This is a genomic window from Vibrio kasasachensis, from assembly GCF_050337565.1.
Classification (GTDB): domain Bacteria; phylum Pseudomonadota; class Gammaproteobacteria; order Enterobacterales; family Vibrionaceae; genus Vibrio; species Vibrio kasasachensis.
On sequence record NZ_JAKJTB010000009.1, the window covers coordinates 230,687 to 288,357 of the forward strand.

The 57,671-nt window shown below is 42.1% G+C and carries 46 protein-coding genes (2 of these 46 running past the window's edge); 17 read left to right on the top strand and 29 right to left on the bottom strand.

What is annotated here, in order from left to right; all coding sequences use genetic code 11:
* Positions 1-1,147, top strand: partial view of a sensor domain-containing phosphodiesterase gene (locus L4C38_RS03895; protein WP_428796221.1) — the 3' portion only. 767 nt of this gene lie to the left of the window's left edge; 1,147 of the gene's 1,914 nt are visible here — the last part of the coding sequence; the start codon falls outside the window, past its left edge; the stop codon is at positions 1,145-1,147.
* A 71-nt stretch (positions 1,148-1,218) separates the two neighbouring features.
* A complete protein-coding gene (locus tag L4C38_RS03900; protein ID WP_428796222.1) occupies positions 1,219-2,874 on the top strand; it encodes a P-loop domain-containing protein in 1,656 nt (551 codons plus the stop codon).
* Positions 2,875-2,940: 66 nt separating this feature from the next.
* Here the strand turns inward: L4C38_RS03900 and L4C38_RS03905 are convergent, their stop codons facing one another.
* Entirely contained in the window at positions 2,941-3,564 is a 624-nt protein-coding gene (locus L4C38_RS03905) for a DNA-J related domain-containing protein (protein ID WP_428796223.1), read from the bottom strand.
* 253 nt (positions 3,565-3,817) lie between these two features.
* On the opposite strand from L4C38_RS03905, the gene L4C38_RS03910 reads away from it, so the two are divergent.
* Positions 3,818-4,435, top strand: a complete 618-nt coding sequence (locus tag L4C38_RS03910; RefSeq protein WP_428796224.1) for a DUF2238 domain-containing protein — start codon at positions 3,818-3,820, stop codon at positions 4,433-4,435.
* Here L4C38_RS03910 and cutA read toward each other — a convergent pair.
* The 3 genes from cutA to L4C38_RS03925 all read right to left on the bottom strand — a co-directional run bounded on the left by cutA (position 4,399) and on the right by L4C38_RS03925 (position 7,141).
* Positions 4,399-4,719 carry a divalent-cation tolerance protein CutA gene (cutA, locus tag L4C38_RS03915; RefSeq protein WP_428796225.1) on the bottom strand — a complete coding sequence of 107 codons (321 nt, stop codon included), beginning with the start codon at positions 4,717-4,719 and terminating at the stop codon, positions 4,399-4,401. The two genes, L4C38_RS03910 and cutA, sit on opposite strands and share 37 nt — an antisense overlap.
* Before the next feature lie 550 nt (positions 4,720-5,269).
* A complete protein-coding gene (locus L4C38_RS03920) occupies positions 5,270-5,911 on the bottom strand; it encodes an HAD-IA family hydrolase (RefSeq protein WP_428796226.1) in 642 nt (213 codons plus the stop codon).
* Between the two features lie 705 nt (positions 5,912-6,616).
* Entirely contained in the window at positions 6,617-7,141 is a 525-nt protein-coding gene (locus L4C38_RS03925) for a flavodoxin (RefSeq protein WP_428796227.1), read from the bottom strand.
* Between the two features lie 336 nt (positions 7,142-7,477).
* Between L4C38_RS03925 and L4C38_RS03930 the strand changes: the two genes are divergently transcribed.
* On the top strand, positions 7,478-7,945 hold the full coding sequence (locus L4C38_RS03930) for a CreA family protein (RefSeq protein ID WP_428796228.1): 468 nt from the start codon (positions 7,478-7,480) through the stop codon (positions 7,943-7,945).
* A gap of 831 nt (positions 7,946-8,776) precedes the next feature.
* A complete protein-coding gene (locus L4C38_RS03935) occupies positions 8,777-10,081 on the top strand; it encodes an inosine/guanosine kinase (RefSeq protein ID WP_428796427.1) in 1,305 nt (434 codons plus the stop codon).
* A 22-nt stretch (positions 10,082-10,103) separates the two neighbouring features.
* Here L4C38_RS03935 and L4C38_RS03940 read toward each other — a convergent pair whose 3' ends face one another.
* Positions 10,104-10,712 carry a beta-phosphoglucomutase family hydrolase gene (locus tag L4C38_RS03940; protein ID WP_428796229.1) on the bottom strand — a complete coding sequence of 203 codons (609 nt, stop codon included), beginning with the start codon at positions 10,710-10,712 and terminating at the stop codon, positions 10,104-10,106.
* A gap of 125 nt (positions 10,713-10,837) precedes the next feature.
* Here L4C38_RS03940 and L4C38_RS03945 point away from each other — a divergent pair, with 125 nt between their 5' ends.
* Positions 10,838-12,601: a methyl-accepting chemotaxis protein gene (locus L4C38_RS03945; protein WP_428796230.1), complete on the top strand. Its 1,764-nt coding sequence runs from the start codon at positions 10,838-10,840 to the stop codon at positions 12,599-12,601.
* Between the two features lie 84 nt (positions 12,602-12,685).
* Here L4C38_RS03945 and L4C38_RS03950 read toward each other — a convergent pair whose 3' ends face one another.
* From L4C38_RS03950 to betI, 7 genes are all read right to left on the bottom strand, one after another.
* Positions 12,686-17,170: an Ig-like domain-containing protein gene (locus L4C38_RS03950; RefSeq protein ID WP_428796231.1), complete on the bottom strand. Its 4,485-nt coding sequence runs from the start codon at positions 17,168-17,170 to the stop codon at positions 12,686-12,688.
* Positions 17,171-17,482: 312 nt separating this feature from the next.
* Complete coding sequence (gene choV, locus L4C38_RS03955) at positions 17,483-18,667, bottom strand: choline ABC transporter ATP-binding protein (RefSeq protein WP_428796232.1); 1,185 nt, start codon at positions 18,665-18,667, stop codon at positions 17,483-17,485.
* A gap of 1 nt (position 18,668) precedes the next feature.
* The gene (choW, locus tag L4C38_RS03960; RefSeq protein WP_428796233.1) at positions 18,669-19,511 is read right to left on the bottom strand and encodes a choline ABC transporter permease subunit; all 843 of its coding nucleotides are present in this window, start codon (positions 19,509-19,511) and stop codon (positions 18,669-18,671) included.
* A gap of 49 nt (positions 19,512-19,560) precedes the next feature.
* Positions 19,561-20,499: a choline ABC transporter substrate-binding protein gene (locus L4C38_RS03965; protein ID WP_428796234.1), complete on the bottom strand. Its 939-nt coding sequence runs from the start codon at positions 20,497-20,499 to the stop codon at positions 19,561-19,563.
* 35 nt (positions 20,500-20,534) lie between these two features.
* Positions 20,535-22,235, bottom strand: a complete 1,701-nt coding sequence (gene betA / locus L4C38_RS03970) for a choline dehydrogenase (RefSeq protein WP_428796235.1) — start codon at positions 22,233-22,235, stop codon at positions 20,535-20,537.
* Positions 22,236-22,257: 22 nt separating this feature from the next.
* The gene (betB, locus tag L4C38_RS03975; protein WP_428796236.1) at positions 22,258-23,718 is read right to left on the bottom strand and encodes a betaine-aldehyde dehydrogenase; all 1,461 of its coding nucleotides are present in this window, start codon (positions 23,716-23,718) and stop codon (positions 22,258-22,260) included.
* A 16-nt stretch (positions 23,719-23,734) separates the two neighbouring features.
* Positions 23,735-24,364 (bottom strand): transcriptional regulator BetI, encoded by a 630-nt coding sequence (gene betI, locus L4C38_RS03980; RefSeq protein ID WP_428796237.1) that lies wholly within the window; start codon positions 24,362-24,364, stop codon positions 23,735-23,737.
* A 510-nt stretch (positions 24,365-24,874) separates the two neighbouring features.
* On the opposite strand from betI, the gene yddG reads away from it, so the two are divergent.
* On the top strand, positions 24,875-25,807 hold the full coding sequence (gene yddG / locus L4C38_RS03985; RefSeq protein WP_428796238.1) for an aromatic amino acid DMT transporter YddG: 933 nt from the start codon (positions 24,875-24,877) through the stop codon (positions 25,805-25,807).
* Positions 25,808-26,051: 244 nt separating this feature from the next.
* On the opposite strand, the gene L4C38_RS03990 is transcribed toward yddG, so the two are convergent.
* The 6 genes from L4C38_RS03990 to L4C38_RS04015 all read right to left on the bottom strand — a co-directional run bounded on the left by L4C38_RS03990 (position 26,052) and on the right by L4C38_RS04015 (position 31,467).
* A complete protein-coding gene (locus tag L4C38_RS03990; RefSeq protein ID WP_428796239.1) occupies positions 26,052-26,468 on the bottom strand; it encodes a GFA family protein in 417 nt (138 codons plus the stop codon).
* A 185-nt stretch (positions 26,469-26,653) separates the two neighbouring features.
* The gene (locus L4C38_RS03995) at positions 26,654-27,976 is read right to left on the bottom strand and encodes a S41 family peptidase (RefSeq protein WP_428796240.1); all 1,323 of its coding nucleotides are present in this window, start codon (positions 27,974-27,976) and stop codon (positions 26,654-26,656) included.
* Between the two features lie 247 nt (positions 27,977-28,223).
* Positions 28,224-29,063 (bottom strand): rhombotarget lipoprotein, encoded by an 840-nt coding sequence (rhlP, locus tag L4C38_RS04000; RefSeq protein WP_428796241.1) that lies wholly within the window; start codon positions 29,061-29,063, stop codon positions 28,224-28,226.
* A 287-nt stretch (positions 29,064-29,350) separates the two neighbouring features.
* Positions 29,351-30,271 carry a 5-oxoprolinase subunit C family protein gene (locus L4C38_RS04005; protein WP_428796242.1) on the bottom strand — a complete coding sequence of 307 codons (921 nt, stop codon included), beginning with the start codon at positions 30,269-30,271 and terminating at the stop codon, positions 29,351-29,353.
* Positions 30,261-30,953 (bottom strand): 5-oxoprolinase subunit PxpB, encoded by a 693-nt coding sequence (gene pxpB, locus L4C38_RS04010; protein ID WP_428796243.1) that lies wholly within the window; start codon positions 30,951-30,953, stop codon positions 30,261-30,263. The genes L4C38_RS04005 and pxpB overlap by 11 nt, the downstream gene beginning before the upstream one ends.
* A gap of 262 nt (positions 30,954-31,215) precedes the next feature.
* Entirely contained in the window at positions 31,216-31,467 is a 252-nt protein-coding gene (locus L4C38_RS04015) for a DUF2999 family protein (RefSeq protein ID WP_428796244.1), read from the bottom strand.
* A gap of 274 nt (positions 31,468-31,741) precedes the next feature.
* On the opposite strand from L4C38_RS04015, the gene L4C38_RS04020 reads away from it, so the two are divergent.
* Positions 31,742-31,903 (top strand): CCGSCS motif protein, encoded by a 162-nt coding sequence (locus tag L4C38_RS04020; protein ID WP_428796245.1) that lies wholly within the window; start codon positions 31,742-31,744, stop codon positions 31,901-31,903.
* Between the two features lie 579 nt (positions 31,904-32,482).
* Positions 32,483-36,715 (top strand): formate dehydrogenase subunit alpha, encoded by a 4,233-nt coding sequence (fdhF, locus tag L4C38_RS04025; RefSeq protein WP_428796246.1) that lies wholly within the window; start codon positions 32,483-32,485, stop codon positions 36,713-36,715.
* Positions 36,716-36,799: 84 nt separating this feature from the next.
* On the opposite strand, the gene L4C38_RS04030 is transcribed toward fdhF, so the two are convergent.
* The 4 genes from L4C38_RS04030 to L4C38_RS04045 all read right to left on the bottom strand — a co-directional run bounded on the left by L4C38_RS04030 (position 36,800) and on the right by L4C38_RS04045 (position 42,360).
* Positions 36,800-37,489, bottom strand: coding sequence for a pseudouridine synthase (locus L4C38_RS04030; RefSeq protein ID WP_428796247.1), 690 nt, complete (start codon positions 37,487-37,489; stop codon positions 36,800-36,802).
* 257 nt (positions 37,490-37,746) lie between these two features.
* On the bottom strand, positions 37,747-38,169 hold the full coding sequence (locus tag L4C38_RS04035) for a nuclear transport factor 2 family protein (RefSeq protein ID WP_428796248.1): 423 nt from the start codon (positions 38,167-38,169) through the stop codon (positions 37,747-37,749).
* A 182-nt stretch (positions 38,170-38,351) separates the two neighbouring features.
* On the bottom strand, positions 38,352-38,987 hold the full coding sequence (locus L4C38_RS04040; protein ID WP_428796249.1) for a CatB-related O-acetyltransferase: 636 nt from the start codon (positions 38,985-38,987) through the stop codon (positions 38,352-38,354).
* Positions 38,988-39,306: 319 nt separating this feature from the next.
* Entirely contained in the window at positions 39,307-42,360 is a 3,054-nt protein-coding gene (locus tag L4C38_RS04045) for a DUF748 domain-containing protein (protein WP_428796250.1), read from the bottom strand.
* Between the two features lie 600 nt (positions 42,361-42,960).
* On the opposite strand from L4C38_RS04045, the gene L4C38_RS04050 reads away from it, so the two are divergent.
* Positions 42,961-43,290, top strand: coding sequence for a hypothetical protein (locus L4C38_RS04050; RefSeq protein WP_428796251.1), 330 nt, complete (start codon positions 42,961-42,963; stop codon positions 43,288-43,290).
* A 169-nt stretch (positions 43,291-43,459) separates the two neighbouring features.
* Here the strand turns inward: L4C38_RS04050 and L4C38_RS04055 are convergent, their stop codons facing one another.
* Positions 43,460-44,284: an NAD(P)H-binding protein gene (locus tag L4C38_RS04055; protein WP_428796252.1), complete on the bottom strand. Its 825-nt coding sequence runs from the start codon at positions 44,282-44,284 to the stop codon at positions 43,460-43,462.
* A 220-nt stretch (positions 44,285-44,504) separates the two neighbouring features.
* Here L4C38_RS04055 and L4C38_RS04060 point away from each other — a divergent pair, with 220 nt between their 5' ends.
* From L4C38_RS04060 to brnQ, 6 genes are all read left to right on the top strand, one after another.
* Positions 44,505-44,825, top strand: coding sequence for a DUF6506 family protein (locus L4C38_RS04060; protein WP_428796253.1), 321 nt, complete (start codon positions 44,505-44,507; stop codon positions 44,823-44,825).
* Between the two features lie 201 nt (positions 44,826-45,026).
* Complete coding sequence (locus L4C38_RS04065) at positions 45,027-45,404, top strand: hypothetical protein (RefSeq protein ID WP_428796254.1); 378 nt, start codon at positions 45,027-45,029, stop codon at positions 45,402-45,404.
* A 43-nt stretch (positions 45,405-45,447) separates the two neighbouring features.
* The gene (locus L4C38_RS04070; protein ID WP_428796255.1) at positions 45,448-45,933 is read left to right on the top strand and encodes a GNAT family N-acetyltransferase; all 486 of its coding nucleotides are present in this window, start codon (positions 45,448-45,450) and stop codon (positions 45,931-45,933) included.
* Between the two features lie 65 nt (positions 45,934-45,998).
* On the top strand, positions 45,999-46,664 hold the full coding sequence (locus tag L4C38_RS04075; protein ID WP_428796256.1) for a hypothetical protein: 666 nt from the start codon (positions 45,999-46,001) through the stop codon (positions 46,662-46,664).
* 126 nt (positions 46,665-46,790) lie between these two features.
* Positions 46,791-47,627, top strand: a complete 837-nt coding sequence (locus tag L4C38_RS04080) for an MBL fold metallo-hydrolase (RefSeq protein ID WP_428796257.1) — start codon at positions 46,791-46,793, stop codon at positions 47,625-47,627.
* 452 nt (positions 47,628-48,079) lie between these two features.
* On the top strand, positions 48,080-49,399 hold the full coding sequence (brnQ, locus tag L4C38_RS04085; protein WP_428796258.1) for a branched-chain amino acid transport system II carrier protein: 1,320 nt from the start codon (positions 48,080-48,082) through the stop codon (positions 49,397-49,399).
* Positions 49,400-49,516: 117 nt separating this feature from the next.
* Here the strand turns inward: brnQ and L4C38_RS04090 are convergent, their stop codons facing one another.
* From L4C38_RS04090 to L4C38_RS04115, 6 genes are all read right to left on the bottom strand, one after another.
* Positions 49,517-50,248: a DUF3726 domain-containing protein gene (locus L4C38_RS04090; RefSeq protein ID WP_428796259.1), complete on the bottom strand. Its 732-nt coding sequence runs from the start codon at positions 50,246-50,248 to the stop codon at positions 49,517-49,519.
* Complete coding sequence (locus tag L4C38_RS04095; RefSeq protein WP_428796260.1) at positions 50,245-51,972, bottom strand: hypothetical protein; 1,728 nt, start codon at positions 51,970-51,972, stop codon at positions 50,245-50,247. Before L4C38_RS04095 ends, L4C38_RS04090 begins: the two co-directional genes overlap by 4 nt.
* 92 nt (positions 51,973-52,064) lie before the next feature.
* Positions 52,065-53,669, bottom strand: a complete 1,605-nt coding sequence (locus tag L4C38_RS04100; RefSeq protein ID WP_428796261.1) for a BCCT family transporter — start codon at positions 53,667-53,669, stop codon at positions 52,065-52,067.
* Positions 53,670-53,785: 116 nt separating this feature from the next.
* Complete coding sequence (locus L4C38_RS04105; RefSeq protein ID WP_428796262.1) at positions 53,786-54,775, bottom strand: membrane dipeptidase; 990 nt, start codon at positions 54,773-54,775, stop codon at positions 53,786-53,788.
* Between the two features lie 77 nt (positions 54,776-54,852).
* Positions 54,853-56,340: an aldehyde dehydrogenase family protein gene (locus L4C38_RS04110; RefSeq protein ID WP_428796263.1), complete on the bottom strand. Its 1,488-nt coding sequence runs from the start codon at positions 56,338-56,340 to the stop codon at positions 54,853-54,855.
* Positions 56,341-56,445: 105 nt separating this feature from the next.
* Positions 56,446-56,844 carry a RidA family protein gene (locus L4C38_RS04115; protein WP_428796264.1) on the bottom strand — a complete coding sequence of 133 codons (399 nt, stop codon included), beginning with the start codon at positions 56,842-56,844 and terminating at the stop codon, positions 56,446-56,448.
* Between the two features lie 157 nt (positions 56,845-57,001).
* Here L4C38_RS04115 and L4C38_RS04120 point away from each other — a divergent pair, with 157 nt between their 5' ends.
* Positions 57,002-57,671 carry the 5' portion of a LysR family transcriptional regulator gene (locus L4C38_RS04120; RefSeq protein ID WP_428796265.1) on the top strand. 209 nt of this gene lie beyond the right edge of the window, so 670 of the gene's 879 nt are visible here — the first part of the coding sequence; its start codon is at positions 57,002-57,004; the stop codon falls past the right edge of the window.

The window sequence follows — 57,671 nt, forward strand, 5'->3', positions numbered from 1 at the left end:
GGTGTGGGAAAGCATACTCGTTCAGCTGAGAGAAAAATTAGGTTACCTTTGCCGCTATCATTTACAAACGGCAAGACCGACTTCCACCGAGCTAGTCTTCTTACTAGAATCACAAAACTTGAGTGAAGACCTAGAGCAATTTTGTTCACAACTGGTTGAAGTGGGCCACAATGAATTTGACGTAGAGGGGGAATCACTTCACTTACACAGCTATGTTGGTATCAGTAGCACCAAGGATGCAACGTCGGGTGATCAATTATTACAGCATGCCTCAGAAGCCATGCGCTCTTGTAAAGACTCTGGTCACAAGCTAATTTATTACTCCAAAGCTATATCCCTTGTTCAAAAAGATTTAAACCACTTAGAAAACTACTTACTTCAAGCTGTTCGCAACGATGATTTATTGCTTTATTTTCAACCTAAAGTTTCGCCAAAAACCCGTCGTTGGACTGGAGCCGAAGCATTACTTAGATGGCGTCACCCCGTTTTGGGCAATATTTCAAACGAAGCTCTTATTAAAATTGCCGAAAAAAATGGTCTAATTTTCGAAGTTGGGAATTTTGTGTTACGTTCAGCCATCGCGAAAGCATCGGAATGGTCCACAATGCTGCAAGATTTTAAAATTGCAGTCAATATCTCAGCGGTTCAGCTCAAGAATATTCATTTCGCAGAACAGATTGAAGATCTTCTAACCGCTTATCAGTTGCCAGCCGAATATCTCGAACTGGAGGTAACCGAAAGCACCCTAATCGCAGATGAACAAGTGGCGCTTAACACGCTTTTATCGCTCCATCGCCTAGGAGTGACGTTGTCACTAGATGATTTTGGTACAGGGTACTCTTCATTTGATTATCTGAAAAAATTCCCTTTTGATGCGATTAAAGTAGACAAGAGCTTCATAAAACAACTAGACAGTAGTGAGCACGACCGAGCAATTGTCCAGTCGATCATCAAGATTGCGAAAAAACTTAACCTTGCTATTACAGTAGAAGGGATAGAAACCCAAAAGCATGAAGAGTTCATCATCAATGAAGGATGTGAGTACGGACAAGGCTTTTACTACGGCAGACCTATGCCCTGCGATGAATTTGAGTTATGTTTACTCAGTAAACACTACCCGGAAAGAGTAAATCAACCCTTTCAGTAGCTTAATCCTTTACTCCTAGGCGTGTGATTTTTATAATCGCCGCCTTATTATCTTCCTATTGTGAGTTCACTATGGATCTATTGATCGCAACTCTTAAAAAAATCGAAAAACAGAATTTTCGCGCCTACCAACAAATCAAAGGCTGCTATGACCTAACTGACTTCAAACTGTTTGTCGATTACGTGCAAGGCGACCCTTTCGCGTCGGCTTCTAGATTGCGTGCAATCCGTCCTTGGTCTTTAACTGGACTTGAATGGCTAAAAGAACAATCTCCCACTTATCAAATCGCAGCGCGTGACTATATCGCTCGTAAATTTGCTGAGTTTGCTAAGCCAGAATCACACATTAGTATTGCCCTTTCAGGTCAAACGGTCTTAGACTCAACCTCTGTCGTTTTTACTGAAGAAGGTATCGAGCTGCGTTTCCGTGCCAATCTTCCTGCAGATGGTCGTTCGGTGTTAGGTAAAAAAGCCATCAACATTCTTACTTTTCACCTGCCTAAGTTCATTCGTCGCTCGACAATTGAACGCGAGATTGACCGTGCAGCGTTAGAGTCTCATTGTCAAATCATTGAAGACCAAGAAGCAATGAGAGCGCAATTGGAAGAGCGCGACTTAGTTGCGTTTATTGGTGATGGCTCTGTTCTGCCACGCTTTGCTGGTAACAGTGACTTACCAATGAAAGATGCGGTTGAATTTGTTGCACCAGAATCATTAGCTGTGACTCTTTCCACTCCAAACCAAGGTGAAATCCGCGGTTTAGGTATTCCTAAAGGAATTACGTTAATTGTTGGTGGTGGTTTCCATGGTAAATCAACGCTCTTAACAGCAATCGAACGTTCAATCTATAACCACATTCCTGGAGATGGTCGTGAACGCATTGTCACCAACCTAAACAGCATGAAAATCCGCGCTGAAGATGGACGATGTGTACACAATTTAAATCTTTCCAACTATATAAACCATTTACCAATGGGCAAAGATACAGCTGACTTCTCTACCCAAGATGCATCAGGCTCAACCTCACAAGCTGCTTGGCTGCAAGAGTCCATTGAAAGCGGTGCGCAAAGTTTATTGATTGATGAAGATACTTCAGCAACTAACTTCATGATTCGTGATGAACGCATGCAAGCTTTGGTTAGCAAAGGTGATGAGCCTATTACCCCACTAGTTGATCGAATTGGACAGCTGCGCGATGAACTGAACGTTTCTACTATCATCGTTATGGGTGGTTCAGGTGATTACCTTGACGTTGCTAACACAGTAATTCAAATGCATGACTACCAAGCTGTTGACGTAACAGAAAAAGCGCAACAAGTTATTATTCAGCACCCAACACAACGTTCAAATGAAAGCGAAACGCCACTGGTTACCTTCAGACCGCGTAGTCTCAACCGCGCTGCGCTGCAAGTTATTTTAACCGAAGGTAAGTTCCGTGTGGCAGCAAAAGGCACCGATTCACTTCGGTTTGGTAAAGAGTTTGCGGATCTATCCAATTTAGAACAACTTGAGTCTAGTAGTGAAGTTAATGCGATCGGTTGGTTGTGGTTCCAACTTGCCCAGCTACCAGGTTGGTCAAGCAACCCAGCTAAAGAAATCGCACAAATGCTCAATGGCGATTGGCATCAAACAATGCCAAGCCAAGGTGATTTGGCGAAACCACGAGTACTAGATGTAATGGCTGCGCTAAATCGAATGAGAAAATCGCAGTTTAAAGCATCCAACTAAGACAAAAAAGCGCCCAAGAGGCGCTTTTTTACAATAGAACGATCGATTTTTACGGACTGAATGAAGCTAAGACGCTCGTAATACGGTCCAAGCTTCGCAAACTAATCGGAAATGGTCACTATTACCGCTTTGTCTATCTGGGTGCCACTTTAAAGCCAGTTTACGCCAGCGTTTACGTATCTCTAATTCACTCGCGCAATCACTCAATTCAAACACTCTTAATGCTTTAGAGCGAGTAATATCACCTACATCTAGTCCCTCACTGCCTACGTATTTTCGATATCGAGTCCAAAACTGATCAAGCAAACGACGAATTTCTCCGTCCTCCGCTTCGTAGTTTGACCACTGTGTGTAATAGTCCCTTAGAGGGTCATCACATTCAATATCAACATTTAAATATCCGGCTCTATTTGCCAGCAAAGCGATATCCATAGATTCAACTTGAACATAGTGCTCGGGGAGCAAAGTTTGCTGAAGCTGATAAAGTGCATTCATGATAAGGAAGTTGCGTTTAAACAAGTCTTTGTCCGGCTTACTATCAAGTACAGGCATTAAATTTAGTTCAATAAGCTCCGATGCCAATGTGTGAACTTTCCAGCCTTTGGACTGTTTCTTTAATACTTCTAAAATAGGCCAAACAAGCGGATTTTCAATCTCATTGACGTTGGCAATAGTGCATTCTTGCTGCATAAATTCCTGTTCACCGGTGAGTTCTTACAGTCTAGTGTAGCTTACTCATTTTCGTTTTGAACGTTCAACAAAATTTGTGAAGCCCTATTTACTTTTGAACTAACCCCTCAATTTTCTATTATCTAAACCAACGACAATCATTTCTCAATACTTTCATTTATATCTCAACGCAATAAAACAGCGTGCAATTAACAATTGCACGCTGTTTTATTGGCGTGTATGATTGGGCTTCATTTGCTGAAGGAACGAACATATGCATGCTAAAAACAGTACAAAAATACTTTTATTATTATCACTTGCCTACTCTTTAGTATTTTTGTTCTCAGCCATTTCCCCTGTATCTAGGGCGGTATGGTTTGCCGAAATCATCCCCGTTATTGCTGTATTAGGAATAATTTGGTGGGTTTCAAAACGCTTTGTTTTTTCCAAGACATCTTATGTATTAATGTTCGTATGGATCTTCATGCACACCATTGGCTCAAAATATACATTTGCTGAAGTACCATTTGATTGGTTCAATAACCTAATTGGTTCTGACGATAGAAATCATTTTGATCGCGTAGCCCATTTCTCTATAGGGTTTTATGCGTACCCAGTTGCCGAGTATTTACTACGAAAACATGCGGTAAAACCTACAATAGCGATTTTATTTGGTCTATTTTCAATCATGTCGCTCGCCGCAAGTTACGAAATAATTGAATGGTGGTATGCCGAATTAGCCGGTGGTGAAGAAGGTATCGCATTTTTAGGTTCGCAAGGCGATATCTGGGATGCACAAAAAGACATGCTGATGGATACCCTTGGAGCTATCTCATCTCTTGTTTTATTGAGTATTCAGCAACGAGTATTTTGCTCCAACCACGCTAAGTAAGGGTTGAAACCATCAATAAATGGTAATTTAACCACTTGCGGAACATCATAGTTGTGTATTTTCACAATCAGCTCTTCCAGCAATGAGTAACATGCAGATGTTGTTTTAATCACTAGTAGGATTTCATCATCACAACATAGCTGTTGTTGCCAAACATAATGACTTTCGATCGGCATAGTCTGAATGCAAGCCGCAAGTTGATTGTCAAATATTGCGGTAATCAAGGCCTGCTTGCTTTCTTGACTATTGGTTGTCGTCAAAACGATACAATAAGAATCTTTCATTAGTAACTCAATTGTCTGCTTATAATGCGGTTCAGGTATGTTGCTTTTGGAACCAGCAACTTATTAATGACTTTAAATGTAATAGAATTTGCACAAACTTTACTTAGAAAACGTTTATTAATGCTAGCATCAATAAATTATCGAGTAATGCATGAGTTGGCTCTCAGAGTTTACTCATATAATCATAAATATCGGCTAAATGACTGAGTGTTGGACTACACTATAAGTGTTACAAATTAGAAACAAAATTGAATAATAATTAATAATTAATTTACACATCTAAATAATAACAATTAGTTCCTTTGCTGCAGGAGTTACCGTGAAAGAAAACCGAAGCACTACCCAAGATATTAATCACTGCCCATTATGTAATTGCGATGAATTTCTAATTTCTGATTCAGGATCCTTGCTTTGTGCTAGCTGTGGATCTTTTTTTGAAAATATTCACCAAATTGTCGCAATGGAAGTGTTCACCCCTACTACGGTTTCACAAATAAGTCTTACCCGCTCAATGTTATCCCATTAATAATATAGAGACCTACCAAGGTCTCTATACTAGTTCCTTGATTTGATTTAACGCTGAGATTGAACCATCAATACCTGGGTATGTGTGCCTGCTCAACCCTTCTAGTTGTATGGTTTTAATTCCAGCTCTAACCCCTGCTTCGAGCCCTTTCGGTGCATCATCGATATAAAGACATTCTTCAGGTCTATATCCCATACTTATTGCACTATATAAAATCAAATCTGGCTCTGGCTTCCAGCTATTGGTTTCAAAAGCAGAAAAAATCTTCCCTGGAAAGTACGAAAGTAATCCTGTCAATTTAAGTGCATGTTCAATTTTATCTCTTGGACCATTTGAAACCACACAGAACTCAATATTATTTTTTTCTAAAAAATCGAGTGTGGATTTGGCTCCTGCCATTGGTTTTAACTCAGATTCAAAAAGCGCTTTCAGAGTTGTTCGGTAATGAGGCTCCAACACATCTAAAGATATTCTCAGCCCCAGTCGATCGCGCGTATCAGCCAATATATCGGCCAACTTCCCTCCAGCAAAATGCTGTGTTGCTTGCTCTACTGTCAACTGCGCCCCAAATTTTTTAAATACCGAAGAGAGTGCTCGGCAGCACAATATTTCGCTATCAACTAATGTACCTTCGCAATCAAAAATGACACATTGGGTTTTATTCATAAAAACCTCTATTAATTATTTTTCGTCTCTAAATATTAAATAAATTTTGCATTTCTGAAAGTTCCTAGTTAACAAAACAACTTTTTTACTACGACTAAATTTAAAAAGATGGGTTTGTATCACTGTTTGCTTCTTCCTAATGCATAAGTCTAGTTCGTCTTGTCAGGACAAGTAGTTATAGTTTTTATAAATAACCCCGAACTTTCGAGTGTTAGACCTACCAAATACAGGTAGTATTTCCCTGCTCATTTTTGCACAGGAAACTAAACAACATCTTAATAGCCATGGATACTTAAAGCTGAGTAAGGCTCTAAATGAGCGTTATATCCAAACGTTTATACTTAGCAATCAACTATAGGCGATCAATAATTTCAGCTCTTAGTCAAAAAATACTGCATAAACTCGTCACTATAGTAGTGATGTGCGATTAGCTTTGTAGAGAGTCTGGCATTGTAGTGGAGAGGTGAATTATAAAACATGTTTGATACCGGATTGAAGATCCGACGTCCATTGATAGCAGTTAGCGTAAGATTGTATTGATTATTTTTTTTACTTTGCCACTGCTTTACAGACGCTTGGCTGCAAAACAGGGCAAATACTATCAAATGTAGTTTTTGTAGAAAGGTGACGACGGTTATCTAGATAATGTGATGTCATTAGTCATGCAATGTATAACACATTCTGCATGTAACAATCAGATAAGCACTATAGTTCCAGATAAATCTCTCCAACTCCCAATGGGTTGGTACAAGCACCGACTTTCTCTAAAACTATCTGAATAAAAGCATTACGTTTGAATTCATCTTCGTTAATGATATAGAGATCTGAAATCAATAATTCATTATCTACGCGAGTCACCATCGCACAAGCAACCGGCTCTCCTTTCTCAAACCCCAAATAGAGTTGGCATGGCTCTGAATAAATTATTTGAGTAATAAATTCAACAATCATCTGTTGGTCGTGTTCGGTTTGCCAACGTTTCGCTTGTAACAAAGCGAACATCACCGTTAGCCGATGAAAATCAGCCACAAACACGTCTTCCGAATTAAAAACACTGTGATTTGATGTAACTAGCAATTCCTCATCAAGCACCGCATACGTACGGTTACTCACTGATTGTGCATAAATGTCTCTACCCGTTAAGCTCTCTTTGGTAGGAAACTCAACTTCGACCTGCTGGTAAAGCCACTGGTTCTTAACGTCTACGATATTGGGTCTATGATGGTTCATCTTCTAATAGCCAAAAAAATATACTTTTCAGAGCTTAATCATCGATGCGCTCCAATACAAGCAATAAACAACAGGAATCAACTAAAGTCGCCTCAAGCCGCTAAACTGCATAAAATATGAAAGCTTCCTCTTCGATATCGAAAAAAGTACATAACGCATCTGAATTGCATGTTTGGTTACTGTATTGCTCTGTAAACAACCCGAGAAAGTGAGTGGCGATCGTTTAAGAACCTTAAAAATTAAGCGTTTAACTTGATTTTTAAATGCTTACAACCAATTTTGCATAGACAGTATGCTAAACTCATCCTTCTATCATATTCAAAGGTCCGACTTAAGATGAAAAAATCGATACTCGCTTTGTGCTTTGCAACGCTGCTTGCTGGTTGTTCTGATAATGAAGTCGGCGATATATCGCTCGGTTTTTTTACATTAAAGGATATAAAAATTTCGAATTTAGATGACGATAAAATCCCAGGAGTAACCTGTCACATCGCATCAGTGGAGGCTAATTTGAGCCTTTCTGACCCAAGTGATAGTTCTATTTCTTGTCGCCAAACTGGTGATATCACACCGGAAATGATCGATACGATCGATAAGAGTAAATCTGGGGAAGTCGTATTCAAACAATCTAAGAGTATTTTCTTCAAAACAATGAAGGTTAGACGTATCTACGATGCGGAAAACCAAACACTACTCTACTTGTCTTATACAACCAAAGAGACCGAGGGTAGTTTCAAGCATAGCCTATCGACAGTACCATTATGGGGTACCAAAGCGTATATAGAGCCAACGATTCAGCAATAAATAGCAAAGGCAGCCTAATAGAGCTGCCTTATCATCTACTTTACCAATATATATACAATCATAGTAAACCACCAAACGTTTAACTCACTTTTAATAATGACAGCTCTTGATTTAGTTTCTCAGCCAGCATAACAAGATCTTCAGTTACTCTATATTACTCTTGTGAGGCAATCACTATGAACGTGTTTCTGTCTGAGATACACAATTTCCATATTAACAACCTGCTATACTGTAACTTCAATTAGAAGCAAACGAAAAGAATGTAGTTAAGAATTCTGTTGAATTTTTGTACATAATCCATAATCACATCCTATTATAATTGTTGATGCGTTAGGACTGATAATAAAAGGGGAGCTAAGATAATGATAAGTTAGAGCTTCTCCCATTTGCATTCAATTTTAAATTACAATCGAGTACTAGAATAATAATTATGTTTAATAGTATTGTTTATGAGTTTTTAAAATCTAATCAACATTTACTAAACACAACCGCCAACAGATATTACTATTGATGCTAAATTGTTTTCATACAAATTCTATCTCAAGTCGATATTTCTATTTCCGATACCTGTGAGAATGTTATTACCCTCACTTCACACTCATATTACCTACTACTAATTTTGGCTCTTTACTTAATAATCAGGTAGTTGTTAACCTAACTTGGACTATCCTTTCAACGTAAACAAGATGTTGCTATCTATCTAACCTGAAATTGGAAATCGCTCAAATTGGAAGCACGAGTGCGACAGGGTCACTATTTAATGAAAGAAAGATGAATTTGTTAAGTCATTAGTGTGATATAGTGCATAAAATTTTCAACATTCCTAAAATAATGAAGTTTCCTGGCCAGCGCAAATCCAAGCACTATTTTCCGACTCATGCTCGTGACCCTTTAGCGAATCAGGCTAAACAGCCTTCAAAACTCTACCGCCCTATTGTCGTAGGCGTAGGTCAAACCATTGTGGACATTGAAGCGCGCGTGGACGACGAGTTCCTAGTTAAATACGGACTTAGTAAAGGGCACTCATTAGTCCTTGAAGAAACTAGAGCTGACGAACTCTATGATGAACTGGTTAAGCGCGAGTTAATCACCCATCAATATCCGGGAGACACGATTGGCAATACACTGCACAATTATTCTGTTCTCGCAGATAGTAAGTCTGTTCTACTTGGTGTTATGTCACGTAATATCGAAGTCGGTTCTTTTGCTTATCGTTACCTATGTCGTACTTCTTCTAGAATGAACCTCAACCATTTACAAATGGTTGAAGGACCAATCGGTCGTTGTTATACCTTAATCACTCAAGATGGTGAGCGGACCTTCGCTATTAACGAAGGGCATATGAATCAATTGCAACCGCAAAGTATTCCTGAAGATGTATTCGATAAAGCATCAGCACTAGTCGTTTCCTCTTATCTGATGCGCGGTAAACCAGAAGATCCAATGCCAAAAGCCGTTACTCGCGCTATCGAAATAGCCAAATCAAAAAATGTACCAGTTGTTTTGACTTTAGGAACAAAATGGGTCATTGAGGGTAATGCAGAGTGGTGGCAAGAGTATCTAAAAGAGAACATCACTATTGTTGCGATGAACGAAGAAGAAGGCTTGGCGTTAACCGGATTGAGCGATCCGCTGCAAGCTGCTGACCGAGCCCTTGAATGGGTCGACCTAGTGCTATGTACTGCTGGACCAAACGGCTTATATATGGGCGGTTATAGTGATGTAGAAACATTGCGTGAAACAGACCATATGTTACAGCACGGTGTTATTTCTGAGTTTAATCGCTTTGAGTTTAGTCGCCCAATGCGCAAAGAGGACTGTGACACTCCGCAGAAGGTGTATTCTCACATCGGTCCATACCTTGGCGGTCCTATTGAAATCAAAAACACTAACGGTGCTGGTGATGCTGCGCTATCAGCGCTATTGCACGACATTGCAGCAAATAGCTTTCATGTTGTAACCGTTCCCGGTTCAACCAAACATGATCGTTCATACCTCACCTATTCATCGTTATCACAAATTTGTAAATACGCGAACCGTGTAAGTTACGAAGTGTTAACCCAACACTCTCCTCGGCTATCAAAATCATTGCCTGAGCGAGAAGACAGTTTAGAAGAAGCGTACTGGGAAAGATAACTGAATAAGCCGCTTACGCGGCTTATTTTTTTTCAATCCATGGATAGAACACCAACTGCTCGCTTTCTAAAACAACACAATCCATTTTTGCTGCATGAGCAGCCTGCTTTCCTATGTCCGTATCCTCAAAAACTAGGCATTGAGATGGCTGTAGATTCAGTTGCGCCGCCGCAAGGTTAAATGTATCTGGACTAGGCTTGTGTCGCTCCACATCATTGGCTGTAACTAGTACTTCAATTTTTTCTAGTAAACCAGTACACGCAAGTAGGCGCTCTGCACCAACGCGCTGGCTCCCCGTACCGACAGCAATTCTTTTATATCCCACATATTTTTCAAGGATATTTGTTACTTGCTCAATACGTTTCACATCACTTGAAATATTTTTAAAAATATCCATTTTGAATATTGAAGCTTGCTTTGCACAAATATCCATCTGATAGCGTGTATTTATTTCAGATATTATTTTCATACTAGGCATTCCACCCATACTATATATCCAATCTCTTGAATATGGGAAGTTGTATTTTTGAGCAGTCTTCTCCCAAGCAATAAGATGTGCAGGCATAGTATCGAGCAACGTGCCATCCATATCGAATATAAAACCTTGGTATTGATCGTAATTTAATAACATCGAATTACACTTCATTTAGTATTGTATAAATTTCTTAGAGCTTTAAACTGTTACGTTTGTACACATTATCATTAGAGCATTATAACTACATTAGTTTATTGGTAATTCAAAGATTGGAAGTCACTATGAAAATTAAAACGAAACTGTACCTACTCGGAGTCGTCGCAATCGTAGGTATTGGAGCATTATTAGGCACCATGGTCCACTTTACGAAAACGACTGACGATTTGAATCACGCAACTCAACTTACTAAAGATCTTGAAATTCGTCTATTAAACCTAAGACGAAATGAAAAAGATTTCTTATTACGTGAAGACTTAAAATACTTAAACAAATTTGATGACAATATGGCACAGTTCATCAGCATAGAGTCCGAATTATCTTCCATTCTAACGAAAAATAACTTACCTAGTAGTGATACTTTAAAACGAGATATATTATCTTACCAAGCAGACTTCTCTGCACTGGTTAAAGCATATCAAGTATATGGATTGGGACCCGATGATGGGATGCTCGGAAAATATAACCACGCGATTCTGCAAGAGAAACGTAAACTTAATAGTGACCAGCTGGTTGATTTAATTGCGTTCGATACTAAACTGAAAAGCGGTCAACTTGAAGCATCATTAATCCCTTCTGAGGCAGCGACTGTACTTAAGGCTGCTAAACAACTTTTTGCGCAAAAAACCGTAGTCGGTTTGGAATACAATCAAGGTTTACTAGGTAAAGCTCGTACATCTTCGCATACGGTTGAGACTCAATTTAAAGACTTCTCGCAAGCATTAAACACGCAAACTGAATCAGAAATCGAGCAATTGACGTTCATTAAAAATGGCTTAAGCATTTTAGTGTCTGCGATCATAATCCTCTTTATTGCGCAAATTGCACGCTCAATCATGACGAAGATTGATGCCCTACTTCGAGTTATTCGTGATATTGCCAATAACAATGACATTTCTCTACGCGCACAATTGAGTGGCAATGATGAGCTGTCTTCTTTAAGTTACTATTTCGATGAGTTACTAGATAAACTCGAAGCACTGCTGTCAAATACTAAGTCTAAGTCACATCAACTCTATGGTAGTACGACAAACATGCACAACGAACTAGAATCTGTGATTCAACAGTTCCAAGTGCAAGCGGACCACACCACAACAATGGCGACATCTGTACAAGAAATGGTTTCTACTATTCGAGAGATATCAGAAAGCACTACCGTCGCAGCTGAAGGTGTTCAACAAGCAAGTATTAATGCAGAAAATGGTCGCAATGTTGTGGTTGATACCATAGACAATATAACTCAGTTATCTGAGCGTTTAACCGGCAGCCAAACATCCATTGGTTCACTTAATCATCATGTTGCTAAAATTGGTGACGCCGTAAACATTATTCAGGAAATTGCCGATCAGACCAACCTACTAGCCTTGAATGCGGCAATAGAAGCCGCTCGCGCTGGCGAACAAGGTAGAGGATTTGCAGTTGTAGCTGACGAGGTTCGTGCACTGGCCAGCCGTACACATCAATCCACTACTGAGATTACCAGTGTCGTAAATGCGATCCAAAACCAAATGGGTACAGTTATAGGCGATATCGATCAGTGTAATGAACAAGGCAAGCTGACGCTCAATGGCTCTGAACAACTTGATCGAAGCCTTGAACAAATACTGTCTGATATGCATGGTATTCAAGCAAATTCTGAACGCATTGCATCAGCGATTGAAGAGCAAGGCGCGGTTATGGCACAGGTCAGTGATTCAATCACGGAGCTTAATGCCATTTCTGATAACAACACGGTTTCTGCTAAACAATGTCTAGTTGAAGTCGACAAAGTTGCTGAACAAGCCTCTGATATGGATCATGAAGTAGCGCAATACAAAACGTCTGCTTAAAACGTCTAATGCCTCATTGAACTAACGCAATGCCCCCTCAAATGAGGGGGCATTTTCTATTCATAACGACGTACTAACTTGAGACTAGGGCGATGTATCCGCCATAATATCGCTAATCAACTTACTGAGATCCCCCTCAGAAAGACTCCCGTTTGGTTGCAAGTAGCTGACCTGATCAACAATGTCATTCAATTGAATCGTTTGTTCTAAGCCATTTTTTCCGAAGGTTATCGTCACATTATCTTCACCAACAACAACATTGGCTAACAAATCATCGATCGTGTCATTATTCTCAAGTAAGTTTGAAAGATCGATTTTGTCACCTTCACTAATATTAAAGTCTGTGATCGTATCTAACCCACCATCTAAGTCTTCATTATTCCAATCAAAGATGTCCGCTTCACTACCACCAGTTAGAATATCGTTACCCAATCCACCTCTGAGCGCATCGACACCTTCACCACCATAGAGTTTATCATCTCCACTTCCGCCATCAATCGCATCCATTCCGGCTTCACCATAGACAGTATCATTACCACCACCAGCGTAGGCAATATCAATGCTGTCCTTTGGCGACATTTGTGTTTTTCCACTATCGAGAAAGTCGATGAACATTTTTTCTGCGTTATCTTTACCGTTATCATTTAGTCGTGCGCTATCCCCTAAATAGATGAGATCACTACCGTCACCTGTAGTTACTTTGTCTCCACTTTTACCAGTGTGGATCTCGAAGCTATTATTGTCATTTTCATGAAAACTAACATCAGTCGAACCACCACTCCCATTGTGAGCTTGCCACTTAAGTGAACCATTCTCTTGCAGTGTCACTGTATCTGTAGCATCACTCTGAGCTTCTATAACAGTACGTACTAGCTCTTCAGGCCCGGGAGCAGGATCTGGGTCTGGCTTAGGAGAAACATGAATATTGACAGTCGCCTCTACTAAATGCGAGTTGTCCTCAAAACCTTTATCATCGGTGATCTGGTACTTAAACGTCGTATCACCTACAAAATGCTCGTCCAATTTGACGTACAACTTGCTATCATCAATCCACACTTCGGCATTGTTATTTACTTCTGATATATGCGTCAAACGGATATTGTCACCATCCGGGTCATAATCGTTGCCAAGCAGAGTCGCGATATCAATTTCTAATGTTTCGCCTTGAACTCCAGCAAAGGAGCCATCACCTGAAGCTCTAAACCCAGTTATAAAATAGTCAGATGAATCAGCACCTCTTTCTCCATCGTTGCTGTAACCAACCGCTTCAAATACAACTTGATCAAAGACTGCCCCACCCAGATCATTCGGGTCATTATGATCACCGGTTGTTTCGATATGATACGTTCCCTTACCATTGCCTTCGTTTGCAGTGAATACACCACTAGCAACAGCTACTCCGCCTAAATATGCTGTCCACTTTCCTTGTTCATGACTATTTGTGCCACCTTCATTTTTAAATAGATTTGAAACTGAGAAGCTAAAATTGTCAGCAGGCTTATCTAAGTCGATAACAAATTGCTCGGACTGTCCGCTATTAGGATTAAATTGAATTTGCGCTGCCGGACCATCATTTTGGTCACCAGAAACACCTTGCTTGAGTGTGTTCTCATTGATTGTTTGTTCTATTATTGTTCCATCATATTTGGTGCTGATCGTTGCACCGTCATCTGACCAAAGCTGATTATTATCGGTATTAAATGTGCCGAGCTTTACTTCAAAATCAACAGGGTCATCAATCGCGATAGGAGAGCGATTTTCACCGTCTTTAAGCGTAACGGTGCTTTCTTCACTGTAGTTACCGTCATTGTCTACGGCGCGGTAATCAAATGAATCGTCGGGAGTATCGGTTTCTAAATAGCGGAGTTCCCAGTTTCCTGGACCGTCTGTAGAAAGTTCAACATTCGTTATTGTTAAACCATCCGGTGCATTAATTGGTAACTCTGCAAACAACTTACTTTCTTTTGGAAAGGTGGCAATTTCTGCACTGTTACTATCAGTCACACGAATATAATCTGAAGCACCACTAGTAACCTTACTTACATATTGAGTTGCTATGCTACCGTCGCTCAAGGTTATGGTTATTTCAACTTTGGTTGCTTTGGTATTGTGCCCATCCTCAAACCAGCCTCCCATACCATCAAGACCCAGAGTTACCGTCTCAGCAGGTCGATCGCTCATATCGATTGTGATCGTATCAGACTGCTTAATTCCCTCACTATTACCAACGCCAATACCATAGCCAATATGATTTTTGTCACCGTAGTGCTGTTTTAAATCTCCAGAAGATTCAATAACTATCGTATCGCCTCTTTCAAAGGTGAGGATTCGCTGATTAGCGTTGTCGGGATTCGGTTCTCCCCAGTTTAAGAATGATACTGCGCTTTCATCACCTTCCATATTCTCAGGTGCATCTTTAACGCCAAGAACAAAACCCGTTGATTGGTCGTCTTGTTGGTAAGTGATTTCTTCAGGATTAAAGAAGGTTGGTGTTCCTGTCACGTCGCCATTTGCATCAAAACTCGTCAGCATACCTTCTGTTACAGGTTGACCTTGATAAAGCAGAACCCCTGACTCAGGTAATTCAGTGATTACGACTTGGAGTGGTATATCGGAGGCGTCATCTTCAACATCAGAGATGTGATCTTTACTGCCTTTGCTATCGTGGTTGAATACAATTTTTGTTTCGCTACCCGAAGACAAGTTAACGATAAAATCTTCAGATTTAGGTGGGTTGTCTTCACTATCGTCGATCGCAACAGTTTGATGGGCGTCGTCTAAATCCATGTCTTCAAAAACGTTATCACCATCATTGGTAATTGATACGACCGAGACAGTGAATTCCTGTCCTTCTTCATATTCTTCGTCGTTGATTGTGTCAATTTCAAAGTCAGCTGTTTTACCGTCGCTGTTGACCGTTGCCGTCGTCACCTCCGTAATATCATCACCATCCGCATTGGTGTAGCTAAAACTCAGCGTAACGACACTACCGGGAGGCGCAAACTCAGTCTGGGTCGGATCATTTGCATCACTTAGAGTCACTGTGAACTTTAGATTCTGTTCACCTTCCATTACAGAATCGGGACCCGTTAAGGTAACTTTAACCGCATCTAATGGATTACTATTGTCTGCACCGTCTTCGTCTATGATTTTTGACTGCGCATCAGCTTGTTCATTTTCAACAAATTCACTATTCGTCTCAGCCACTAACGAAATTGACTCTGGTGCAAGTTCCGATATGAAATCATCGAAGATCTTTACAAACACTTCGAGTTGGGTTTGACCTGCTGAAATCACCAAATCTGAGCTTTCTAAAGGTCTGAATCCACTCGCACCATCAGATACATACAATTGAGCATCATAATCAATGCCTGACGTCGCACCATCGCTGTCTTTACCGAGCGATAATGACAAAGTAACATCTTGTGAAACCACTTCATCGAGCGTGATGGTGAATGGTAAGTAAGCATCGTCAGCTTCAACTATTGACGGGTTAGTCGTAACCAGCATTTCAGCCACGGCTAATACGGTAACATCAACAACAACGGTATCGACACCACCATTTCCGTCAGAGACTTGAATGATAAAGCTATCTGGTCCGTTGTAATTATCATCTGGTGTATAGATCCACTCACCATCTTCATCAATACTGACACTACCGTTATCAGGCTGATTTTCAGCAAGCACGTCATACTTTAAATCATCGCCATCAACATCCGTCGCTTGTACCTTACCCGTGTACTCGTGTTCTTCTTTCGTTGTTACACTAATCGACTCACCCAAAGGTTGATCGCCTTCCATGAACACTGGTGGATCATTGACTGGAATTACACCGACATTAATGATTAATGTATCCAGCCCACCATTGCCATCATCAACAGTGACAGTAAATGAATCAGGTCCGTTATAATCATCATTTGGTGTGTAAGTCCAACTACCATCAGGTTTGACAACAACGGCGCCATTAGTCGCTTGTTCAGATAAGCCGTAGTTTAGCAAGTCATTATTCGCATCAGTTGCACGGAGTTGCCCGTTAAGTGCGGTATCTTCAAGGGTGGTGACAGAAAGAGAGTTGCCAAGTGGCGTTGATGATGAATCAACAAACTCTGGGAGTTGTAAAGCAAAACGAAATTGCTCAAGAACACTTAAACTCTGCGTTCTTGATAAGCCTAGTTGCTCTAGTCCTTGTGTTGCAAATGCTGTTTCAGCAATAGATTCTTCACCAGCTCGGTTAACAGATTCAAAACCTGCGTTACTTGAACTTAGCTCTCCCCCGGCAGCAGTGTCAAACTCTTCGCCTAGCTGAGTTGGATCGACTCCGTCTTCCAATGCAGCGAATATTTGTTCAATATCATCGGTGAGATTGATCGCTTTGTCATCGGCTCCGATAAGACTCGCATCTATTGCTCTGCCATCAACGGCAGAATTACCATCTGGCGCTTGGAGAACAATTTCACCGACATTAGGTGTCTGACCCGGTTGAAGAACACGTACGTTCCCTTGGGCATCAATCACTATTGTTTGTCCAAGAGCTAAATTTCCCATCGTCACGTTTACTTCAAAACCCATATCAGTCACCTAGTGCATTTCGTATAATTTAGTCAACTTAATAAAGTTGCATATGACATATTCATTCATTTTATACATTAGCATTAGATGTAAGTTACATTGAACCATTAGATGCAACGCGCAGTTTACAATACTGCAATATTAAACAATGCTCACACTTGCATGTTAAATTAACATCGCCGTTACATTAAGTAAGACAAAATACCATCAGGTCAGAGAATGAACGTCGAGAGTAATAAGGAATTTTTACAGGATAGCGGCAGTTACATTATCAATAACTACCGCAAAATCGGAAGGTTCGAGAAGAAAAGTTTAAGCCACTTGCTTTGTTTTGAAATTACCTAACAACGCATCGTAAAGTTCGTTGTCACTAAGTACGCCAACCAATTTTTCATCTTCTACCATGATGATAGGTTGGGCGCTTCTTTGCTTTAGTTCTATTGCCTCACGCATTGTAATATCAGCATTAGCGACAACAACTGTCGAACTGCCTATTTCTTCTAGATCACCACCGACACTTTGCCAATCGAGCAAAGTTTTTTCTGAATTCACCAGTTGAAGTCCTTGTTCATTTTGCACAACCCAAAGTTGTTGTTGAGCACAAATCTGAACTTGTTGTTCTTTCTCTACTAATTCCTCACGTAGCTGCATCAAAGAACGCCCTTTTAGTACGTTCAACGGATTGGTATGAGCAACAAAGTCTTTTACGTAGTCATTCTCCGGCTCTAAGATAATCTGTTCTGGTCTGCCGTGCTGGATAAGCTTGCCAGATTCCATAATAGCAATGTTATTGCCGATTTTTAGTGCTTCATCCAAATCATGGCTAACAAACAGAATCGTTTTGTTTAGTTTCTTTTGTAGCTGAATAAGTTCGTCTTGTAGCTGGGTCCGAATTAAAGGATCCAATGCAGAAAACGGCTCATCCATCAGCAAAATATCACTGTCCATAGCGAAAGCACGCGCAAGACCAACGCGCTGCTGCATACCACCCGAAAGCTCGTGAGGATATTTGCTCTCCCATTCTGACAGACCAACCATCTCGAGTTGCTGTCGTGCTTTATTTCGACGTTCTTGTTTAGGTATACCTTGCATTTCAAGACCAAATGCAACGTTGTCAATAACAGTAAGCCATGGCATTAATGCAAATTTTTGAAACACCATCGACACTCGATGGGTGCGTAAATCACGTAGAGTATTCTCCTCACAATTCGCTAGCTCGACGAGTTGCTCGCCATCTTTTACTTTTAGTGAACCGCGAGTGATTCGGTTTAAACCATTTACCGCTCGTAGCAAACTTGATTTACCCGATCCAGACAAGCCCATCAATACACAGATCTCGCCTTCTTTTACCTTCAACGAGACATTATCAACACCAACAACCAACCCTGTTTCATCAATGATTTCTTGACGTGTTTTGCCTTCGTCTAACAACTGGGTCGCTTTCGATTGCTTTTGCCCAAAAACGACATCAAGGTTTTCTATGATAATTGCATCCATGTTATGCCTCCTTCTGATTTGGCGCTTTGCATAAACGATCAAGTATGATTGCGACCAAAACAATGGCTAATCCCGCTTCAAAACCTTGAGAGATATTCACCGTGTTTAGCGCACGTACTACCGGTTTGCCTAGACCATCCGCGCCAACTAATGCAGCAATCACCACCATAGAGAGCGATAACATAATGCACTGAGTCACGCCAGCCATGATGCTTGGCATTGCAGCAGGCAACTCTACTTTAAATAGCAGTTTCATACGGCTAGCACCGAAAGCTTTTCCCGCTTCAATCAACTCTTCAGGGACTTTTGTTATACCCAAGTAGGTCAAACGAATAGGTGCTGCTATCGCAAAAATTATGGTTGAGATAAGTCCAGGAACAATCCCCAAACCAAACAATACTAATGTTGGAATTAAGTACACAAATGTTGGAACGGTTTGCATCAGATCCAATATGGGTCTTAGCAAGGTATATAGCCATGGGCGATGCGCAGCCATAATTCCAATCGGTACACCAATTAATACGGAAATCGTTGTCGCAGCGAAAACTAGGACAAAGGTTTCCAGCATTTCTTGCCAGTAACCAAGATTCAATATCGTCAGCAGCGCTACGACGATAAAAAGGACTAATGGAAGGCTACGATGCAACAACCAAGCAAGAGTTGCAGTAATTAGAATCGGCATCGATGGCGGCATCCACTTAAAGATATCCACGACGAACAGAATAATGCTTTCCAGAAAGAACGATGTCGCGTCAAACAGACCTGCCGCATTGAGCGTGAGCCAGTCGACTCCCGTCTCCATCCACTCACCCAACGGAATTTTGTTGTCCGAAATAAATTTCACAGTAAATCCTTTGTTTTGTTGGGTGAGCATAAATGCTCACCCAAATAAGTTAAGCTTTCGAATTTAAATACGTTGTAACTGATTGCTTCGCGTCTTCGCCTTTAAGCGTGTTCACGCCTTTCAGCCAAGCTTCAACTTGTGTTGGATTCGCTTTCAACCATTGTTGCGCAGCATTAGCTGGCTTCTGTTTTTGGTTTAGAATCGCTTCCATTAACTGGTTTTCCATTTCAAGCGTAAACTCAAGGTTGTTAAGAAGCTGTCCGACATTTTTGCATTCTGAAACGTAGTTCTCACGGACGTTGGTGTATACATTCGCCCCACCATAGTTGGCACCAAAGTAATCATCGCCACCAGCGAGATACTCCATTTCAACATTGCTGTTCATCGGGTGTGGCGCCCAACCTAGGTATACGATCCATTGGTCACGACGAACCGCGCGAGACACCTGAGAAACCATGCCAGCTTCACTTGATTCAACTAAGCTGAAGTCTTTTAGTCCAAATGCATCAGTATCAATCATCGATTGGATAAGACGATTTCCATCATTACCCGGCTCTATGCCATAAATACGATCTTTAAACTTATCCGCGTGTTTAACCAAATCAGCGAAGCTCTTGACACCAGCGTCGTAAACATACTTCGGCACTGCCAAGGTGTATTTAGCTCCTTCTAAATTGGCTCGTACCGTTTCAACTGTGCCAGCTTCACGATATTTAGCGATGTCTGCTTCCATGGTTGGCATCCAATTGCCTAAGAAGATATCGATATCACCGTTTGCCATTGAAGAATAGGTAACCGGTACAGAAAGTAAATCCGTCTTGGTTTGGTACCCCAAACCTCTTAATATTTCGCTTGTTACAGCGGTTGTTGCCGTTATATCCGTCCAACCGACATCGGCAAAGCGCACGGTTTCACATTGGTTGGCATACGCACCCGAGGCCAATGTACTCAAAGCGACTGAAGAAATTATTTTTGTCATCGTAGACATGTTTTGTTCCTTGTAATGATTACTGACTTTACTGATTAAGCGTGAGAGTCCAACTCTCTTTTTGGTGGATGCATGCGTTGCATCTCTCTCCAGTTTGGTGCAATCCAAACTGGTGTATTTTTAGCTTTCTCTAACGTGTTACCTAAGATCATATCTGCCGCACGTTCCGCAACCATAATCGTTGGAGCGTTTAAGTTACCGTTCGGAATGGTTGGAAATATCGACGAATCAACCACACGTAAATTTGCCACACCTCGGACTTGGCAATATTCATTGAGCACCGCCATTGGATCATCATCTGCACCCATTTTGCAGGTGCATGAAGGGTGGTACGCACTCTCAACATTCTGTTTGACCCAAGTATCAATATCTTGATCTGAGGTGACATCGATACTGGGTTGAATTTCTTCACCACGATAGTCATCCATCGCTGGCTGAGACAAAATCTCGCGGGTTAAACGAATACAGTCCCGCCAGTCCTGCTTATCTTGCTCGGTAGAAATGTAGTTGAATTCAATTTTTGGATTATCAGTTGGGTCTGATGAGATCACTTCAACGCTACCGCGGCTCTCTGGCTTGTTTGGTCCAACATGGACCTGAAAACCATGCCCATCGAATGCTACCTTACCGTCATAACGCATTGCTGCTGGAAGAAAGTGGTATTGTATATTTGGCCATTTAAGCCCTTCACGAGAACGAATAAAGGCACATGATTCAAAATGATTGGTCGCCCCAAGCCCTTTGCGGGTTAAGATCCATTCGGTACCAATTAAGCCCTTACTGACTAACCCCAGTTTATTGTTTAGCGTGATGGGTTGATTGCAGTGGTATTGGAAGTACACCTCCAAATGATCTTGTAGATTTCGTCCAACCCCTTCTAGCTCGTGATTTATATCAATCCCTGCATTGTCGAGTACCGAGCGAGGTCCAATCCCTGACAATTGCAATAATTGAACAGAACCGATAGAACCTGCACTTAACACCACGTCATTACTCGAAAAGCATTGCTGTAGAACACCGGCTTTTTGGTACTCAACACCAATTGCTTTTTTTCCTTCAAGGATAACGCGCTGTACGATAACTTTTTTAATAAGGGTAAAGTTGCTACGCTTTTTAGCGCGGCTTAGATAGGCATTAGAAGTTGAAGCACGTATGCCTTTATCAACCGTCATATGCATTGCGCCAAAGCCCTCTTGCTGATAACCGTTGTAGTCTTCTGTCTCTGGATAGCCAGCATCTTTTCCAGCATCAATAAACGCTTGGTAAAGAGGATTAAGCTTCATTTCGTTACCGTTGCAAGTTCCCAATGGTCCTTCGCCACCACGGTATAAATCAGCGCCACCAGCCCAAGATTCGGCGCGACGAAAATAAGGCAGACAACTTTGGTAATCCCAACCTTTAGCGCCAAGTTCATGCCATTGGTCAAAATCACAAGCGTGACCACGTACGTAAACCATACCGTTGATAGAAGAACTGCCTCCAAGCACCTTACCGCGTGGGCAATGTAGCTTACGACCATCAAGCCCATCCTCCTCAACCGTTTCAAACTGCCAGGCATATTTCTCGGTATTCATTGGATAAGATAACGCCGTTGGCATTTGGATAAAGATACTTTTGTCCGTTCCACCCGCTTCAAGAAGTAGTACTTGGTGCTCACCACTCGCGCTTAACCTGTCTGCTAGCACACAGCCAGCCGAGCCTGCACCAACGATGATGTAATCGTATTGCTTTGTCATGAACAATCTCCTTGGTTATCGGTTAAGCGTAAGGGGCAACAAAGTCACCCAGTTCCACCAAAACACTTTTGGTTTGAGTGTAATTTTTGAGCGTTTCAATGCCGTTCTCACGACCGATACCCGATTGCTTGTACCCACCAACTGGCATTTGAGCTGGGGAATCCCCCCAAGTGTTAATCCAACAAATACCGGCTTGAAGTTGATGTATAACTCGATGAGCACGTGATAGGTTTTGAGTAAACACGCCTGCAGCTAACCCATATTCACTATTGTTCGCACGTTGGATCACTTCTTCTTCATCAGAAAAAGGCAGAACTGACATCACAGGACCAAAGATCTCTTGCTGAACATGTGCCATGTTGTCATCACAATCAATGAAAACGGTAGGCGCTACAAAGTTGCCTTTATCTAATCCACCTTCCGTGATTTTGAACCCACCAACGAGGAGTTTCGCCCCGCTTGATTTCGCTTGTTCAATCACTTCAAGAACTTTGCTTTGATGCTCTTTTGAGATCAGCGCGCCAATTTGAGTGTTCGGATCTTGAGGATCACCAATCACCAATTTTTCAGTGCGTCGCTTTAACTGCGTAACAAATTCGGCGTACAAGTCTTGATGGACAAAAACACGAGTACCATGTGTACACACTTCGCCTTGGGTATAAAAATTTGCCACCATCGCGGCCGACACAGCCTGATCTAGCGGAGCATCTTCAAAAACAATAAGTGGTGATTTTCCACCAAGCTCCATGGTCACCTGTTTAAGGGTATTCGAGCTATCACGCATTACCGCTTTGCCTGTACCTGATTCGCCCGTAAACGAAACTTTGGCAATTTCAGGATGGGCTGTGAGCATTTGCCCTACACGGTAATCACCTTGAATAATGTTGAACACGCCATCAGGCACACCTGCCTCGGTATAGATTTCAGCGAGTTTGATTGCTGTTAAAGGTGTTTCTTCAGAAGGTTTGAAGATCATTGCGTTACCAGCAGCAAGTGCAGGGGCAGATTTCCACATCGCGATTTGGATTGGATAATTCCACGCACCGATACCAGCACAAATGCCTAAAGGTTCACGACGTGTATAAAAGAATTGAGACTCGCTAAGCGGCTGTTGCTCACCTTGTAAGCTCGGCGCGAGATTGGCAAAGTACTCAATCACATCAGCCCCTGTTACGATATCGACTTCGCGAGCTTCTTGGATCGGTTTCCCGGTGTCACAGACTTCTAACTCCGCTAGTTCATCATTACGTTCATGTAGTATTGCGACGGCTTTGAGTAGAATACGGCTTCGCTCAGTAGCACTCATCGCTGACCAAATTCGAAAGCCATTTTTTGCAGACTCAACAGCAAAATCTAACTCTTCTCGGCCTGCTTGGGTTACTTTGGCGATTGGCTCACCCGTCGCTGGGTTAAAAGTAGTGAAATACTCCTCGGATTGACCAAAGTGCATCCCACCATTTATATAGTGTGATTTGATATCCATATGAAGGTGTGACTCTTTATAGTTTTTGTGTGTAGAAGGTAATTTGCTTATCAAGGTAGTCATTGATAATGATTCGTGCTTTTTCAGCCTCTATTCCTTGAGGGTTGAGCGTCCCGCGCAGCCAAATGCCGTCGATAAGAGATGCAATACCATGCGCGACAAGATCGGCTTGTTCTAAACTCACTTTCTCAACACCATCGTTTCCTGTGCTAAACAGCGCTTTAAGTTCAATTTTTAGGTGCGAGATCAATCGCTTTTCATTGACTCGTTGTAGACGTTTCAGCTGCTCGTCGTGCATTGAATACGACCAAAAAGCGAGCCATGTTTTTGCTACCTTGTTCTCCGCCTGAAAGCCGATGAAGTTGCCATCGATAATTGCATTGATTCGTTGTTGATGAGCATTAACAGGTAGCTGCTTTAGCTTGGTGGTTATTGAACTGGATAACTGACGCAGAATTTCTCTCATCGTCTCTTCTAACAAACCATGCTTGCCACCAAAGTAGTGATTGATAATCCCTGTAGAGACGCCCGCTTCTTTACTGATTAAAGAGATACTCGCTGCATGCAAGCCGACTCGATCAATAACTGACATGGTAGCTTTCACCAGTTGCGGCTTCCTAATTTCAGGCATTCCAACCTTGGGCATATTGCATCCTTGTTATTTTTAATTGAACGGTTAGTTAAATATAAAATGCCTGAATTTTACTTTGAACTCAAATGATATTTCTAAAAATTAGCGATCTGACAGAGATCTAAACTAGCCGTTAATCAACAGTTTTGCTGGTAAACTCTATATGTAACGAGGCTTGGCGAATGAATTCATGAAACATTTTGATTCAATAATTCAATATGTTAACTATTTCGAGCTTGGTGGAAATCTAATTTATCTGATAGATGGGCAATTAAACTTGAAACTGTTCCGCTGAAAATTATCGATAGTACTCTAACTATTAACTTGTAATAAAAATGATCAGCCCACTCGCACCAATCAAAATCATCTGTCTTGAAACATCAATTACATCAACTGAGGAAAACAATAAATGGCGAAACAAACCAAATGTAAACTTAGCGAAAATCGTGCACTATTTTGCGTTTCAACGACTGCAATTTGAGTTAAGATCCATCTCTTAACTTCATCCAACGATTCAAATTAAGAATGGAAAAATCTCAACTCCGATTTACGTTATACGGCTGCTTGGCAATTTTGTTTTGGAGTTGCTTACTCGCCTGTGCAAGATTGGTCACAGAGTACCTTGGACCAGTAGGCGGCGCAGCGATGCTCTACAGCGCATCATCTGTACTACTCATCATCGTTTTAGGCGTTCCAAAGTTTTCGCTGTTTTCACTGCGGTATTTGATTATTGGTGGAGCGTTATTCGTCTGCTATGAGATTTTTCTAGCGTTGTCGTTAGGCTATTCTAATAACCGAGCGCAAGCGATTGAAGTGTCGATAGTCAATTATCTATGGCCGGCATTGACTGTGTTGTTCGCCGTACTCACCAGCAATAAACGCCCAAGTTGGTTGCTCTATCCGGCTATTTTGCTTGCCTTCTTTGGCGTCGCTATCACCGTAAGTGGTGAGCAAGGATTCTCAATAGCGCAATTACTAGTCAATGTAGGCGATAACCCATTGGTTTATATCATGGCTTTTAGTGGCGCTATTTTGTGGGCAATCTATTGCAACCTAACGCGTAGACAGCAATCGAAGCACAATGCAATCACACTATTTTTTATAGCAACAGCTTGTGCGCTCTGGATAAAGTACGCTTTTTCGAACGAGCCACCAATGGAGTTTAGCTGGTCTGCTTCAATCACATTATTGGTGACCGCATTTTTAATGGCTGGTGGCTATGGGTTGTGGAATATAGCAATCATTGGTGGGAATATGGTTTTTCTTGCCACATTATCTTACTTTACGCCGATCTTTTCCGCGATTTTTTCGTCTGCCATTCTTGGGGTTACATTAGGCAGCAGTTTTTGGCAAGGCGTCCTCATGGTAACGATCGGTTCTTTAGTTTGCTGGCTAGTCACACGTGAGAAGAACAACTCCCCAAAACCAAAATGTGCAGAGTCTTCTGAGGGATCGTAATCGTATTTAGATGAAGGGTGCATACGGTTGATGTAAGCCCGTCATACTTGAAGTTGCAGCGGTGTTGGCTGTGTTCGTCCGCCCCAATAACATAGTTCACCTATGCTTAAGGGACTATCTTACTTGCCGCCTACCTGCACCTTCAAGCTTCTTGGGTATAACTGAAAATGAACCGCTAAATTATGCGCCCTAGCCACACTTGCAACGAATGACTACCATTGCTTCATTGTGTCGCCTATCTCAGTTATATTTTATCACTAAAATACGCCATTATTTCAGCCGTCGTCATCTCTTTTGTTTCGTTACTAAAGCAATAATAGCTCGGACGAAGATCGCTGAAATACTGCATGTCCATTTCTAAGTCTTTCAATCCTGAGAACAAGCCAACAGGCATATTATATTCCCCTGTAGCCTTTAGCTTGTAAAACAAATGTGTTCCACATTCAGTGCAAAACCCTCTAGATGCCCAAGACGAAGATTCGAACATCTTAACCTTGTCTTCACCTTCAATTTTCACTTTAGTTCCGCACTTCACTGCAAAGAATGGTGCACCTCCCCAAGTTCTACATGATTGGCAATGACACACAGTGAACTTAGGATTCACCTCTTGTGCGGTGATTTTTACGGCGCCACAAAGGCAGTTTGATTCTGAATGAGTCATTAAAATAACCCCTTAATTGGAGATAGTGTCTATCAAATAGTGCAGCACTGAAACATTGCAGCGTAACACTGAGCTAAGCAATAATTATAAGGAATCACAAAGTACTGTATATAAACACAGTCACCATTTGTGACGCACTGCAAACACGATGAGAAAATCAGTCGGAGAATTCATATCTTTTATAGCTATGAGTTTAAACTAGCGTTAGTTTTGCCAATTATATTCTTTTTCATCAGCTCTACCGCCGTATCTAATACATAATCAACGCCATTAAGTACATGCTGATACTTAGGTGTAACGACAATATTAGGCTCTATTCCTATGCCTACAAATTCCTTACCGTCAGGGAAACAGTCGCGTTTGCTACAAATCCTAAAGCAACCTCCTCCTGGTAGGTTATGAAACAGTGGCTGACCCGTGCTTCCATAAGTTTTCTCACCAATGGTAGTGATGTAATCTAGCGACTGTGTATAAACTAAAAAATCTTCTGCAGCGGAAGCCGTATCTCGACCAATTAAGACATATATAGGTAAATTCGTTAGTGCGCTGGGTTTCGGTTCTATCATCTCATGCTCGCCAGTAATCCACGCATTATCTTCCGCATATTGTTTATAATTGTTATTCACCACTCCCCAAGCTTTGTATACTGAGACATGTTGTCTTGCCTTCCAACTTGCCCCTTGTAAGGGAACTCTGGTCAAATGCGAAAGTATTTCAGCTGCAATTAAACTGCTCCCGCCACCATTAAATCTCAAGTCGAGAATCAATCCTTTTGATTTTCTTACTGCAGGTAGAAGCAATTCAAATTCACGGATGACTTCCTCACGACTAAAATCATTAAGTCCAATATAGGAGATATCCATTTCAAATCGCTTGTATTTGATTAGCTTGTTTTGTGCTGATGGTAAATTCAAAGATTGCTCAACGTAACGCCCAGAGCGCGCATCCCGTCCTACTGACTTGCTCCTCCGCTCACCTTGTGGTGTTAGAATTGTCAGGACTAAATAACTGTTCGGAGCTCCGTGAAGTAACTTCCTTACCGCTTCCGCCCATAAAATATGATTAGTCGAACTAGCGATATACGGCATGACCTTACGCTCTAGATAAGCTTTGATCGGTACATCATCGACCGCTAAGATTTTGGAGCCAAGTGGGATACTTTCTAACAAATCGTGCGCTATAGATGTAACGATTGCTTCTTGATTCAGTTCTGTAGTCGAGATTGGAGGCCAATCTATATTGTTTTCTTCTACGTCAGATGGCATATAAATGTTAGTGTGTCCATCTTGCAACAAAGCACAGAATAATTGCAATGTTCGATAGTATTCATATGTGGATTTTGCTGCGATAACCTTCGGAATAAACTCTTGATACATTTGGTTAAAATCAAGCTCAGCCACTTGATCGAAAAAGGCAAAGTTGTAACTGGCTTCTTTCCAAAATAGTGATAAGCCATAGAGTTTTTCTGCTGAAGTGAGTTGCTCAAAGTGCTCTATTACACCTTTCATCATCTATCCATGTTAACTTCAATGATATCAATGCAATCAGTTTCGATTATTCGTTTTTAGATGGCAAACTGGAAATGTAGATATGTGCTGCAAAACTTTCACAAGTTGAGGTTGTAAGAACCATGTTAATGCTACGGCTATCTACCTTGAAATAATGCTCAGCTAAATACACCGTAGCTTAAGTAGAGTAATGAACCTTGGCTCATTTCTACACCACTATCATTGAAGATCTAGCGATCCAAACCGTTTACGCCGTTACACGGCTTCGGGTTCTCTCTTTCATTCTCACCAAACAAATCATCATTAATGCGCTAATAACTAACCAACTGACGCTGCCACCACTGTAACCGCTGCTGTATTCAACTTTGGCTATTTTTTCTTCTTTAACACGCACTTTAAAGAGATCGAGTTCAGTGTTTAAATTAGTGATCATATCCGTCACTGCCAAATCAAAACCTTCATTTGAATTATCAATGATTGTTTCATCTAAGCCGACCGCTGTAGATATTGCTTCGACTTTACTAACACCCGGAGCCCTGAATAATAGTTTGTTACTTTTGACATCAAAAACAGCGGTATCAATAAATGTTTGTGTCGTATTGTCGTTGCCCGGTATCAAGTACATCCCTGCAATCGTCCAATAAAGAAGAGAGGCGTGATTTTGGTTGTTTTGAGTCACTTGGTCATAAGAGACCAAGGCGATAACGTCGACATTGTGCAGCCTTGAAATTTGTTCAAGCGTATCAAAGCCACCGCCTTTTTTAAGGTAATTGTCCGATATAATCTCAATTCGATTCACATAATCGAGCTCTACAAATTTTCTTTTAACATCGGACAAAATGTCATATTTTTTCTTCGCTGAAGGTTCTAATGAACTGCTTTGCGAGCTAGGAACAAACGCTATGCCGACATTTAATGGTAGTGTCAAAACCGGAATTTCAGGTTTGTGTTCAACATAGTTGGTAGAGTCTGGGTAAAGGAATTCTACCAAGCTACTGGATGTCACATTGTCTTTATGTTGCAGATTAACACAGCCCGTTAAGCCCAGAATAATCGCTGCCAAACCAAGTACATTTTTAATCTTCATTTACTGTTCCTACTCCCACTGTGTAAGCGTTGTAAATACCTAGCATCTGCTTTAAGGTTGGTCACGTAATGATCTACACCAATGGTGTCACGTCCAATTAAACCTCGTATTGCAGTAATGTATTTACTCACAAGCTATAGCGCTAATTTATTGAACACCTTAGCAAATTCAGGACCAATACGTATAGGGCTTGAAGCGTGGAACGGCGCACAGAGTTGGGGAAGAGGTCTAGAAACTTCAAATTAGTTTCGTGAACATACTTACCTTACATATAAGCTCATTAACATCTATCGTGATGTCATTGCCTTATTGAAGAGCATTCTCTTAGCTTCTGCCTCAGCGATATCGCTCATACAAAAACGAACGAGGCTTCCGGGAGCACGCTGCGCAAGTTGTCCCGTATCCAAAGCACTCAAACTACCAACTTTGGGATAACCACCTATCGTTTGCCTGTCTTTCATCAACACAATTGGCTGACCATCTTGCGGGATCTGAATTGCACCGTAGGCAATCCCTTCAGAAACAATACCATCTCGGTTGCAGCGAATTGGCTTCCCAGTTAAGCGGTAACCCATTCTGTCTATGTTTTGTGAAACTTCATACTCACTGGAAAGTAGCGTCATTAGCTCTGTATTCGGGAATTCTTTCGCTTGATAGCCAAGCATTACACCTAACTCAAGCGGGGCTTGATAATCTGGAATCGCCCATGTTGGCGCAACCCCATGAGGCAGGTCTCTACTGGAGAGAAAAAACAGCCTGTCCCCCACTTTGAGAGACTCTCCGTTTGTTAAACCGCCAATTTGTTCTCGCGGGACACTGGCTACGCTACCGAGTTTAGCTTCAAGTTGGAAGCCTCCAATTACCGCTAAGTAGCTACGCAAACCGCTGATCGGCGATTCAAACGTAACAGTGTCACCTTTTCTCACTTGGTAAGTTCGCCAAGGGTGCACTTTTTTATCGTTGAGGTGTGCATTTAAATCAGCGCCGGTTAATGCAATACAGGTATTATCATGCGCTTTTAAGGTTAGTTGTCCGAAGGTAATTTCAAGCTGTGGGGCGTTTAATTTATTGCCAAGTAACCGGTTTGCCCAGCAAAAGGCATGTTCATCCATCGGACCGCCAGTCGTGACTCCCATGTGCTGAAAGCCAAAGCGTCCTAGGTCTTGTATAAGCGCCAAAAAACCGGGTTTAATCACCTCAAAACTCATTGAGGTTCCCCCCTAGCTGCAAAAATTCTTGCTTAGTAATTGAGCGAAAGCGCACGTGATTACCAACCGCTACTTTAGCGAAAGAGTCACTTTCCCAATCGACCATCTTAATCGGTGTTCTGCCTATGATTTGCCAACCGCCCGGAGTTGGGCTGGGATAAATAGCCGTTTGATTATCAGCAATGCCGACACTACCTGTCGGTACTTTAAGCCTAGGTGTGGACTTACGAGGTGTCGCAATCCGCTCATCAGTTGTGCCAAGGTAAGCGAATCCGGGGCTAAAACCAATAGCGAAGACTTGATACAATTTCTCGCTATGAATTGTGATCACCTCTTCTCGGCTTAACTTGTTATATTGGCACACATCATCCATATCCAACGCCACATCATCGCCGTAGTAAACAGGCAGATCAATCACCTCAGAACCAACTTGCCTCTCATAGCCATCTCTAGAGTCACGCAGTGTATGCTTCAAACTTGCAATGATCTTGAACCTATCAGTTTTTTCGATATCGTAATACACCAAAATGGAAGTGTACGAAGCAACAATATCAACGACTTGGTCACTCATATCTGCACGGATACGATCAATAGCCCAACTCACTTGGCTTGCTGTCTGCTCACTAATGTTGTCGCCGAAATAGACGATGCAGCTCATTTCATTGACTAGTTCAATCCGCATTAAGTCAGTCTCTTCATTATCGCTTTCCTGAAACAGCCCAATGTGGCGACTAATACAAAGGTTTCGATACGCTTAAAGTTCATAGTTCGTCCTGAACATGTCAAAAATCTCTTTTTAAAACATAACGAACTGCCACTCTCACTGCAAGCAAGCGTTGTTAGAACTGCCTCATCAAGCAACGAGCCTAAAGATCAAAAAAAAGGTCGTTTAAACAATTCGCATTGAATCATCCAAACGACCTTTAAAAAATGTTGTAGTACGGTTACTTCTGAAGTTGCTCTTTAGCGGCTTCTACTTTTGAGAAATCTAGCCCAAGCTCAGTCACAGCTTCTTTAATCAAAGCAGGGTTTTGCATTACTTGTCCCATTAATAGCTGGAGCTTATCTTGAGGTAAACCCAGTTGGCTGATCGTTGCCATTGCCGCCAGAGGATTCTGTGTCAGTGCCTGAAAAAGCTCTTTGATCTGCCCATCGCTAATATTGTTCTCTTTCAACATCGCAAGAATCGGGTTCATTACATTACCTTATAATTATTTAATTAATTTCGCCGCACAGTTTAACATTTGGCGCAGCGTGTTAGTACTAACAACTGCAAGCTTCTGCTTTATCTCTTCAGTGCCCTATCACTGCTTCCACAGCCAAAATTTATCCATGTAATAATGATTGATAAAACACAGGCTTACAGCGTTTTTAAGTAAACAGTGCATTCTAAATGTACAACACACTAATACCTGACTGTTTTAGTATGATATTATCAGGCATTATCGCTATGCAAACGAGGTATTAACTATGGCACTATCAATTAAGAAAATATTCGAAAAGAAAGACTCTGAAGCTAAAGCTGAAGTGACTGAAGAACAACGCACCGCAGAAACGTCTAATACAGATAGTGGCGCAGAGAAACCAGCAAAACATGACACACCGAGTGGATGTTGTGGCTCTTGCTCATAATTACTGAATTTACAACCTCAGAGGGATGAGTCTCTGGGGTTGTTACCTCCGCTTTATCAAATAATTCTAACTGCATTACTCCTCGTTTCACCACCACTTAATAAAAACAAAAGACAAAATTTTCGACAAGCTGCGAACAGGTCAGATGTGAAAGCTCGGTCAATTGTTACACTTGATGTGTTACCATAGAAAAAGTGTTGTTTTATTGTTTATATGCAATAACGACAAAGCTTATCGAGCGATCAAATATTCTAAACTGAGCTCGCCGTGTTTTGGCACCGAGACTCAAAGCTCTGAACAAGATAAGCACAATGAATGATGAGTTTTATACCCGCCATACTTAAAGTTGCAGCGGTGTTGGCTGTGTTCGTGCGCCCCAATCACATAGTTCACCTATGCTCAGGGGGCTTTCTTACTTGCCGTCTACCTGCACCTTCAAGTTTCTAGGGTATAGCCGAAATCACTAACGGTGATTCAGAATATGTTTTGCTTGCACTAATCTATTGTTGCGAATAATTATCCTTGCTATTTGTGTGGTTTATTTGTACCGATTAGGATCAGCTTTGCTACGGGGGTAGCATGATAGAAATCATTATCGATGGAAAATATCGAATTGTAGAAGAGGGGCGAACGCTTCTAGAAGTTGCAAAGGTATGTGGAGTAGACATTCCATCACTGTGCGGACTGAACAAAAGTAATGAAAAAGTCCCGTGTGATTTATGTGTTGTCGAAGTTGAAAGTGGCGGAACCAAACGAGCCTGTGAGCTGAAGGTTCATCACGGTTTGAACGTGTTAACGCAATCAGAACAACTGAGTGAGCACCGTAGAAAAGCGCTCAACCGCATCATGACGGATCACTATGCGGATTGCGAAGCTCCATGTAAAACAGCTTGTCCAGCAGGCGTTGATATACAATCTTATCTTTTCCATATTGCACAAAACGATCATCAAAAAGCCATCGAAGTCATCAAACGAACTTTGCCAATGCCATTGTCAATTGGTCGTGTATGTCCGGCATTTTGCGAAACTGAATGTCGCCGTTCGTTAGTGGATGAGCCTATCGCTATTCGCCAACTCAAGCGCCATGCCGCTGATGCCGATCTAGCAGCGTATGAAGCTTATGTGCCAGAAAAAAAACCAAGCAAAGCAATCAAAATAGCGGTTGTCGGTGGTGGTCCAGGTGGATTGACGGCGGGCTATTACTTATCAAACGAAGGTTACGATGTCACGGTCTTTGAATCCATGCCCCAAGCCGGTGGTTGGCTTCGTTATGGCATTCCTGAATACCGTTTACCAAAAGACATTCTTGATAAAGAAATTGAATTAATGTGCCGAAATGGCATGCAAATACATACAAATAAAAAGCTGGGCGACGACTTTACCCTTTCACAACTTAGCAGCGGTTACGATGCAGTTTGCCTAGCTGTAGGCGCCTCTCTTGCCGTGGAAATGAATTACACTGGTAGTGACTTAGATGGCTGCTATTTAGGTGTCGACTATTTAAAAGATTTCGTAACCGAACACCATTACATCACGGGTAAAAAAGTCGCGATCATCGGTGGAGGAAACACTGCGATTGACTGTGCTCGCACCGCTCGTCGCACCGGCGCGGATACCACTTTGATTTACCGACGTACTCGTGATGAGATGCCAGCGGAAGACTATGAAATAGTCGAAGCTGAACACGAAGGTGTGAAGTTCCACTTTTTAACCAACCCAGCAGAAAACATTGCCGATGATAACGGACGAGTCAACGCTATTCGCCTTGAGCGTATGGCATTGGGTGCTGCCGATTCATCCGGACGACGTAGCCCTAAAGCGACGGGCGAATTCTTTACTGAAGAATTTGATACCGTTATCGCAGCGGTGTCGCAAAAACCTGATCTCAGCTTTTTAGACAATGATTCCCTGTCCATTCCGCTTACTCGTTGGAATACCTCAGACAGTGATAAGCAAACCATGCACACCGGCACAGGCAACATTTTTAGCATTGGTGATTTTCGCCGAGGTCCTGCAACCGCAGTTGAGGCTGTAGGTGATGGTCGAGTAGCCGCAAAAGCGATTGATTTGTTCCTAAGCGGTGACATGGCAACAATGCCAAAACCGGCATTTAACTCACGCAAAGAGAAAAAGCTGACACAAATCGACCCTCTCCATTTTGAAAACATCCTAAAAGTCACTCGCTCTATCATGCCAGAGTTAACACCCACGCAACGAGAGCAAAGTTTTGATGAAGTTGAGCTAGGCTTTGACAACGAAGAAGCAATGAGAGAAGCCGCTCGTTGTTTAGAATGCGGTTGTCAGGCGAATACCGATTGTTCACTGCGTGATTACTCAACCGAATACCAAGCTGAACAAACGTTTGATTCTTCATTACAAACTACTTCCGCAAATATAATCGATCACCAAGATTGGCTTGGATTGCGTGCGAAAGATCCGCGCCATAAATTCGAAGTAGATCGTAGCTCAGAGTTCATTGAATTTGATGCCAACCGATGTATCAGCTGTGGGCAGTGTATCCAAGCTTGTCGAGAACATGCAGTGCACGGCGTACTGAACTTCAGCTACGATATGAAAGGTCGCCCTGCGTTAAGACCAGACGATCGCCCGCGTTTTAGTTCGCAAAGTAAAACTAAACAAGATTGCTTTACCCTGATGGGGGATTCGAATTGCGTACAATGCGGTGCGTGTGTTCAAGCGTGTCCTACCGGCGCGATGGTTGACAGCCGTGATCGCTCACAAGGTCGTACCGAATCTTTACAAGCCGTCGACACTATCTGTACTTACTGCGGTGTAGGCTGCAAATTAACTATGATGGTTGATAAAGCTGCCAACACTGTTCGTTATGTCAAAGGAGGAGATTCTCCCGTTAACCAAGGTATGTTGTGTGTTAAAGGACGCTTTGGTTTTGATTTCATTGCCAGTGATGAACGATTAACCACCCCTCTAATTCGTAAAGATGGATGGTTGCAGCCTGCAAGTTGGGAGGATGCCATTCAACTGATTGCCTCGAAGTTCACTAGCATCAAACAAGATTTTGGCAGTAATGCATTAGCTGGTTTTTCCTCGGCGAAAACGACCAACGAAGATAACTACGCCTTCCAGAAGTTCATTCGCCGTGAATTAGGAACCAACAACGTCGATCACTGCGCACGATTATGCCATGCATCGAGTGTGACTGGTCTTGAAGCCTCATTAGGAAGTGGCGCAATGACCAATGACATCCCAAGCATTAAGCACTCTGATGTCATCTTCATTATTGGCTCGGATACCACCTCCGCGCACCCAATTATCGCATCACATATCAAGCAAGCTATTCGCCACCACGGTGCTCGTCTGGTTGTTGCTGATCCTAAACGTGTTGATATCGCCGATCACGCAGAGCTGTACTTAGCTCATCGTCCGGGCACAGATGTCATGCTATTAAACGGCATCATGCAGCAAATCATCAAAAATGGCTGGTACGATCAAGAATACATAGAAGAGCGTGTTGATGGGTTCGATACTTTATTGCAAGAGGTCATGTCTCCAGCATACGGCTTAGACAAAGTCGAGCTTGTAACTGGTGTAAAAGCGGACGATATTTTCGCTATGGCACGCATGATTGGTACCGCAAAACGCACAGCTGTTTACTACTCAATGGGGATAACACAGCACACCACTGGTCACGACAACGTTCGCTCTATCGCTAACCTGCAGTTGTTATGTGGCAACATAGGTGTTGAGGGTGGCGGTATTAACCCGCTACGCGGTCAATCCAATGTACAAGGTGCTTGTGATATGGGGGCATTACCTAACAGCTACCCAGGCTATCAGAAAGTATACAACCCTATTGTTCGCCAGAAGTTTGCGATTGAGTGGAATGCCCCCGATTTACCGGCAGAACAAGGTTTAACGCTAACTGAAATTATTGATGCAGCTTGTCATCGTGACGTTCGCGGTCTCTATATCATGGGGGAAAATCCGGTGCTTAGTGACCCTGACCAAGCGCACGTGATTGAAGGTCTGGAAACATTAGACTTCTTGGTGGTCCAAGACATCTTCCTAACCGAGACAGCGCAATACGCGGATGTGGTACTGCCCTCTTGTTCATTTGCCGAAAAGTCAGGGCACTTTACCAATACTGAGCGCCGAGTACAGCGTGTTAATAAGGTTGTAGATGCGCCCGGTGATGCAAAAGAGGATTGGCGAATCATTCAAGACATTGCGAATGCAATGGGCAGTGATTGGCATTACCAGACCGTCGCTGACATCACCAGTGAAATCGCCCGTGTAACACCACAATATGTTGGACTACGCTGGGAAAATATCACCCCCAAAGGTGTACAGTGGCCAAGTAACAAGAACAACCCTAATGGTACGCGCATCATGCACCAAACCCAATTTACTCGCGGTAAAGGGCAGATGGTTGGGGTTCCGTTCCGTTACGCCGCAGAACTACCGGATGAAGAATACCCATTAGTGCTGACAACAGGACGAGTCTTAGAGCAGTTCCACACAGGTACGATGACGCGAAAAACCAAAGGTTTAGACAACCTCGCGGGACCAAGAGCAATGATCAGTGTTGATGATGCAGAAGCTCTAGGTATCAGCAATGGACAGCGTCTACAGGTATCCACTCGCAGGGGCAGCATTGAAATTGATGCCTTTGTGACAAAGCGGATCCAGAAAGGTGTAATATTTATCCCTTTCCACTTTGTAGAATCGCCAGTAAATCGTTTAACGACTACCGCGACCGACCCACATGCAAAAATTCCGGAGTTTAAAGTTGCCGCGGTGAAAGTAGAGCTATGTAAAACAGCGTTACCTTAATGACGGCGTCCTAGCGACTAACGAACAAAGGGCGCGAATCTGATTATGATTCGCACCCTTTGTTGATATTTCTGCTCTGCTTAGTTACTTGTTGAACGATTGAACTTCATTGCGGGTTAAAAAGCGCCATTGGGCAACATCCACATCAAGGCTGACATCACCAATCGCTTCACGATGGAGTGAAATCACTCGATTTCCTACTGCGGAAAACATACGTTTAACTTGATGAAATTTACCTTCGGTGATAGTTAATAGTACCTCTTTTGTACTGATCACTTCCAACTCAGCAGGCAAGGTCAATTGTTGTTCACCTTGCAATTTTATTCCTTGCTTAAACTTGGCAACCACATCATCGGAAATATCTCGGGATAACCTAACTCGATAAACTTTAGCGCATTTTTGGGTCGGTCTGGTGATATTAAATGACCAACGTCCGTCATCGGTAATTAAGACCATTCCTGTGGTATCGGCATCTAAACGACCAGCAATATGAAGTTCTTCGACATTTTCAATCGCTAGGTGATTAAACAGAGATGGGTACAACTCATCTTTATTTGAGCATATCGTTCCAGCTGGTTTGTGCATGAGGACATAGCGAAATTCTCGTGTTTTTAGCCTAGAACCATCTAATAGGATTATGTTATTTTCATGCACTTGTGCGGCTTCATTCATGACGATACACCCATTGACACTCACGTCTCCTGAGCAAATTCGCTTAATCGCTTCGGGTTTGGTCAACTCGGTACTTTTACAGACAAATTTATCTAGGCGCATTATAAGATCACTCTGGGAACAAAGAGCCCGACATTATCCTTGCTCAGTGGTAATTAGCAACTCTTCGAGGGAAATTCGCCACTCAGCGATTTTAAGTGCACCCTATCTAGGTGATTTAGCAAACGATTGAGACACAAACACAGCCGAGACTATTACTGAAAATCATCAAGATCAATACTGTGTTTATGCAGCACTTCTTGCATTTGCAGCTTCTTTTGAGCAGCCGCAACAGCCGACTCATCTATTTACAATTGTTATTACGCTGATTCGGGATAAGCCCTCCCTTCTGCTTGAGAAGTGGAAGCCGTTGAAGCATGCCGATGTAGCCACACCCAGCGATCTGTTTTTGTTAATACAACACTCCAACGAACGGGTATTAATTGGTGTCCACTGTCTGTGTTTAAATGAATAAATAGGCATTGCGCGACAACTGCATGATTGCCGAAAACTTGAATATCTGACCAGCCCCATTGAAATTTCGTCACCGTAGCTTCAGCAAAATTTCTTAAAAACAACGATCTAACATCTGACCGACTACAACACAGTTCATCTTCCCCAGTACCAATGACTGATATGTGATCATTACCATTAAAAACCCGCATTAAAGCATCGATGTCCTTTAAGCAATAAGCTCTCGCATACTCCTCAAGAGTTTCTCTAATAGCCTCGTGTTCTGACATATTCACTCCTTAGTTAACAGAAGTGTAGTCTAGTGCTTTATCAGTTCTGTTCTATTTTCTAACCGAGAATGATTCAACTAAAGCTGTCAATTTCATTTTTATCTCATGAACTTAAAAATATACACGTGTTAAAAAAATAGCGTCAACTAATGTGTGACGCTATCGATGGCTACATTTACGCGCTAATTGGCGGTATCGTACAGAGCAATTGCTTGCCTCAACTCTTCAAAATTTGAGCTACACAGAAGCGGTTTTAGTGCTTCAAATTTTTCAGCAGACCAGTCATAAACATTAAAAGAGAGTAACTCTTCGATGACTGAAGGTTCAAAGCGGTATTTCACCAGTTTTGCTGGAGAGCCAGCAACCACGCTATAAGGCTCGACATCTTTCGTCACCACACTATTCGCCGCAACGATAGCGCCTTCCCCTATCGTAACTCCGGGCATTATCATTGCTCTCATTCCCAACCAAGACCCGTCTCCGATGTGAGTATCACCTTTGCCAACATAGGCTTCTTCAATGACATCCATGAATGGGTAGAGACAGAACCAATCAGCCCTATGAGTATGATTCCCCCCCATCAAGATAACAACTTCTGCACCAAAGCAGACATAATCGCCAATGAATAATTCGTCAATAGCCCAGCGAGGTTCCCATTGACGGCTGATCTTATCACCGTGTAAATACCTCACTACAGACTCTTCGAATCCCTTATCCCAACAATCGCTATAATAGCTATGCTTTCCTTTGACGTGGATGTTGGCGTTAGTGACTACTTGATGAAGTAACTGAAATTTTGACCAATGCTTTTCTTGCATGTTTGACCTCTAACTAATGTATAGATAATAAAATTTTAATTAAACATTAGTAGCGTCAATGGATTTGCGGCTGATTTAATAGCGGGATACGTTTCATAGTAATAGTGTGGCAGTGTCAATAACTGAAAAAAGCATACCATAGAAGGTGTGACTACCTGCAAGATTGCTCTTCACTACGTAATCATAGTGTTGTCAACTTACGTTTACTCAATCAGTAGTTGCTAGTTGGACCTTAGAGCATCAAATCAAATGATAAAAAAGGCGCACAAGTTTCCCTGTGCGCCATTCCATATTTATCGTTTGCAGATTAGAGCGGCTTTTACTTCGCTTCTAACGAGAGCAATACACTACTAGTATCTTGCTCAATATCAAATCGGCTATCGAGTAAGAACACGCGCGATGCGTCTACCTTCACCACATCGACCAAGTAGGCTTTTACTGCTTTCGCGCGTTGTTGAGCAAGCTCACCCAACTCGCCATCTTCAACCTGTTGCTTATTCAACACCAAATTATAAAGCGCAATATGCCATCGTTGATCAAGATCTTCGTCTGTTAGTTCAACACCATTTGCATCTTGCTCATCTTCTATTGTGTCTCTCACTAAATCAGCATCGTCGTCAAATTCAGTGGTGTATACGGTTTGCAATGCATCAGATAACACACCAGTAACAGGCATGGTGCTGGCACTCAAATTAGCGGGCAACTCGGCTACTGTTATTTGCGCTTCTTCCGCTAATAACTGCTTAAATTTATGAATAGCAAGTGCTTTACTGTCTTGCGGTGCATTTACTGCACCATCCACTGTTAAGGTTAATTTAGGGCGTGTTTCTAAAGCTCCACCAAGAGTTTGGAGCTTTTCTTGCTCTTCCGTCGTTAACGTATTAGCACCAAACTCAAACGCAATAACATTCAGCTCATCGTCCGAGTCAGCAAGACCGGCGATGAAAGAGAAAGGTGCCGTAACTGCTTTAGTAATGATATTTGAAATAGTACTCCAAATAACCGCACCTAGGCTAAATTCAGGATCATCTACGTCACCTGACACTTCTACGCCTAAATCAATCACACCATCGTTATCTTGCAATAGAGCAATAGCTAGCTCTATCGGTAAAGAGGTTGCTAATTCGCTATCGCTCGCTTTACCCAACTGTAGCTGGTCGATAACAACGTGGTTCGAGCCCTTCAATTGATTTCGTTCTAAATGATAATTAAGCGCTAGCGTTAACTGCCCTCTATCAATGTAATGCCCAGCGTACGTACCTGAATAAGGGTTTACCGTAGTAAGCTCTACACTTTTGAACACCACATCCAGATCCAAGTAAGGTTGTTCCAACAATGGATTGATCTCACCCTTCACTTTTACTGGCGCGTATCTGTCAATATTACCGCTTATATCAACACTGGCTTTCGTTCCCGGCACACTAGATACATGACCAATGTTGCCTTTTAACTGCTCAATACCTGATGAAAAATTAGGTGTTAATGAATTATCAGCAAAGAAAGCCGAACCATCATTAAACGCAATTTTCCGTACACTTAATGCAAACGGCGTCTCTGTTTTATTGCTTACTACTTTCGCTTGGTTATTTTTGCTATTTGGCTGCGTAACAATCAAATCACCCAAGTTGGTGCTACGATCTTTGTTAATCACTACCCGCGCATAAGGCTGACTTAAACTCAGCGTATCTATATCGAGTTTCGATTTCTGTAAATCAAAATTTAATTTATTAATCGCGAGGGAGCGCCACTTAACGAAAGGTTTTCTGAGTTTGTTATCACGAATGGATAAGTGATTAACTTGCACACCACCACTCACTGTAACTTTACCTTCAGCGTTAGCATTTAACTTAGCTTGGGTGTTTATTTCACCTTTGGTTAAAGTCGCATTTACCGCGGTTGCTAGATAAGGCTGAAACTGTGCCAACTTTAACGATTTAACATCGATATCAGCCAATACCGCTTGCTGTTTAGCATCAGCCTGCCCTTTAATTTTGATCTCTCCTTTACCATTCACAGAGGTAAATAAATCAAAATCAATCGGTTTAGAAAGATCACTCACAATTTGGCTAGTGGTGATATTGATAGGTGAAATGACCCATTGGTTCGCTTTTTTAGTAACGACCTTTTCTTCAACGTTCAATTGGTAGTCTTTCAGTTCAATACCATTTAATGTTACCAACCAAGATGGCGCCGTTGCAGATGACTCTGTGTTTGCATCCGAAGTAGAAGCTACAGGTTGAGTGTTATCAGATTGAGTAAGCGACTTTGGAGTAAATAGAGAGACTAAGTCTGCGCCTTTACTATCCACTTTGGCAAATACATTAAGCCCGTGCGAAGTAATCGAATCAATGTTCACCGTTTGCTTTTCGACATTAGTCGCGATGTTATTCACTGACAAATTAGGCAAAGAAACGATGGATTTTTCCTGTGCATCAAAGTTTAGGTTGTTCACTGCGAACATACCTTTCGAAGTTGAAATACGTATTGCGTCATCAGCTTCTGTTTGACCAATGGTTTGCGCTATATGGTAGTTTGAAGAAAAACTCACATCCCCCGAGGTTAATTTTGCGATGATGTCTTTTTCAATCAGTTTCCATAAACGCGGCATTTGAATATGTCGAACATTAACATCACCCACCACTTCTAACGGCTTTAACTGCACTTGACCGATAAGCTCAATGGTAGCGGAATCTGCATCGGTAATATGAAGTTTATATTGGTTCTTTTTCTCAACATCACTTAATAGACTTTGGGTTGAGAACTCACCAAGCGTGATATTGATATTAGGATAATTGAGCTGTGTTCCTGTCACGCTATCTAACAAACGAACATCACCCTCAACGACGGTCGTATGCTTGATCAATACTGGGAACAATGCCGCGTGTCTATCGACGGTCTCATCGCTCGTTTGCTCTGGCTCGTCCGATTGAACTGTATTACGCGCAACAGCATCCAAAATGTCGCTGTAGTTAAACCTCAACTCGTCAGTGTTATCTAGACGCTCAAGATTAATATAAGGTTTATCAAGAGTAATATATTCAACCGAAATCACTGCATTAAAAATTGACTGCCAAAAATTGAGTTGAACACTGGCATGCTCAAATTTCACGAACGGTTTTGTGCCTTCTAAAATCGCGAACTGATCAACATCAAACTGAAGGGTAAAAGGGTTAATAGTAATGTCGGTAAGCGTTACGGGACGCTCTATCAGTTTCGAGACTTGCTCTGGAATTTGCTGTTTAGCAATATAAGGAACGAGTAACCCGAGTAAAGCTGCATAGAGTAAATAAGCGCTTAAGGTATACGTACTCCAACGAACGACTCGTGAACAAGCCTGAAACTTTACAACTGCCGCTTTAAATTTGTTCGACATTATAACTCTCTACTCCTACGTCTATATCGACGATAACAAGGCATCTGCGAGTATGGTTGACCTTTCGCTGTTATTATTAAATCAAAGTCAACATACACCAAAATACCAGCATGGCTACTTATACCGATGGGCACTAAGTATAGCCACAAAATTTTATTCCTACGGATTGGGGATGTCTACAATTCTCCCCCCTTGCGTTCACAAAACCCTAAGATTTTTAGCTTGGTTAAGAATCATGGACTTTCGTAGAAAACAAAAAGCACGAAATCATATATGTCCTTGCCCACTTTGCAAGATAAAACAACGCGTATGACTGAGCGGTGCAGGTTATTTGTCTTAAATGGACACATAGCACTGTTACTTGTCATGCGGCACACACTAATATTAAACTTATCGCATAAAAATAAACCCAAGCAGAATGTGTTAGTTAACTAACCATGTATACACTCAGAGATAGGAGGGGACGTGAAAGCTTGGAGGCTTGTTGTAAGATTATTGCTGTTTGCCTACGCTGTTAACTTGTGTATATCGATCATCTATATTTACCGGGCTCATCAGTTTTTAGAATCTGAATCCGCGCATCAGACACGGTTACTGTCTATGTTCACAACGGCATTGAACAATCAAAATTTGCCAATAAAAAATATGAGTATGGTTACTAAGTCAATAGCAATCGAGCTATTCACCTTAGGACTAGATGAAGTTTACTATGTCAATTTGACTGGAGAGATGAAGCGATTAGAACCGACTAGATACGATAAAGTTGAACGGCTATTTCGTGTTAGCCGTCAACGCGAAGTAACAGAATATATACAGAACCAATTATGGCTAAATGCCTTTTTAACGATGGTGATTGTTGTCTTGGCTATCTTGGTGAAAAAGTTTAGAAACGAACATCACGTGCGGTTGAAGAGTTCACTCAACCAATAAGCTCATATTTCATCCTTGCCATGTAGATAAATATTTTGAACATTGAATGCATTCTGAACGAGAGTAACCACGTATAGTTTGTCACTATTGCACTCAGGGGTTCAATTATAGAATTGTCTCGCAGAAGAACCCTGTGCGAGACAATTAATTCAACTAAGTACAGTCTATTTTAATGATTGAAGTTGTAATTTTTTTTCATGTCCACAAGATATACTCCTTGACCATGCCATTTCTTCCTTTCTTGTTCGGGCAGCGTTGCAACGCGTAACATTTCTTCTGCTACATCCTCTCTACTGATACTGATCTTTGCATGCTTTAGAGGAAGATCAGCTTTATCTAAACCAGTTATATTAAAGCTATAACCATAATGCCTTTTCGCTGGCGTGTCTTTGAGCGCCGCAGGGCGGAAAATTATATATCTCAATTCGTCAGTATCGGCTCGAGCAAGGATATTTTCACTTTCAGTAACATTTTTATACACAGGGAAAATAATAGGTAAGATGTTCGCTATTACGTTGTAATTGGCAGGCCAAGCAGTTAGTGAACCGCCAGGAATTCCCTCTGTACCCACCGAGCTATGGTACAGGGTCTCTACCCATCGGCTTTGATTCATACCTTCCACAACAGCGCTAATAGTGTCGGTGTAAACTGAATAGCTTGAACTAAGCATGTCTTTATATTTTGTCACTCCAACAAAGCAACAAATGGCATCAATTGATGGATCTTTTGTAAGGAGATCTTTGTATGATTCTGCGTTCAATATGCTTATATTCGTTGCTTTTAATACTCCTTTGTTCTTTGCTAAAGAAGTGTTAGTTCCAGTAAGCGTGGTTTCTTTCAGTATTTTTGCTATTCGATTTAACGCATCTTGGTCGCTTTGTGCTCTACACATAGCCGTTATATCATGCCCCTGCATCAATGCATTTTTGATAAAAATTCTGGCACCTCTAGATGCCGCTGCAATTACGAGAAAATGACGCTTTGAATTATTCATAATACACCTTGAAAGAAGAAGACTCGTTTAGTTTAAAGTCTTCCCTTTAGGGCAGAGTCAATAGCAGCGATTAAACGAATTAGGATTGAGTGTTACACCTTATGGCTTTTCTCAAGGTGAATTGAAACGTGATAGAATCACTATGGCAACATTAAATTAGGTGAAAGAACTCCTATCTTTCGTTATGCATGAACATCGAAATAAAGACCGAGGACAAGGCATGATTAAACAGTACGGATTTATCGTAAAAGCAGATAATTACAATTTTCACCATGATAAAACAACGATGAGTACAGCGGACTTCACTACTAACACGGTTGGGGTTAACTGTGATGATGACGCAATTCTAGTTGCTCAAAAAATGATAGAAGACGGAGTTCAGGTTATTGAGCTTTGCGGGGCTTTTGGATCAGAAAGCGCTGATTATGTTATTTCGTGTTTAGATACGAACATTCCTATTGGCTACGTCACATTTAGTAGTAATGAAAATCAAAAACTAGAACGAATTTTGGCAGGCAATTCAGATCTACAACAAGCTTAAAGGTTGACTAAAACCTCTCGGCAGCGTGGTGTCAATTTTTAGCAAAGTGGCTATGAGCCAATATTAATGATAAAACATTTAGCGTGCATAAAATCGTAGGGGACATCTTACCGCTGAGCGGCTAGAAACAACGGGTAAAGTCTTTGTCCTGCCAGACACCGAGTTAAACAATAAATACACAAAAAGGAATTAGTTTAAGTAATGAATATATGGATATTGAGTTCTGGGTTACTTGGCATATTTACAACACTAATACATGTATTCGCAGGTCAAACAGATCCTGTAAGACCTTTTCTTAAATCAGAGTTAGAACCAGTGCCCAAGGCAACACTTTTGGCATGTTGGCATTTAGTTTCCGTTACTTTGCTTGCCAGTTCTATGGTGCTGACTTATATCGGTTGGAACGGTTTGGGAGCTCTTTATATCCCTACTCTATTTTTAGGGCTCTTATACGTTCTATTCGCATTGGTGTTTGTGGTGGTTGGATGGTATTTCTTTGGAAGCAAAGTGTTTATCAAATTGCCGCAATGGGTACTACTCCTTCCGATTGGAGTATTGGCCAGTTATGGTGCAATATAAAAACGACCACTGCGACAATACCACAACCTTTAAAAGGCGCTTCATGATTAGAGAAATAACTAAATCAGATTTCGAGTCATTCTGGTCAACGTTTTCAATGGTAATTGAAGCTCAAGAAACCTATGCATTCGACCCAGACATGACAATGGAACAAGCATTCAATCTATGGTGCGAAGTTCCACTCAAAGCCTACGCTTTCGTAGAAAATGGTGTGGTTTTAGGTTCTTATTACCTAAAACAAAATGCAATGGGACCGAGTAGTCATATTTGCAATTGCGGCTACATGGTATCAAGCGAAGCTAGAGGCAAAGGCGTAGCACGGCAGATGTGTGAGCACTCTCAACAAAAAGCAATTGAGTTAGGTTTTGAAGCCATGCAATTTAACAGTGTCGTATCAACCAATGACATCGCCGTACGATTATGGGAAAAGCTTGGTTTTAGTATCATTGGTACCATTCCCAAGGCATATAAACACGGTCGGCTTGGTTATGTAGATAGCTACGTAATGTACAAATGGCTTCAAGCCTGAGCAATATTAATCAATGTCGTTCAGATATCATGCAATGACCAAATAGAAAGGTATACCAAGGGCGTATGAAAAGGTTTTCTGTTGTATCAATAAGCATTCTGGTCATATTACTTGGTTCATACATCTCTTTTGGTTTGTATCGACAATCCCTACTTTCTACCAATATCGAACATGGCAATTATAAGCGCTGTTTTAACGATAGTAATTTAATTAGCCAAAGCTCTAATTCATGGGATAGTGCCGAAACCTTCGATGTACAATTTGTTGCTGCGGGCAATGAGCATTGCTTTGCTCCCAACTTTCCTTCAATACAAGTGTCGTCTGAAAACGTGACACATTGGCTTCATATCGTGACAACGTCTGGTGATGCCGCTTTTTCTGGTAAACATTCTTCGTTCGGAAGTAACCAACGAAATTGGACTTTTGTTGATGTGGGTTCTCAAGAACAACGAAATAACAGTGTTCCATTTTATAGTGTGGGATCTGTCTTTGAAGATAATCCAGGTTGGAGCGCGGCACCTCATCTTTCCTTAAACTGGAGTGGCAAGGTTTTCGGCTTAGTTGAAAAAGACGGCGAGTTCTATCCAATGGGTGGTTTTTCATGGGGATTTGATTTGAAACGTTGGACTTTTCTCCCTCAAGCTATTTACCCAGAGCCATTAAGCAAACAAGATTGGTTCGCTATTGTTGACACATTAAACGAAGAATATCCGAGCTATAAATTCAACTAGCAACCATTGCTAAAGCACTGCTTCTCTGGTGTTTATGTACAGGATATTCTTGCTATATACTTCAACACTGGGAATACTGACACATATGTTACAAAAGCATCACTAATTAATTATGGAAATTAGACCATGGAATTGAAAGTTTTAGTTGATAACAACACAATAATTGACCGATATTATTTGGGTGAGCCTGGTGTTTCATATTTAATTTCGGAAGGCGATACAAAAATATTATTCGACGTTGGCTATTCTGACATATTTATTCAGAATGCTAAAAAAATGAATGAGTCCTTATTAGACATTAACTATGTAGTTATATCTCATGGGCACAACGACCATACGGGTGGTTTAGTTCCACTGGTTAAATTTATATCGGAGTCTCGCACTGAAGGCTCGTACTGTTTAACGCCAACCGTTGTTTCACACCCGGATGCATTTTCATACAAAGAATGTTCGGGCGAAGAAATTGGCTCAATTCTCGACGGCAATAAGATTAGTAAATACTTTAATACTCACCTTACACATGAGCCATTATGGATAACAGATAAACTGGTCTTTTTGGGTGAAATCGAACGAACTAATGATTTTGAAAATATCGAGCCTATTGGTCAGTGCGAACATATTGATTCAATGTTAGATGATTACGTTAAAGATGATTCCGCACTTGTATACAAATCCCCCCAAGGTTTGGTTATTATCACTGGGTGTTCCCATGCTGGCATATGCAATATTATCGAGTATGCAAAAAAAGTATGTTGCGATGACAGAGTTCTGGATGTCATTGGTGGTTTCCATCTACTTGAGCCAACAAAAGCTCAGTCAGAAGGAACACTTCATTATTTCGAAGAACAGAGTATTAACAACATTCACCCATGCCATTGCACAAGTCTGGAATACAAAATTAAGCTATCAAAATCTTCGGATGTTAAGGATGTAGGCGTAGGTCTATCACTTGTTTATCCATAGACTGTCTATATTGATTGATTATGCACTCGCGTTCATTTAATTTGAATTCAACTTTCATTGAAATGAAATAAATATGAACACGAGGTATTTCCTCTCTCAACAAGACGATAATACCTACTTTAACGAAATCCATGGTATATGGGTTTACTTTGAAAGTTTTTGCTTATATATTGACCTTGTTATCACGACACTTAACTAGGAAATAACAATGCCTTCTTCTTTAGCCCAACATTTTGCTGCTTCTTGCCAAATGATACTTGGTGCTATGTCGTGCCTAACATCTATTATTTCTGTCGTCATTCTAGTCATTATTAGCTAGGCTGACGGCTACTTCCGTCAGCGATGCTGGCGGAGGAATTACATCAACCATTCTTCTTTTTCCCTCCAGCAAATCTGACGGTCCACTAAAAAAAAGCGAATTAGGACAAACCTAATAGCATGAGGACTGTACATTGAAAAATCAAAATGCTCTCGCGATAGGTTTAATGACCTTCGCCATGTTTCTAGGCGCTGGGAATATCATTTTCCCCCCATTTCTTGGCTTGGAGGCTGGCACACAATACATCCCTGCCATGCTTGGTTTCTTAGTGACAGCAGTTGGTCTTCCTGCATTGACTCTGATCGTTTTTGGACGACTGAGTGATAGTGCACAGTTGACCAAAGCACTCCCTCAACCGATAGCGATTGCCTTTTGGGTACTACTTTTTACCGCTGTTGGTCCTGCATTTGCCATGCCGCGAGCCGTTACCGTTGCTTATGAAATGGGGATTAAACCGTTTGTATCTGGCGACTATTTAATGAGTTTTTCCCTCATCTTTGTCGCTGCTACTCTATTCCTTGCCTTTCAACGCGGTAAGTTAGTCGACTACATAGGTAAGTTCATCACGCCATTATTGGTGTTCATGCTGGCAGCACTGGCAATCGCCGCTTTTATTACCCCGCTAGGTCCATTAAGTGCACCAACATTAAGTTATCAAAACAAAGCCGTCGCAAGTGGTTTGATCCAAGGCTATATGACGATGGATGCTATAGCAGCGGTTGGTTTTGGCTGGATAATCATTAAAGCAATTCGCGATCAAGGCTGTGACTCGTCACAAGGGATCTTTACAGCAACGCTTAAGGTAACGTTAGTATACGCGTTGTTGATGTCGGCATGTTACTTAGCGATGGCATATGTAGGGGCAACTTCGGCTTCTGTAGCCGAAGGCGCAACGAATGGCGGAGAACTATTAACTCGTTATGTTGCAGAAGTATTTGGTCCATTAGGTCAATTTTTACTGGCTGGTATCATCATCCTTGCGTGTTTAACAACCACGGTTGGTCTCACCAACGCATGTGCTGAATACTACCAACAAACGTTCCGCTCACCGTTTGCTGTAACCGCTACAATCGTTGCTATCTTGACAGCTGTTATTGCTAATTTTGGTTTGGATCAAATATTGGCTATCAGCCTACCCGCAATACTTATCTTATGCCCAGTAGCGATTGCTTTGGTATTAACAGCGCTATTCTTACCTACTACAAAACGTAACTCAGCGGCTTACGTAACGATTGTCATGATTAGCCTTGTCCTGGGTGGTTTAGATGCATTAAGCATTTTGGGGTTGATCCCTGAAGCATTATCCACATTGTTACTACAGTATGTTCCGCTATTTGAAGCACATGCCAGCTGGTTCTTACCCGTTTTTGCCGCAATTTCTGTTTGTAAATTATTGAATAGAAATTCAAAGACCTCAGCAGCCTTTTACCAAAAAGCAGCATCTACCGAATAACGGGCACTAGCAGCATTATACTAAACGATTAAGCAGACAAAACCGCCCTCACTCTTGAGGGTGGTTTCATGTCTACATATACCGAAATAGTAATTATCACGGCAGCCCTATTGGCATCTACACAACTTCTCCAGCACCTTGCCGCGAACGTTGACTGTTTTCCACCAGAAACACCGTCGCAGTCTCTTTCAAAGTTTCCCACTCTACATCATCAACAAATATGCCTTCTTGCCATGCTGTTTGTTGAACATTTTGTAATACGTTGCTTGCCATATGCCTAGAATAACCTTGCGAACTCTCTTCAAGTGAAAAGTCTGTAATCGATAACTCAATCGTCATGCAATGTAGGCTCGCTTTATCATATGTCGTTACATCCGAGAAATAGAGCTCTGGCGCGATACAACCACGATTCAGAACATATAATATCCGATTAGGGCTACTACCATTCGCCCATGTAGCCCGGCAGGCTATCCCTTTTGCTGCCAATTTAACCAGTTCACTATAAGCCAGCCAGCGGTTGTGGCAATTGTTGAGTGTAAGTGTAAGTTGTTTACTTCCCACCATTTTTTCAAGCGCATAATCTATGATAATGGGGAGATGACAAGCCAAACTACATCGATGTAAATCCACTTTAAGGCTGTCAATGCCAACACTTTCAATATCAGCGGGACAATCCATTTCCACATTCAAGTAATTGCTGGCATTGTTGAAATGATGCACGCCGTCTAAACCAACCATTTGTAAATCAGCCACCATGTTGGCAACGACATCCGCTTCGCCACAAGTTCGGCGCATACCTAGAAACGCTTTATTTACAGCCGTAACCAACTCGTTGTGTGAAACAATCATGATGAAACCTCTCCACAAGTCACTGTATCGGTTATTTGTTCATTGCTAGGGAATAATGGAAAAATCCAGTTATCTTGATAATTGGGGTTTTGTATTTCATCTAACAACGGCGACCCTTGGAAGAAAGTCACGCGAACCCAGCGATCTGACCGCGGATCAAACTTAGTGGCACCAAAGATGGCGAGCTTACAACGTAATAGGTGCATTGGCAGCGCATCTTCACGCAATACGTTCATTTGAATATCTCCCATTTCTTTATTACCTAACGTCCATACTCGGCGGGCGATTGCACGGTACTTGGGTTCATGTAAAAGAAACTCCGTCAGAGATAACTCACTAGGATTGGAGCGTAACGCACGATATAAGCGGTAAACTTGTCGCGCAATATCTAAAGGTAGTTCGCGATCTTCTCCCAGTTCCTCTCCTCGAACTCCCAACCGCGGTTCTTCTTTGTCTTGCGAGCGGTACCAAAACCAATAATTGTTCTCCGGCAACGTAAAATCCGTCTCAATAGCCCATCGATACTTAGCTTCTAACACAGCCAAAAGATCGGCTATTTTTTTTCCCGTCTCTAACGATAAGGTCTCATCACCATTCATCTGATCATCAAACTGGTCGACCTGTTCTGGATATAACTCCATCAAGCACGACAATAGAATTTCTTGCGCTTCTAAACTCAGCCATTTTGAGTGTTGAGTTAGGTCTCCCCAATGAACATGCGGTGCAAGGTTAACATCGAGTTGTTTAGTTAATTGTTGAAGATCATCTATCGCACGTGAATTCAAACCAGCTTGATGCTCGTTAATGGTAACTACCTGCTGCAAGTGATGAATTCCTTTGTCTAACAGCGCACGCAATCTTAGGACCATGTTGGGCTTACAAGGCATTGATAAGACTTGAGCAATAGCTCGTTCTCGGGTCGTCATCCATTGGTCGACAATGCAAGGATGGTTAATTAAATATGGCGCCATCCCAAGCCCAGTAGCATTACCGACCCCCAAGTAACGTTGCAATCCGCGATGCAATGAAACAGCAGAGTCTCCACCATGTTGTTTCGCTAAAAAGTGAACCCAATCTAAGCTAAACTCTCTTATTAAATAGACTGCACACATTTGCGCGCTAAAGGACTGATTAAAATCAGGGTTTTTCTCTAGCAGTTTGAAATCAGCAATGCCAAATTTGCCATTGCCATACACTGCTGTCGTTCGCAAAATGTAGCCAACTTGTGCGAGTTCATTTACATCGGGCTGCATTCCTTTAGATAGACGACTAACAATATGTTCAAACACCCTCACGCTTTTATTGGCTCTTGCTAACACCAACACCTTGTTTGGGTTGCGCCCCGCTTCTTGCAGAGGTACGTTTGCTCGCAGCTGTTTGAGCAAAGCGACATCTACATCACCGTAAACCAATGCAAATGTGACATCCCACTTCTCGGCGATGACGCGATCGTTACGTTCATCGTCGGCGATTTCATCACAAAACACGACAAGGTGATAAACATGCTGAGGCGTCGACAATTTGTATATCACATGTCCATAGCCTCGTGGGCATAACTGCCAATCATGTTTGCTCACTTGCCACTGTTGTTTCGCCATTTTACGAATAAGACTGCGAGTGAAACTGATGCGACTTTGGTGCATAGCGCCTAACCTTTCAGGAGCCATGACTATCTCTGCTTTGCGCATTGCCGTATCGATAATAGTAGAACGATGTGCATCCATTTTGCTCACCACCTAATTAATTATAGGTCTTGTTTAATTGATGTGGATGAATCACTCACCCACACTTTGACGTTATCTCTGCTGGCTTTGCCTTATAATCCTTGTGCTTTCGCCATCTTGATTGCAATTTGAGGCGCGTTCCAAAGTGACGGCAACAGAATGAACGACACTGGCACTGCCGTTATTACGATGAATGATTGCAACGCTGAGATACCGCCCGATCCAAGAGAAATCAAGATCAGCGCAGTCACCCCCATCATTACGCCCCAAAACACACGGATAATCGCATTGGGCTCTGTTTCACCACTGATCACGACACTAATGGTATAAGTCATGGAATCACCGGTTGTGACAATGAAAATAGTGGTTAAGATTAAAAACAGAATCGAAACTACCATTGGCAATGGCAGTTGCTGTGTCACAGCAAGTAAAGCGCCGGGTAAATTAAACCCTTCAAATGCTTTGCTCACACTTCCCGGTTCGGCTATTTCGAATGCCAATCCTGAACCACCAACAATGGTGAACCAAAAACATGTTGCAAGTGGTGCAATGATACTAATGGTGACAATCAACTGACGAATGCTACGACCACGAGAAATGCGGGCGATAAAGATTGCCATCATAGGTCCATAACCTAAAAACCAACCCCAGAAGAATACCGTCCACCAGCTAAGCCAACCTTCATCACCACGATAAGTCGCCATAGGAATGAAGTTGTCCAACATACTACCAACGCCCTGAATATAACCGTTGAAGATAAAATTAGTCGGACCAAATATTAGGATATAGACCATCAGTGCTACCGCTAATATCACGTTGTAACGGCTAAGCATTTGCATACCACGATTCAAGCCACTTATCGCTGATACGGTATAAAGAACAATGGCAAAAATGACAATGACAAGTTGTGTCGTAAAGCCATCGGGAATATCAAATAATGCGTTTAACGCGTAGCTAACCTGCAAACCTAAAAAGCCGATCGGTCCTATAGTTCCGGCTGCCACAGCCACAATACAACACGCATCGATTAATGCCCCGGTTTGCCCTTTTAACGCCCTCTCACCTAAAACAGGATAAAGCAATGTACGAGGTTTAAGTGGTAGACCTTTGTCATAATGCAAATGCATAACCACAATGGACGTTAAGCTGCCCACAATAGCCCAAGCTAAAAATCCCCAATGCATAAATGACTGAGAGAGCGCATTGACCGCACCTTGTTGTTGATTCTCTTGCGCGCCATACAACGGTGGCGGGTTTACATAATGAGCAATGGGCTCAGCAGCAGCCCAAAACACACCGCCACCCGCAAGTAATGTACAAAAGATTATCGCCATCCAGCGAAAACCATCCATTTCCGGTTTATCAATACCGCCAAGAATCACATTGCCCGTTCGACCTGCGGCTAATCCCAGACCTATCACAAAAGTGAGCAGCAGAAGCAGTTGCCAATAAGGGCCAAACAAACTGACTGCCCAACTGAATCCGGTACTAACAAGAGAGGAAAGTAGCTCCGCATCGTAAAGAGCGATCGCGACAAACAACGCGATGAATCCGCCACTGTACCAAAACGCAGGGTTATTCAGTCCTAACTTGCTTTGAGCGCTTTCGTTTACTTTTGTACTGCTGTGCTGTGTTGCTTGCTTTCCCGATGATACTTCCACCGTAGAATCTTTCATGCTATCGCTTAGATCAGACATACACTGACTCCAGAGTTTTTTGCAGCGACCAATCAGTAATTGGCTGCAAACTGTATAATTGACACCTGCACTTTGATTTTTGTTATTGGCAAGCTATTCCATATTAGGGCTGTGGCTTATTCAACGTCCTTTAATCCTTGCTCTAAGAAATCAAACCAATTATCGCCCATGATTTTTCCTGCCTCAGATTCACTGAATCCATGACGTAGTAATCCGTTGTAGATATTTTCCATGCCTTCACTACCACTAAACCAAGGCAATGCATCAGGCCAGCCTGAATTACTAGCTGAACCTTCGCCGTAATCCATGGATTTTGACCAGCGACCGTTCCGCATCCATTCGAGCACCTGCTGCGGTTGGTTTAGACATAAATCGCTACCAATGCCTAAATGCTCTACCCCAAATAGATCTGCCGTTGTGGCGACCATTTGGCAGAAATCTTCTAACGTACACTGGCTACCATTAGGCAAATGAAACGGGTACAAACTAAAACCAATCAAGCCACCACGTTCGGTTAACGCCTTGATCACTTGGTTAGATTTATTGCGCAGCGCATTGTGGGCAAATGTTGGATTGGCATGGCTAATACAGATAGGACGTGAGGAGAGATCAATCGCTTCAAGTGTTGAACGCTCAGAACTATGCGACATATCAATAATCATTCCGACTCGGTTCATTTCTTCAATCGCTTGTTTTCCAAAGCGAGTAATACCCGTGTCATTGTTCTCGTAACAACCTGTAGCTAGTAGACTCTGGTTGTTATACGTCAACTGCATGATCAATAAACCTTGGCGACGCATTACTTCAATCAAACCAATTTCATCATCAATTGGTGAACAGTTTTGAGCCCCAAGTAGTATTCCTACTTTACCCAAATGCTTCGCGCGTTCGACATCTGCCATGCAATGGATCGGCATAATTAGATCGGCATGTTGTTCAAAACGCAGGTTCCACTCAGTAAAGCGAGTTAACGTTTCACGTGCATTTTCATGATATACAACCGTTGCATGCACTGCCGTAATACCACTGGCTTTGAGCGTTAGAAAATACTCTCGATCCCAATTACAGTACTGTAGCCCATCAATCACAATCCGCTGTTGATACATACCCATTCCTTAACGTTTGCATTTTTTGCTATCTATTGGAGGAAAGGAGCGAATGCTTCCGCCCCATCAAACACTCATTAATAAGGGCGTTGATAAGCTGTTTTGACGACGGTGTAGAACTCTTTTGCGTACTGCCCCTGCTCACGAGGACCAAAACTCGACTCCTTGCGCCCGCCGAATGGAACATGGTAATCAGTCCCCGCCGTCGGCAAATTCACCATCACACAGCCCGTTTGAGCTTGCTGCTTAAAGATGGCGCTGCTGCGTAAGCTTTGAGTAATAATGCCGCCAGTCAAACCAAAGCGAGTATCGTTAACGGTTGCAATGGCTTCATCTAAGTCCGCAACGCGGATGACACTCGCCAAGGGCGCAAACACCTCTTCTTGGTTTACTTCCCAGTTATTTTTTGTATTGATTAACAACGTTGGAGACATATAGAACCCGTCATAGTCTAAGCTTAAACGCTCACCACCGAACGCCCGTTCAGCGCCGCTTTCGCGTGCTTTATCAATCCACGAAAAATTAGCGTTTAATTGATTACCATCAACCACAGGTCCCATGAATACACCGTCTTCTAACGCATGCCCGACTTTCAGTTCGCTCATACGCTTGATTAGTGCTTCTACGTAGGCATCGTGGATGCCGTCCATCACCACCAAGCGTGATGAAGCGGTACATTTTTGTCCTGCACCAGAAAAAGAACCTGCAATGGTCGCTTCTACTGCTATTTGGATGTCGGCATCATCGGCAACAACTAGGGCGTTTTTACTGCCCATCTCCAACTGACAGCGAACAAAATTTGGTGCAGTAGCGGCAGCAACTTTACGACCAGTATCAACAGAGCCGGTAAAACTCACACCATTCACTTGTTTGGAATTAATCAATGCATTCCCGACTTGCGAACCGCTACCTAACACTAAATTGAACGTACCAGCTGGTAACCCTTGACGATGGATGATTTCAGCCAGTGCCACCGCGCTCGCCGGTGTCAAATTTGCTGGCTTCCAAATAACGCTATTACCAAATGCCAACGCAGGCGCGATCTTCCACGCGGCGGTGGCTGTTGGAAAATTCCACGGAGAAATAATGGCGATAACGCCGACCGCTTCGCGGGTCACCTCAACAGAAACACCCGGGCGAACAGAATCTGCACAATCGCCAATTTGACGAAGTACTTCTGCTGCAAAATATTGAAAGAATTGACCAGCACGATAGATTTCACCTCGCCCTTCAGCAAACGGTTTGCCCTCTTCACGAGAAAGTAACGTACCCAATTCATCACAACGAGCAATCAACTCATCCCCTATAGATTGCAGTACTACCTGTTTACGTTCAATGGGTGTTTTTTCCCACTCTGGCTGAGCTTGTTTAGCGGCAGAAATGGCTTGCTCTACTTGTGTTTCACTAGCTTGGGCAAAATGGCCTAAGTTTTCGGTGATATCAGATGGATTAATGTTCGCAACGGTACTAATGCCCGATTGCCATTCACCACCAATGTAGAGCGAATGTTCAGCTTTAACGTTAATTAGATCAGAAAATGGCATTGTATTGTTGTGTTGAGTCATGATTCTTTCCTTGTTCACTCTGGCTTTGAGTTCGACTGCCAGCTAAAACCAATAAATTGAGGCGAAGCGTATTTTCGATGGTGCTGTTTTGCGAAGCCGCATCCATTACTCCGGTTGTGTTGCCGACGCATAAACAACAAACTCCACCAGCATTTCTTCTCGCGCCAGACCAGCAACCACCATCGCCGCTCGATTAGGAAAAGGTGCACTGAAATACTCTGCGTAGACACTGTTCACTGTTTTAAGATATTCACGATCTGTTACGTAGATCAGAACCTGGAGAACAGAATCTAATGATTCGCCAGCACACTCTAAAGTGTGCACAAGGTTGTTAAATGTCTGGCGTGTTTGTGCTTCAATTCCGCCAGCAACCACTGCGCCGGTATCATCAATTGGGATCTGCGCTGTGTATAAGGTTCCATTGTTTACAATCGCCCATTCTAAAGGAGCTTTGGACGCAAACAGTTCGGTTTTGACAGCATGCTTTTTAGTTTGAGTATTCACGTAACATTCAACCTTATGTAATAAAATTGTTTCCATTAAGTTAAATATGGCACATTGACAGATGATAAATCTAACGGTAAATTTTTTACATTTGATAAGTTTTATTTATCACGCTTATAAAAGTAAGCTAAATAAAGAGTTACAGGGAGTGACACTGATGAGTATTAAACTTCAGCAATTAAGACATTTTGTAATGGTAGTAGAAGAAGGTGGGTTTAGAGCCGCCTCAAAACGTGCCAATCGCTCACAAGCCGCGCTCTCTACATCCATAAAAGAGTTGGAAAAAATTCTTGGACAACCTCTGTTTGAATCCGGTAATAAATCAAAAACCACACCCTTTGGGGAAATATGCGTACCAAAAATCATCCAATTTTTGAATGTGTATAGCGCGTTAGACAACGACCTTCGCGCCGCTGCCGCTGGGCAACAAGGTCGTGTAAGGATTGCGAGTGTACCTTCCGTTGCGGTTAAGCTCATCCCTAGCGTACTGCGGGCATTTTGTGAACAACACCCAGAAGTCGAAGTGAGTTTGATTGATGATAATGCAGCAGGCGTCGCAACAAGGTTGGTATCAGGGGAAGTGGATTTAGCGTTGGGGAACTATGCCCACCTTGATGACAATATGATCGAGTTTACGCCATTAATTTCAGACCCTGTTGGCGTGGTTTGTTTAAAAGACAACCCAATAGCCCGCGAGTCCGCCGGCGTAAAATGGAAAGCGCTGTTAAAACAACCATTCATTCGTAATGGAACCTGTACCCTTCTTGACCCTACCCCTGCGAGAATATTAAGCGAACGAGCACTCTATTCAGTGGAGAACATCACTT

What these genes read in the sequence shown, in the direction of transcription:
- L4C38_RS04060 (WP_428796253.1), top strand. Translation starts at nt 44,505, where the DNA reads ATGATTAAACAGTACGGATTTATCGTAAAAGCAGATAATTACAATTTT.
- L4C38_RS03995 (WP_428796240.1), bottom strand. Translation starts at nt 27,976, where the DNA reads ATGAAAGGTGTAATAGAGCACTTTGAGCAACTCACTTCAGCAGAAAAA.
- L4C38_RS04080 (WP_428796257.1), top strand. Translation starts at nt 46,791, where the DNA reads ATGGAATTGAAAGTTTTAGTTGATAACAACACAATAATTGACCGATAT.
- choV (WP_428796232.1), bottom strand. Translation starts at nt 18,667, where the DNA reads ATGGATGCAATTATCATAGAAAACCTTGATGTCGTTTTTGGGCAAAAG.
- betB (WP_428796236.1), bottom strand. Translation starts at nt 23,718, where the DNA reads ATGGATATCAAATCACACTATATAAATGGTGGGATGCACTTTGGTCAA.
- L4C38_RS04020 (WP_428796245.1), top strand. Translation starts at nt 31,742, where the DNA reads ATGGCACTATCAATTAAGAAAATATTCGAAAAGAAAGACTCTGAAGCT.
- cutA (WP_428796225.1), bottom strand. Translation starts at nt 4,719, where the DNA reads ATGAAAGATTCTTATTGTATCGTTTTGACGACAACCAATAGTCAAGAA.
- L4C38_RS03905 (WP_428796223.1), bottom strand. Translation starts at nt 3,564, where the DNA reads ATGCAGCAAGAATGCACTATTGCCAACGTCAATGAGATTGAAAATCCG.
- L4C38_RS03945 (WP_428796230.1), top strand. Translation starts at nt 10,838, where the DNA reads ATGAAAATTAAAACGAAACTGTACCTACTCGGAGTCGTCGCAATCGTA.
- L4C38_RS03910 (WP_428796224.1), top strand. Translation starts at nt 3,818, where the DNA reads ATGCATGCTAAAAACAGTACAAAAATACTTTTATTATTATCACTTGCC.
- L4C38_RS03930 (WP_428796228.1), top strand. Translation starts at nt 7,478, where the DNA reads ATGAAAAAATCGATACTCGCTTTGTGCTTTGCAACGCTGCTTGCTGGT.
- L4C38_RS04015 (WP_428796244.1), bottom strand. Translation starts at nt 31,467, where the DNA reads ATGAACCCGATTCTTGCGATGTTGAAAGAGAACAATATTAGCGATGGG.
- betI (WP_428796237.1), bottom strand. Translation starts at nt 24,364, where the DNA reads ATGCCCAAGGTTGGAATGCCTGAAATTAGGAAGCCGCAACTGGTGAAA.
- rhlP (WP_428796241.1), bottom strand. Translation starts at nt 29,063, where the DNA reads ATGAAGATTAAAAATGTACTTGGTTTGGCAGCGATTATTCTGGGCTTA.
- pxpB (WP_428796243.1), bottom strand. Translation starts at nt 30,953, where the DNA reads ATGCGGATTGAACTAGTCAATGAAATGAGCTGCATCGTCTATTTCGGC.
- L4C38_RS03925 (WP_428796227.1), bottom strand. Translation starts at nt 7,141, where the DNA reads ATGAACCATCATAGACCCAATATCGTAGACGTTAAGAACCAGTGGCTT.
- L4C38_RS04035 (WP_428796248.1), bottom strand. Translation starts at nt 38,169, where the DNA reads ATGTCAGAACACGAGGCTATTAGAGAAACTCTTGAGGAGTATGCGAGA.
- L4C38_RS03950 (WP_428796231.1), bottom strand. Translation starts at nt 17,170, where the DNA reads ATGGGTTTTGAAGTAAACGTGACGATGGGAAATTTAGCTCTTGGACAA.
- yddG (WP_428796238.1), top strand. Translation starts at nt 24,875, where the DNA reads ATGGAAAAATCTCAACTCCGATTTACGTTATACGGCTGCTTGGCAATT.
- fdhF (WP_428796246.1), top strand. Translation starts at nt 32,483, where the DNA reads ATGATAGAAATCATTATCGATGGAAAATATCGAATTGTAGAAGAGGGG.
- L4C38_RS04095 (WP_428796260.1), bottom strand. Translation starts at nt 51,972, where the DNA reads ATGGATGCACATCGTTCTACTATTATCGATACGGCAATGCGCAAAGCA.
- L4C38_RS04065 (WP_428796254.1), top strand. Translation starts at nt 45,027, where the DNA reads ATGAATATATGGATATTGAGTTCTGGGTTACTTGGCATATTTACAACA.
- L4C38_RS03920 (WP_428796226.1), bottom strand. Translation starts at nt 5,911, where the DNA reads ATGAATAAAACCCAATGTGTCATTTTTGATTGCGAAGGTACATTAGTT.
- L4C38_RS04075 (WP_428796256.1), top strand. Translation starts at nt 45,999, where the DNA reads ATGAAAAGGTTTTCTGTTGTATCAATAAGCATTCTGGTCATATTACTT.
- L4C38_RS04050 (WP_428796251.1), top strand. Translation starts at nt 42,961, where the DNA reads ATGTTCACAACGGCATTGAACAATCAAAATTTGCCAATAAAAAATATG.
- L4C38_RS03990 (WP_428796239.1), bottom strand. Translation starts at nt 26,468, where the DNA reads ATGACTCATTCAGAATCAAACTGCCTTTGTGGCGCCGTAAAAATCACC.
- L4C38_RS03940 (WP_428796229.1), bottom strand. Translation starts at nt 10,712, where the DNA reads ATGTTATTAAATTACGATCAATACCAAGGTTTTATATTCGATATGGAT.
- L4C38_RS04045 (WP_428796250.1), bottom strand. Translation starts at nt 42,360, where the DNA reads ATGTCGAACAAATTTAAAGCGGCAGTTGTAAAGTTTCAGGCTTGTTCA.
- L4C38_RS04070 (WP_428796255.1), top strand. Translation starts at nt 45,448, where the DNA reads ATGATTAGAGAAATAACTAAATCAGATTTCGAGTCATTCTGGTCAACG.
- L4C38_RS03965 (WP_428796234.1), bottom strand. Translation starts at nt 20,499, where the DNA reads ATGTCTACGATGACAAAAATAATTTCTTCAGTCGCTTTGAGTACATTG.
- L4C38_RS04105 (WP_428796262.1), bottom strand. Translation starts at nt 54,775, where the DNA reads ATGTATCAACAGCGGATTGTGATTGATGGGCTACAGTACTGTAATTGG.
- L4C38_RS04005 (WP_428796242.1), bottom strand. Translation starts at nt 30,271, where the DNA reads ATGAGTTTTGAGGTGATTAAACCCGGTTTTTTGGCGCTTATACAAGAC.
- L4C38_RS04055 (WP_428796252.1), bottom strand. Translation starts at nt 44,284, where the DNA reads ATGAATAATTCAAAGCGTCATTTTCTCGTAATTGCAGCGGCATCTAGA.
- L4C38_RS03900 (WP_428796222.1), top strand. Translation starts at nt 1,219, where the DNA reads ATGGATCTATTGATCGCAACTCTTAAAAAAATCGAAAAACAGAATTTT.
- L4C38_RS04090 (WP_428796259.1), bottom strand. Translation starts at nt 50,248, where the DNA reads ATGATTGTTTCACACAACGAGTTGGTTACGGCTGTAAATAAAGCGTTT.
- L4C38_RS04030 (WP_428796247.1), bottom strand. Translation starts at nt 37,489, where the DNA reads ATGCGCCTAGATAAATTTGTCTGTAAAAGTACCGAGTTGACCAAACCC.
- L4C38_RS04110 (WP_428796263.1), bottom strand. Translation starts at nt 56,340, where the DNA reads ATGACTCAACACAACAATACAATGCCATTTTCTGATCTAATTAACGTT.
- L4C38_RS04040 (WP_428796249.1), bottom strand. Translation starts at nt 38,987, where the DNA reads ATGCAAGAAAAGCATTGGTCAAAATTTCAGTTACTTCATCAAGTAGTC.
- L4C38_RS04100 (WP_428796261.1), bottom strand. Translation starts at nt 53,669, where the DNA reads ATGTCTGATCTAAGCGATAGCATGAAAGATTCTACGGTGGAAGTATCA.
- betA (WP_428796235.1), bottom strand. Translation starts at nt 22,235, where the DNA reads ATGACAAAGCAATACGATTACATCATCGTTGGTGCAGGCTCGGCTGGC.
- L4C38_RS03935 (WP_428796427.1), top strand. Translation starts at nt 8,777, where the DNA reads ATGAAGTTTCCTGGCCAGCGCAAATCCAAGCACTATTTTCCGACTCAT.